At 60.8% G+C, this 57671-nt stretch carries 51 protein-coding genes (2 of these 51 cut by a window edge); 19 read left to right on the top strand and 32 right to left on the bottom strand.

Features of this window, described 5'->3' with window-relative positions; genetic code table 11:
- The 10 genes from AB4O09_RS04765 to AB4O09_RS04720 form a co-directional block, all read right to left on the bottom strand.
- On the bottom strand, positions 1-213 hold the 5' portion of the coding sequence (locus AB4O09_RS04765) for a DUF493 domain-containing protein (protein WP_003185772.1). The gene continues 63 nt to the left of window position 1, outside the view; 213 of the gene's 276 nt are visible here — the first part of the coding sequence; its start codon is at positions 211-213; its stop codon lies off the left edge, out of view.
- Positions 214-294: 81 nt separating this feature from the next.
- Entirely contained in the window at positions 295-1452 is a 1158-nt protein-coding gene (locus tag AB4O09_RS04760) for a D-alanyl-D-alanine carboxypeptidase family protein (RefSeq protein WP_003205888.1), read from the bottom strand.
- Positions 1453-1619: 167 nt separating this feature from the next.
- Positions 1620-2645 (bottom strand): septal ring lytic transglycosylase RlpA family protein, encoded by a 1026-nt coding sequence (locus tag AB4O09_RS04755; RefSeq protein ID WP_003205889.1) that lies wholly within the window; start codon positions 2643-2645, stop codon positions 1620-1622.
- Positions 2645-3655: a lytic murein transglycosylase B gene (gene mltB, locus AB4O09_RS04750; RefSeq protein WP_003205890.1), complete on the bottom strand. Its 1011-nt coding sequence runs from the start codon at positions 3653-3655 to the stop codon at positions 2645-2647. The genes AB4O09_RS04755 and mltB overlap by 1 nt, the downstream gene beginning before the upstream one ends.
- Before the next feature lie 17 nt (positions 3656-3672).
- A complete protein-coding gene (gene rodA, locus AB4O09_RS04745; protein ID WP_043042958.1) occupies positions 3673-4776 on the bottom strand; it encodes a rod shape-determining protein RodA in 1104 nt (367 codons plus the stop codon).
- A 31-nt stretch (positions 4777-4807) separates the two neighbouring features.
- Positions 4808-6703 (bottom strand): penicillin-binding protein 2, encoded by a 1896-nt coding sequence (gene mrdA / locus AB4O09_RS04740; protein WP_003205893.1) that lies wholly within the window; start codon positions 6701-6703, stop codon positions 4808-4810.
- 9 nt (positions 6704-6712) lie between these two features.
- Positions 6713-7180: a 23S rRNA (pseudouridine(1915)-N(3))-methyltransferase RlmH gene (rlmH, locus tag AB4O09_RS04735; protein WP_003185785.1), complete on the bottom strand. Its 468-nt coding sequence runs from the start codon at positions 7178-7180 to the stop codon at positions 6713-6715.
- Positions 7181-7189: 9 nt separating this feature from the next.
- Positions 7190-7684: a ribosome silencing factor gene (gene rsfS / locus AB4O09_RS04730; RefSeq protein WP_003205895.1), complete on the bottom strand. Its 495-nt coding sequence runs from the start codon at positions 7682-7684 to the stop codon at positions 7190-7192.
- Positions 7685-7755: 71 nt separating this feature from the next.
- Positions 7756-8400: a nicotinate-nucleotide adenylyltransferase gene (nadD, locus tag AB4O09_RS04725; protein ID WP_161797247.1), complete on the bottom strand. Its 645-nt coding sequence runs from the start codon at positions 8398-8400 to the stop codon at positions 7756-7758.
- Between the two features lie 43 nt (positions 8401-8443).
- Positions 8444-9715 carry a glutamate-5-semialdehyde dehydrogenase gene (locus AB4O09_RS04720; protein WP_003205898.1) on the bottom strand — a complete coding sequence of 424 codons (1272 nt, stop codon included), beginning with the start codon at positions 9713-9715 and terminating at the stop codon, positions 8444-8446.
- A 196-nt stretch (positions 9716-9911) separates the two neighbouring features.
- Here AB4O09_RS04720 and AB4O09_RS04715 point away from each other — a divergent pair, with 196 nt between their 5' ends.
- Both AB4O09_RS04715 and AB4O09_RS04710 read left to right on the top strand, forming a co-directional pair.
- Positions 9912-10589 (top strand): DNA-3-methyladenine glycosylase, encoded by a 678-nt coding sequence (locus tag AB4O09_RS04715; RefSeq protein WP_003205899.1) that lies wholly within the window; start codon positions 9912-9914, stop codon positions 10587-10589.
- Between the two features lie 176 nt (positions 10590-10765).
- Positions 10766-12082 carry a bifunctional DedA family/phosphatase PAP2 family protein gene (locus AB4O09_RS04710; RefSeq protein WP_003205902.1) on the top strand — a complete coding sequence of 439 codons (1317 nt, stop codon included), beginning with the start codon at positions 10766-10768 and terminating at the stop codon, positions 12080-12082.
- Positions 12083-12148: 66 nt separating this feature from the next.
- On the opposite strand, the gene AB4O09_RS04705 is transcribed toward AB4O09_RS04710, so the two are convergent.
- From AB4O09_RS04705 to AB4O09_RS04695, 3 genes are read right to left on the bottom strand one after another with little or no spacing between them, the layout of a single operon-like run.
- Complete coding sequence (locus tag AB4O09_RS04705; RefSeq protein ID WP_003205904.1) at positions 12149-12739, bottom strand: LON peptidase substrate-binding domain-containing protein; 591 nt, start codon at positions 12737-12739, stop codon at positions 12149-12151.
- Positions 12740-12749: 10 nt separating this feature from the next.
- Positions 12750-13466, bottom strand: coding sequence for an LrgB family protein (locus AB4O09_RS04700; protein ID WP_003205906.1), 717 nt, complete (start codon positions 13464-13466; stop codon positions 12750-12752).
- A complete protein-coding gene (locus AB4O09_RS04695) occupies positions 13463-13828 on the bottom strand; it encodes a CidA/LrgA family protein (RefSeq protein WP_003205907.1) in 366 nt (121 codons plus the stop codon). The genes AB4O09_RS04700 and AB4O09_RS04695 overlap by 4 nt, the downstream gene beginning before the upstream one ends.
- Before the next feature lie 192 nt (positions 13829-14020).
- On the opposite strand from AB4O09_RS04695, the gene AB4O09_RS04690 reads away from it, so the two are divergent.
- The 3 genes from AB4O09_RS04690 to AB4O09_RS04680 all read left to right on the top strand — a co-directional run bounded on the left by AB4O09_RS04690 (position 14021) and on the right by AB4O09_RS04680 (position 16966).
- A complete protein-coding gene (locus AB4O09_RS04690) occupies positions 14021-14476 on the top strand; it encodes a MaoC family dehydratase (protein ID WP_003205908.1) in 456 nt (151 codons plus the stop codon).
- A 102-nt stretch (positions 14477-14578) separates the two neighbouring features.
- Positions 14579-16297, top strand: coding sequence for a C13 family peptidase (locus AB4O09_RS04685; RefSeq protein ID WP_013694275.1), 1719 nt, complete (start codon positions 14579-14581; stop codon positions 16295-16297).
- Positions 16298-16324: 27 nt separating this feature from the next.
- Positions 16325-16966 (top strand): oxidoreductase, encoded by a 642-nt coding sequence (locus AB4O09_RS04680; protein ID WP_003205912.1) that lies wholly within the window; start codon positions 16325-16327, stop codon positions 16964-16966.
- A gap of 157 nt (positions 16967-17123) precedes the next feature.
- On the opposite strand, the gene AB4O09_RS04675 is transcribed toward AB4O09_RS04680, so the two are convergent.
- The 4 genes from AB4O09_RS04675 to AB4O09_RS04660 all read right to left on the bottom strand — a co-directional run bounded on the left by AB4O09_RS04675 (position 17124) and on the right by AB4O09_RS04660 (position 21475).
- Positions 17124-17408 carry a YceK/YidQ family lipoprotein gene (locus tag AB4O09_RS04675; RefSeq protein ID WP_003205913.1) on the bottom strand — a complete coding sequence of 95 codons (285 nt, stop codon included), beginning with the start codon at positions 17406-17408 and terminating at the stop codon, positions 17124-17126.
- A complete protein-coding gene (ubiX, locus tag AB4O09_RS04670; protein ID WP_003205914.1) occupies positions 17401-18033 on the bottom strand; it encodes a flavin prenyltransferase UbiX in 633 nt (210 codons plus the stop codon). Before ubiX ends, AB4O09_RS04675 begins: the two co-directional genes overlap by 8 nt.
- A complete protein-coding gene (gene mpl / locus AB4O09_RS04665; RefSeq protein WP_003205915.1) occupies positions 18030-19379 on the bottom strand; it encodes a UDP-N-acetylmuramate:L-alanyl-gamma-D-glutamyl-meso-diaminopimelate ligase in 1350 nt (449 codons plus the stop codon). Before mpl ends, ubiX begins: the two co-directional genes overlap by 4 nt.
- A 188-nt stretch (positions 19380-19567) precedes the next feature.
- Entirely contained in the window at positions 19568-21475 is a 1908-nt protein-coding gene (locus tag AB4O09_RS04660; RefSeq protein WP_212795367.1) for a sigma-54-dependent Fis family transcriptional regulator, read from the bottom strand.
- 470 nt (positions 21476-21945) lie between these two features.
- Here AB4O09_RS04660 and exaC point away from each other — a divergent pair, with 470 nt between their 5' ends.
- The 12 genes from exaC to AB4O09_RS04600 all read left to right on the top strand — a co-directional run bounded on the left by exaC (position 21946) and on the right by AB4O09_RS04600 (position 35814).
- Positions 21946-23466 carry an acetaldehyde dehydrogenase ExaC gene (gene exaC, locus AB4O09_RS04655; RefSeq protein WP_003205918.1) on the top strand — a complete coding sequence of 507 codons (1521 nt, stop codon included), beginning with the start codon at positions 21946-21948 and terminating at the stop codon, positions 23464-23466.
- Between the two features lie 243 nt (positions 23467-23709).
- Positions 23710-25080: an ethanolamine permease gene (eat, locus tag AB4O09_RS04650; protein ID WP_003205920.1), complete on the top strand. Its 1371-nt coding sequence runs from the start codon at positions 23710-23712 to the stop codon at positions 25078-25080.
- 317 nt (positions 25081-25397) lie between these two features.
- On the top strand, positions 25398-26792 hold the full coding sequence (locus AB4O09_RS04645; RefSeq protein WP_003205921.1) for an ethanolamine ammonia-lyase subunit EutB: 1395 nt from the start codon (positions 25398-25400) through the stop codon (positions 26790-26792).
- A gap of 27 nt (positions 26793-26819) precedes the next feature.
- Positions 26820-27644 (top strand): ethanolamine ammonia-lyase subunit EutC, encoded by an 825-nt coding sequence (gene eutC / locus AB4O09_RS04640; protein WP_460107969.1) that lies wholly within the window; start codon positions 26820-26822, stop codon positions 27642-27644.
- A gap of 107 nt (positions 27645-27751) precedes the next feature.
- Positions 27752-28213 (top strand): GNAT family N-acetyltransferase, encoded by a 462-nt coding sequence (locus AB4O09_RS04635; protein ID WP_003205924.1) that lies wholly within the window; start codon positions 27752-27754, stop codon positions 28211-28213.
- Positions 28214-28998: 785 nt separating this feature from the next.
- Positions 28999-29655, top strand: a complete 657-nt coding sequence (locus AB4O09_RS04630; RefSeq protein ID WP_123351421.1) for a DedA family protein — start codon at positions 28999-29001, stop codon at positions 29653-29655.
- Between the two features lie 6 nt (positions 29656-29661).
- Positions 29662-30474 (top strand): M90 family metallopeptidase, encoded by an 813-nt coding sequence (locus AB4O09_RS04625; protein ID WP_003205930.1) that lies wholly within the window; start codon positions 29662-29664, stop codon positions 30472-30474.
- Between the two features lie 111 nt (positions 30475-30585).
- Positions 30586-31113, top strand: coding sequence for an inorganic diphosphatase (gene ppa, locus AB4O09_RS04620; RefSeq protein ID WP_003205933.1), 528 nt, complete (start codon positions 30586-30588; stop codon positions 31111-31113).
- Positions 31114-31308: 195 nt separating this feature from the next.
- The gene (locus tag AB4O09_RS04615) at positions 31309-32040 is read left to right on the top strand and encodes a LexA family transcriptional regulator (protein ID WP_460107965.1); all 732 of its coding nucleotides are present in this window, start codon (positions 31309-31311) and stop codon (positions 32038-32040) included.
- Positions 32041-32620: 580 nt separating this feature from the next.
- The gene (locus tag AB4O09_RS04610; protein WP_460107964.1) at positions 32621-33391 is read left to right on the top strand and encodes an HNH endonuclease; all 771 of its coding nucleotides are present in this window, start codon (positions 32621-32623) and stop codon (positions 33389-33391) included.
- A 128-nt stretch (positions 33392-33519) separates the two neighbouring features.
- The gene (locus AB4O09_RS04605) at positions 33520-33903 is read left to right on the top strand and encodes a nucleotide pyrophosphohydrolase (RefSeq protein WP_003205937.1); all 384 of its coding nucleotides are present in this window, start codon (positions 33520-33522) and stop codon (positions 33901-33903) included.
- 24 nt (positions 33904-33927) lie between these two features.
- Complete coding sequence (locus AB4O09_RS04600) at positions 33928-35814, top strand: DUF2075 domain-containing protein (protein ID WP_013694287.1); 1887 nt, start codon at positions 33928-33930, stop codon at positions 35812-35814.
- 117 nt (positions 35815-35931) lie between these two features.
- On the opposite strand, the gene AB4O09_RS04595 is transcribed toward AB4O09_RS04600, so the two are convergent.
- The 15 genes from AB4O09_RS04595 to AB4O09_RS04525 form a co-directional block, all read right to left on the bottom strand.
- Positions 35932-36291 (bottom strand): DUF6124 family protein, encoded by a 360-nt coding sequence (locus AB4O09_RS04595; RefSeq protein WP_460107962.1) that lies wholly within the window; start codon positions 36289-36291, stop codon positions 35932-35934.
- Positions 36292-37016: 725 nt separating this feature from the next.
- Positions 37017-38291, bottom strand: a complete 1275-nt coding sequence (locus tag AB4O09_RS04590; RefSeq protein ID WP_223523848.1) for a glycoside hydrolase family 68 protein — start codon at positions 38289-38291, stop codon at positions 37017-37019.
- 582 nt (positions 38292-38873) lie between these two features.
- The gene (locus tag AB4O09_RS04585; RefSeq protein WP_013694290.1) at positions 38874-39878 is read right to left on the bottom strand and encodes a hypothetical protein; all 1005 of its coding nucleotides are present in this window, start codon (positions 39876-39878) and stop codon (positions 38874-38876) included.
- 227 nt (positions 39879-40105) lie between these two features.
- Positions 40106-41518: an aldehyde dehydrogenase family protein gene (locus AB4O09_RS04580; protein ID WP_027912047.1), complete on the bottom strand. Its 1413-nt coding sequence runs from the start codon at positions 41516-41518 to the stop codon at positions 40106-40108.
- A complete protein-coding gene (locus AB4O09_RS04575) occupies positions 41515-42573 on the bottom strand; it encodes a homoserine dehydrogenase (RefSeq protein WP_460107960.1) in 1059 nt (352 codons plus the stop codon). The genes AB4O09_RS04580 and AB4O09_RS04575 overlap by 4 nt, the downstream gene beginning before the upstream one ends.
- Before the next feature lie 673 nt (positions 42574-43246).
- Entirely contained in the window at positions 43247-43684 is a 438-nt protein-coding gene (locus AB4O09_RS04570; protein ID WP_003205952.1) for an Lrp/AsnC family transcriptional regulator, read from the bottom strand.
- Positions 43685-43695: 11 nt separating this feature from the next.
- Positions 43696-45060 (bottom strand): threonine synthase, encoded by a 1365-nt coding sequence (gene thrC, locus AB4O09_RS04565; RefSeq protein WP_460107958.1) that lies wholly within the window; start codon positions 45058-45060, stop codon positions 43696-43698.
- A 31-nt stretch (positions 45061-45091) separates the two neighbouring features.
- Positions 45092-45976, bottom strand: a complete 885-nt coding sequence (locus AB4O09_RS04560) for a LysR substrate-binding domain-containing protein (RefSeq protein ID WP_003205954.1) — start codon at positions 45974-45976, stop codon at positions 45092-45094.
- Positions 45977-46035: 59 nt separating this feature from the next.
- A complete protein-coding gene (locus tag AB4O09_RS04555) occupies positions 46036-47466 on the bottom strand; it encodes an amino acid permease (RefSeq protein ID WP_003205955.1) in 1431 nt (476 codons plus the stop codon).
- Positions 47467-47617: 151 nt separating this feature from the next.
- Positions 47618-48871: a cystathionine gamma-synthase family protein gene (locus tag AB4O09_RS04550; protein WP_003205956.1), complete on the bottom strand. Its 1254-nt coding sequence runs from the start codon at positions 48869-48871 to the stop codon at positions 47618-47620.
- A gap of 672 nt (positions 48872-49543) precedes the next feature.
- The gene (locus AB4O09_RS04545) at positions 49544-49855 is read right to left on the bottom strand and encodes a contact-dependent growth inhibition system immunity protein (protein ID WP_460107955.1); all 312 of its coding nucleotides are present in this window, start codon (positions 49853-49855) and stop codon (positions 49544-49546) included.
- The gene (locus tag AB4O09_RS04540; protein WP_460107953.1) at positions 49852-54636 is read right to left on the bottom strand and encodes an RNase A-like domain-containing protein; all 4785 of its coding nucleotides are present in this window, start codon (positions 54634-54636) and stop codon (positions 49852-49854) included. Before AB4O09_RS04540 ends, AB4O09_RS04545 begins: the two co-directional genes overlap by 4 nt.
- A gap of 134 nt (positions 54637-54770) precedes the next feature.
- Complete coding sequence (locus AB4O09_RS04535) at positions 54771-55229, bottom strand: GNAT family N-acetyltransferase (protein ID WP_013694296.1); 459 nt, start codon at positions 55227-55229, stop codon at positions 54771-54773.
- A 102-nt stretch (positions 55230-55331) separates the two neighbouring features.
- Entirely contained in the window at positions 55332-56294 is a 963-nt protein-coding gene (locus AB4O09_RS04530; protein ID WP_027912225.1) for a nucleotidyl transferase AbiEii/AbiGii toxin family protein, read from the bottom strand.
- Positions 56275-56682, bottom strand: a complete 408-nt coding sequence (locus tag AB4O09_RS04525; protein ID WP_003205962.1) for a DUF6088 family protein — start codon at positions 56680-56682, stop codon at positions 56275-56277. Before AB4O09_RS04525 ends, AB4O09_RS04530 begins: the two co-directional genes overlap by 20 nt.
- 349 nt (positions 56683-57031) lie before the next feature.
- On the opposite strand from AB4O09_RS04525, the gene AB4O09_RS04520 reads away from it, so the two are divergent.
- A complete protein-coding gene (locus AB4O09_RS04520; RefSeq protein ID WP_038859103.1) occupies positions 57032-57655 on the top strand; it encodes a CDP-alcohol phosphatidyltransferase family protein in 624 nt (207 codons plus the stop codon).
- A gap of 11 nt (positions 57656-57666) precedes the next feature.
- A protein-coding gene (locus AB4O09_RS04515) for a bifunctional alpha/beta hydrolase/class I SAM-dependent methyltransferase (protein WP_003205966.1) crosses the window boundary here: on the top strand, positions 57667-57671 show its start. The gene runs 1753 nt beyond the window's last position; only the first 5 of its 1758 coding nucleotides appear in the window; the start codon lies at positions 57667-57669; the stop codon falls past the right edge of the window.

The following is a 57671-nucleotide window of genomic DNA, read 5'->3' as shown; positions in this document are numbered from 1 at the left end:
CTGACCGGTGGCAATGATGTGCAACTGGATCGTCGTGTACTTGCCGTTGGTACTCTGGCGCTCGGCCAGGGTCTTGTGGTCAACGGTGGCATGTTTTTCAAGGATCGCAATGATCCGGTCCTTGAAACCCACGCCGGTGTCGCCGATGACCTTGATCGGATAATCCGCGCAAGGGAATTCGATCTTTGGCGCTTTTACTTCAGAGTCTGTCATGGGGTAACGGCCTCGTAAGCCGTGGTAACGCACATGGCCCCGCTCCGGATGGGAACGAGGCCATGCAGGTCAACACTTCAATCAGTTGAACAAGCCGTAGAAGAATAGACGGATGCTATCCCACATGCGGCGGAAGATACCACCTTCCTCGACCGCGTCCAGAGCGATCAGGTCGGCGCTGTGCACCACTTTGTCGTCCAGTTTGACTTCGACTTTACCGATCACGTCGCCCTTGGCGATGGGAGCGGTCAGTTGCGGGTTCATGGTCATGCTGGCAGCGAGCTTCTTGAGCTGGCCTTTAGGCAAGGTCATGGTCAGGTCCTGGGCCAGGCCGGCCTTCACCTGATTGGTGGTGCCTTTCCAGACCTGGGCCTGGGCCAGTTCGGTGCCCTTCTGGTAGAAGGTCTGGGTTTCGAAGAAGCGGAAACCGTAGGTCAGCAGCTTCTGGGTTTCAGCGGCACGGGCCACTTCGCTGCTGGTGCCGAAGACGACGGCGATCAGGCGCATGCCATCACGGACAGCCGAGGACACCATGCAGTAGCCAGCCTCGTCGGTGTGGCCGGTCTTCAGGCCATCGACGGTCTTGTCGCGCCACAGCAGCAGGTTGCGGTTAGGCTGCTTGATGCCATTCCAGAAGAATTCCTTCTGGGAGTAGATGGCGTAGTGCGCCGGGTCTTCGTGAATGATCGCCCGTGCCAACAGCGCCATGTCGTGAGCCGACGAGTAGTGCTCAGGGTTCGGCAGGCCGGTAGGGTTCATGAAGTGGCTGTTGGTCATGCCCAGGTCGGCGACGGTTTTGTTCATCATGTCGGCGAACGCATCTTCGCTGCCGGCGATGTGCTCGGACAGGGCGACACTGGCGTCGTTGCCGGACTGGATGATGATGCCGTGCAGCAGGTCGCTGACGGTCACTTGCGAACCGACCTTGATGAACATCCGCGAACCGCCGGTACGCCAGGCGTTTTCGCTGACGGTCACCGGATCGTTTTCACCGATCTGGCCGCGACGGATTTCCAGGGTGGCGATGTAGGCGGTCATCAGCTTGGTCAGGCTGGCCGGTGGCAGGCGCTGGTCACCGTTGTTCTCTACCAGGACCTCGCCGCTGCTGGCATCCATGAGCACAAAGGATTTGGCGGCCAATTGAGGAGGCGCAGGCATCATCTCGACCGCGAACGCGGCTGGAGAGAGAAGCAGCGGGACTAGCAGGCAAAGGCGTTTGGCAAAGGTGGTGATGTTCATCCGTCTCTCGAAATCGCTAATGGAACTGCCCGAAGGCAAAACTAAACAGGCAGCCTCTTAACGGGCCACCGCGTATTTAAGTTGCTCACTCACAACCCTTGCCGGGCTTTTGTTATTCATGGAGCCAACAACCTGACCCGCTCCAACCGCAAGCGGGCCTCAATCAATTACTCGGCGGTGACCAGGCTCGGCGAACCGAGATTGGCCAGGCGCACACTGTTCTGCACTTGCTGGACTTCACCCGGAGAACCGATCGGCCCCAGACGCACCCGATGCAGTGTCTGCTGGTTGCGCACGATCGAGCTGATGAACACCGGGGCGCTCACCATCGAGCTGAGCTTCGACCTCAGCAGCTCGGCAGCGTCCGGGTTGGCGAACGCGCCCACTTGCAGAAACTGGCCAGACGCTGTTGCAGAAGCGTTTTTTTTTGCGTCGAGCTGAACGGGCACTACGGCCGCCGCGTGCTGCTGCGGCGGTGGCGTCCACTGCTCGACCGTGCCGGTGGACGCCGTCACGGTCGGCGCGGCATTTTGCGCCACTTTCGGCTCGTTGAGCATCAAAGGCGCCGGACGGCCGCGTTGGGCCCACCATTCCTGCGGGTCGATACCTTCGACCTTGACCCGGGCGGTGCCGATTTCAGCGTAACCAAGTTTTTTCGCCGCCGCATACGACAAGTCGATGATGCGGTCGGAATAGAACGGCCCACGGTCATTGACCCGCAGGATCACGCTCTTGTTGTTGTCCAGGTTGGTCACCCGCACATAGCTGGGCAGCGGCAAGGTCTTGTGGGCCGCGCTCATGCCATACAGGTCATACACTTCGCCGTTGGCGGTGTTCTGGCCATGGAACTTGGTGCCGTACCAGGACGCCGTGCCCGAAGCGACATAGCGCTTGGAGTCGCTCAGCGGGAAATAGGTCTTGCCCAATACCGTGTACGGGTTGGCCTTGTAGGGGCCGGTGTGCAGGGTCGGCGTCGCGTCGGGAATGCGCGAGACATCCACGTCCCACCACGGCGCGCCGTCCTTGTGGGCCCGGTTGATGTCCAGGCCCGGCGTCGCGCGCACGGCGGTGGAGTCTTTCTGGGCCGGCGTGCGGCTGGTCGAACAACTGACGACCAACAGCGACAGCGCGGCCAACGCCACGAGCTTGAGGGGCTTGGTTTTCAGGGGTTGATAGGTAGGCAGTGCCCGCATTATTTGACGCCCCGTGCTTTGACCAGCTCTTCAGACAGTTGATATACGGCCATGGCGTACATCACGCTGCGGTTATAACGCGTAATCGCGTAGAAATTCTTCAGGCCCATCCAGTATTCGGGGCCTTGTTCGCCTTCCAGGCGTATCGCGGTGACCGGCATGTCGTCACGCAGCGCATCATGACTCGACCAGCCCAACGCCCGCAACTCCCCGACGGTTTTCGTCGGCTCGATGCCCTCGGTCAGGCCCTCGTCCACCTGCTCGCCACGCACGTCGGCCCGGCTGACCACCGGCTGGCCGGCTTCCCAGCCGTGGCGCTTGAAATAGCTGGCAACACTGCCGATGGCATCGGTCGGGTTGGTCCAGATATTGATGTGGCCGTCGTCGTCGAAGTCCACCGCGTAAGCGCGAAAACTGCTGGGCATGAATTGCGGCAGGCCCATGGCCCCGGCGTAAGAACCCTTGAGGGTCAGCGGGTCGACCTGCTCTTCGCGGGCCAGCAGCAGGAACTCGCGCAGCTCCTTGCGGAAGAATTCGGCGCGCGGCGGGTAGTCGAAGCCCAGGGTCGACAGCGCGTCGATCACCCGGAAATTCCCGGTGTTACGGCCAAAGAAGGTCTCGACGCCAATGATAGCCACAATGAACTGGGCTGGTACGCCGTATTCCTGCTCGGCACGGGCCAGGGCCGCCTCGTGCTGGCGCCAGAAGTCCACGCCCCGGGCGATACGCGCCTCGGTGATGAACATCGGCCGGTACTCGCTCCACTGCTTGACCCGCTCGGCGGGCCGGGAGATGGCGTCAAGGATCGACTGCTTGCGCTCGGCCTCGCGAAACACGCCCATCAGCTGCTCACCGGCAAAACCGTAGTCGCGGGTCATCTCACCGACGAATTCGGCCACCTGCGGCGAGCCTTCGTATTCGCCAGCCTGGGCATGGGACGCACCGCCCAGGAAGCCGACCAGGCCGATCCACGGCGCATATCGCGTCGACCAGCCACGCATTGCTTGCATTGAACTCTTCACCTTATTCAAACCTGCGCGATCCATTTGCGATGCGTATGAATCGACATCAAGACCCCAAACGCTGACAGTAGTGTCACCAGCGAAGTTCCTCCGTAGCTAATGAATGGCAACGGCACCCCCACGACCGGCAACAGGCCACTGACCATACCGATGTTGACGAAAACATAAACAAAAAACGTCATGGTCAGGCTGCCCGCCAGCAACTTGCCGAACAACGTCTGGGCCTGGGCGGTGATCACCAGCCCCCGGCCGATCAGCAGCAAATAGATCAGCAGCAGCACGCAGATACCCACCAGGCCGAACTCCTCGCCCATCACGGCGATGATGAAGTCGGTGTGGCTTTCCGGCAAAAAGTCCAGGTGCGACTGGGTGCCCATCAGCCAGCCCTTGCCGAACACCCCGCCGGAACCGATGGCGGCCTTGGACTGGATGATGTTCCAGCCGGTGCCCAGCGGATCGCTCTCCGGGTCGAGGAAGGTCAGGATTCGCTGCTTCTGGTAGTCGTGCATCACGAAGTACCACATGGCCACCGACACCGGCACGGCGATGGCGATCACGCTGAGGATCCAGCGCCAGCGCAACCCGCCCATGAACAGCACGAAGGCACCACCGGCCAGGATCAGCAGCGAAGTACCCAGGTCCGGCTGGCGCACGATCAGGATGAACGGGATGCCGATCAGCAACAGGCTGATGCACACGTGCTTGAGCTGCGGCGGCAGGGTGCGCTTGGACAGGTACCAGGCGATGGTCGCCGGCATGATGATCTTGAGGAACTCCGAAGGCTGGAAGCGGACCACCCCGGGAATGTTGATCCAGCGGGTGGCACCCATGGCGTTGTGGCCCATCACGTCCACCACCACCAGCAGGCCCACGCCCACCACATAGGCCAGCGGCACCCAGCGGGCCATGAAACGCGGCTCGAGCTGGGCAATGACGATCATCGACACCAGGCCGATGCCGAACGAGGTGGCCTGCTTGCCCAGCAGGTCCCAGTTCTTGCCACTGGCCGAATACAGCACGAACAGGCTGCCTGCGGCCAGGGTCAGCAGCAGGATCAGCAACGGACCATCGATGTGCATGCGCTGCAACAAGGTGGCACGACGGCGCATCACATCTTCGCTGGAGAGGATCCGGTCGAAATTATTCTTCACGGGCCGTAGCCTCCGCAGTGGTGGGGCTTGCGTATTCAGGCTTGAGCTGGCCGTGCTCGTCCAGCAGCCAGGCGTCCATGATCTGGCGCACCACTGGCGCGGCGACGCCGGAACCCGACTCACCGTTCTCGACCATCACCGATACGACGATCTTCGGGTTGTCGGCCGGCGCGAAGCCGACGAACAAGGCGTGGTCGCGATGGCGTTCCTGGACCTTGGAGCGGTCGTACTTCTCGCCCTGCTTGATGGCGACGACCTGGGCCGTACCGCTCTTGCCGGCAATGCGGTAGGGCGAGCCGATGGCCGCCTTGCGGGCGGTGCCCCGGGCGCCGTGCATCACCTGCTGCATGCCGTTGTTGACCTTCTGCCAGTCCGACGGATTGCGCAGGATGATGTCTGGCATCGGGTCCGGGTCCACCGGTTTCTGGCCTTCGATGGTCTTGGCCAGGTGCGGGCGATACCACTTGCCCTTGCTCGCCACCAGCGCCGTGGCCTGGGCCAGCTGCAAGGGCGTGGCCTGCATGTAGCCCTGGCCGATCCCCAGGATCAGGGTTTCGCCGGGGAACCAGGCCTGGCGCCGGGTCGCGCGCTTCCATTCCCGGGACGGCATCAAGCCAGGTGACTCTTCGAACATGTCCAGGGAGACCTTCTGACCGATGCCGAACTTGCCCAGGTAGGACGACAACCGATCGATCCCCAGCTTGTGGGCCAGGTCATAGAAGTAGGTGTCGTTGGAACGCATGATGGCCGTTTCCAGGTCCACATAACCGTCGCCGGTGCGGTTCCAGTTGCGGTACTTGTGGTCGTAGTTGGGCAGCATGTAATAGCCGGGGTCATAGACCCGGCTCGACGCGGTCACCACGCCAGAGTCCAGCCCGGCAATCGCCACGGCAGGCTTGATGGTCGACCCCGGCGGATAGAGGCCGCGCAGCACACGGTTGAACAGCGGCCGATCGATGGAATCGCGCAACTCGGCGTAGGCCTTGAAGCTGATACCGGTGACGAACAGGTTCGGGTCGAAACTCGGCTGGCTGACCATCGCCAGCACCTCGCCGGTGTTCGGGTCCAGCGCCACCACGGCGCCACGGCGACCGCCCAGCGCCGCTTCGGCGGCCTCTTGCAGCTTGATGTCCAGGCTCAGGACGATGTCCTTGCCGGGAATCGGGTCGGTGCGCTTGAGCACCCGCAATACGCGGCCGCGGGCGTTGGTTTCGACTTCCTCGTAACCCACCTGGCCATGCAGCTCCGGCTCGTAGAAACGCTCGATGCCGGTCTTGCCGATATGGTGGGTGCCGCTGTAATTGACCGGATCGAGGGTCTTGAGCTCTTTCTCGTTGATCCGCCCCATGTAGCCGACCGAGTGGGCAAAGTGCGGCCCCTGGGGATAATGACGCACCAACTGCGCCACCACCTCGACGCCGGGCAGGCGGAACTGGTTCACGGCGATCAGGGCGATCTGCTCTTCGGTCAGCTCGAACAGGATCGGCACCGGCTCGAACGGACGTCGGCCCTGGCGCATGCGCTTCTCGAAGATCGCCCGGTCCTCGGGCGTCAGTTGCAGCACTTCGACGATCACGTCGAGCACGTGCTGCCAGTCGCCGGAGCGCTCGCGGGTCATGCTCAGGCTGAAGCTGGGCCGGTTATCCGCCACCACCACGCCATTGCGGTCAAAGATCAACCCGCGGGTCGGCGGAATCGGCTGCACATGCACCCGGTTGTTTTCCGACAGGGTCGAGTGGTACTCGTACTGGATCACCTGGAGGAAATACAAGCGCGCAATCAGCACGCCGATCAGCGTCACCACCGTAATAGCGCCGAACACGACGCGGCCCCGCACCAGGCGGGCGTCTTTTTCGTGGTCCTTGATACGGATCGGCTGGGGCATGGGGCAGGATTACTTGTGGTAAGGGTGCCCGGACAGAACTGTCCAGGCACGATACAGCTGTTCGCCGATCAGGATCCGCACCAGCGGGTGTGGCAACGTCAACGGCGACAATGACCAGCGCTGATCGGCCCGGGCACAGACTTCCGGCGCCAGCCCTTCCGGGCCACCGACCATGAAATTGACCGTACGCGAATCCAGCCGCCAGCGGTCGAGTTCCACCGCCAGTTGCTCGGTGCTCCAGGGCTTGCCATGGACTTCGAGGGTGACAATGCGCTCGTTCGGCCCGACCTTGGCCAGCATGGCTTCGCCTTCCTGGCGGATGAAGCGCGCCACGTCGGCGTTCTTGCCACGGGTGTTGAGCGGAATTTCCACCAGTTCCAGGGCCAGCTCGGACGGAAGACGCTTGGCATATTCATGCCAGCCTTCTTCCACCCACTTGGGCATGCGAGAACCGACGGCGATCAGGCGCAGTCGCACAGCGGTCCCTTATTGCTGGTCTTTGTTGAGCTTGGTGAAGTGCTCATGGGGGTTTTCCGGGCTGTGGTGCGCGGCGCTGGCCGAACGGCTCTGCTCGGCACCGGCCCACAGGCGCTCCAGGTCGTAGAACTGGCGCGCCGAGGCGGTCATCATGTGCACGATGACGTCGTCCATATCCAGCAGTACCCAGTCGCTGTCGCCCTTGCCTTCTTCACCCAGCGGCTTGACGCCCTGGGCCTTGACCGCTTCGCGGACCTTGTCCAGCATCGCGCCGATCTGGCGGTTGGAGGTACCGGTGGCGATGATCATGTAGTCCGTGATGCTCTGCTTTTCACGAACGTCGATCACCTGGATGTCCTGGGCCTTGACGTCTTCCAGGGCCGCCACGGCCACCTTGACCAGTTCTTCACCGGCCAGTACGACGCCGGTGTGGGCCTCTACTGGCAGCGGGGCGCTTTTGAACGTGCCTTTGCGCTTTACTTTGTTTACGTCTTTGTCAGTCATATAAAACTCGTTTTGCTCGTATGTTCGGGCGCTTCGCTACACGCATTCACGTGCCTTGAAGCACACCTTTTTCAGTTCGACGCACGGTAAAGCCCGTGCGCATCGATGTAGGCCAGGACCGCGTCGGGCACCAGGAAACGTACCGACTTACCGCTGGCCAGCAGTTGACGGATCTGGGTGGCGGATACCGCGAGCGGCGTCTGCCAGACGAATGCAATCTGTCCGCTCGGCCCTTTCAGGGCCAGCGGGTCGCTCACCGAGCGGGCCGCCAGCAGGTTGCGCAAGGCATCCGGCGGCTCGCTGTCGGCATCCGGGCGTTGCAGCACCAGGATGTGGCAATGCTGGAGCAACTCTTCCCAGCGATGCCAAGTGGGCAGGCCGCAAAATGCGTCCCAGCCCAGAAGCAGAAAAACCTGGGCATCAGCGGCCAATTCGGCGCGCATCAGCTCCAGGGTATCAATGGTGTAGGACGGTTTGTCCCGCTGCAATTCGCGGGCATCCACCACCAACGGTGCCACACCGGCCACCGCGCACTCGACCATCGCCAGGCGGTCCTGCGCCGACACCTGCGGCGTATCCCGGTGAGGCGGCCGGGCGCTGGGCGTCAGGCGTAGCTCATCGAGGGCCAGGGCGTCGGCGACTTCCAGCGCACCGCGCAAATGGCCGATGTGCACCGGGTCGAACGTGCCGCCCAGGATACCGATGCGCCGGGGCAGGGTTGTCGTCGTCACAGCAGCTGGCGGGTCGAGATCGCCCAAGTCAGACCGACTCCTGTCCGCGCAACTGGCCGTCACCGACCACGATGTACTTCTCGCAGGTCAGGCCTTCGAGGCCCACCGGGCCGCGGGCGTGCAGCTTATCAGTAGAAATGCCGATCTCGGCACCCAATCCGTATTCAAAGCCATCGGCGAAGCAGGTCGGGGTGTTGATCATCACCGACGCCGAATCCACTTCGGCCACGAAGCGCCGGGTTTCACCCAGGTTTTCACTGACAATGGAGTCGGTGTGGTGCGAGCCGTGGCGATTGATGTGCTCGATGGCCTCCTCCAGCCCGTCGACCACACGGATCGACAGGATCGGCGCCAGATATTCGGTGTCCCAGTCTTCTTGCGTGGCCGCAACGGCCTCGATGATCACCCGGGTGCGCTCGCAACCGCGCAGCTCAACGCCTTTCTCGCGGAACTGGGCAGCCATCGACGGCAGGAAGTCCTTGGCCACGGCCTGGTCCACCAGCAGGGTTTCCATCGCGCCGCAGATACCGTAGCGGTAGGTCTTGGCGTTGAAGGCGATGCGCTGGGCCTTCGGCAATTCAGCGTGGGCGCTGACGTAGACGTGGCAGATGCCGTCCAGGTGCTTGATCACCGGCACGCGGGCGTCACGGCTGACCCGTTCGATCAGGCCCTTGCCGCCACGCGGCACGATGACATCGACGAACTCGGGCATGGTGATCAATGCCCCGACTGCGGCACGGTCAGTGGTTTCCACCACTTGCACCACGGCCGCCGGCAGATCGGCTTCGGCCAGGCCGCGCTGGATGCAGGCGGCAATGGCGCGGTTGGAATGGATCGCCTCGGAGCCGCCACGCAGGATGGTCGCGTTACCCGACTTCAGGCACAGGCTGGCGGCGTCGATGGTCACGTTCGGCCGCGACTCGTAGATGATCCCGACCACGCCCAGGGGCACGCGCATCTTGCCGACCTGGATGCCCGACGGCCGGTAGCTCATGTCACGGATCGCCCCGACCGGGTCCGGCAGGGCCGCGACCTGGCGCAGACCGACGATCATGCCGTCGATGCGTGCCGGGGTCAGCGCCAGGCGCTCGAGCATGGCCGGTTCCAGACCATTGGCCCGGCCGGCGGCCAGGTCCAGCTCGTTGGCAGCGGACAACTCGGCACGCGCAGCGTCCAGCGCATTGGCGGCGGCCTGCAGGGCGCGGTTTTTCTGCGCGGTGCTGGCCCGGCCGATGATGCGCGACGCTTGGCGAGCGGCGCGACCCAGGCGGGTCATGTAGTCAAGAACGGACTCAGTCATGGTCTGTGTGGTCTTGGCGATGAGGAAAGCGGCAGATTATAGCTGTCGTAACCCTCGACTAACAGCATGGACTCACAGTGGTGACCGGCGGAGGAGCAAAACAGGCGTAAACAGCCGGTTGAAGCGACTGTTCAGCGGTGATTAAGCTTTCCATTGCTATCATCGCGCTTCCTTTGGCCTCACCTCGTTTATCGCCATGACCGATTTGCCATCGCCCAACGCCCTGCCCCACGCCTTTTTCGATCGCGACGCCCAGGTGCTTGCCAAGGACCTGCTGGGCAAAGTCATCCGTCACAAGGTCGGTGACCTGTGGCTCAGCGCGCGGATCATCGAGACCGAGGCGTATTACTTCGCCGAAAAAGGCAGCCACGCCTCGCTGGGCTACACAGAAAAACGTAAGGCTTTGTTTCTGGATGGCGGCCACATCTATATGTACTACGCCCGGGGCGGCGATTCGTTGAACTTCAGCGCCCAGGGCCCCGGCAATGCGGTGCTGATCAAATCGGCGTACCCGTGGGTCGATGCTCTTTCCGGGCCGGCGAGCCTGGCGCAGATGCTGCTCAACAACCCCGACGCCCAAGGCCGGCCGCGCACACCGCAGAAACTCTGTGCCGGCCAGACCCTGCTGTGCAAAGCCCTGGGGCTGAAAGTGCCGGACTGGGACGCCAAACGCTTCGACCCAGAGCGCTTGCTGGTGGAAGATGTCGGCGTGCCGACGGTCAATGCGATCCAGACCACCCGCCTGGGCATTCCCCAGGGACGGGACGAGCACCTGCCCTACCGCTTCGTCGATGCCGCCTATGCCCCGTGGTGCACCCGCAACCCTTTGCGGCGCGGACAGGTCGAAGGGCGTGATTATTTTTTGTTGTCCTGATGAAATATCGTCCCCCCTATGGGAGCGGGCTTGTGGGAGCAAGGCTTGCCCGCGATGCAGGCGACACGGATCAACAGTAAGGTCGCGTCATCGTTCGTCGCGAGCAAGCTTTGCTCCCACAAGCGCTCCCCACAGTAAAAACTGCATGCCGATCAATATTCAATGGAGTTGTATTTATGGGCCCATGGCTCGATAGCATCACCGGTTGGTTGACCGTCAACCCGCAATGGCTGGCGGTGGCGGTGTTCATCGTCGCCTGCGTGGAGTGCCTGGCCATCGCCGGCCTGATCGTGCCCGGTACCGTGCTGTTGTTTGCCATCGCCGTGCTGGCCGGCAGCGGCGCATTGTCCTTGGGCGAGACGTTGCTGCTGGGCCTGCTCGGCGGCTTGCTGGGGGACCTGGTGTCGTACTTCCTCGGCCGGCATTTCCACCAGAACATCCGGCGCCTGCCGGGGCTGCGGCATCACCCGGAATGGATGAGCGCGGCGGAAAACTATTTCCAGCGCTACGGCATCGCCAGCCTGCTGGTGGGCCGTTTCATCGGCCCGCTACGGCCCATGTTGCCGATGGTGGCCGGGATGTGCGACATGCCGTTCCCGCGTTTCGCCGCCGTCAGCGTGTTGGCTGCGGCAGGCTGGACCGTGGCGTACCTGCTACCGGGCTGGGCCACCGGGGCGGCGTTTCGCCTGCCGCTGCCTGAAGGTTTCTGGCCGCAGGCCGGCGTGGTCATCGGCAGTATCGCGGTGATGATCGGGCTGAGCGTCAACAGCAGCCTGCGTCGCCATCGCCATGCCACGGCGCTGATCGCAGGCCTCGGCCTGGTGATCCTGATCGGCCTGTTCATCGGCTTTCGCTACCTGACGGCGTTCGACCAGGGCTTGATGGCCCTGGTCCAGGAGCATCGCAGCCCGACACTGGATGAAATCGCCGTGACCTTCACGCTGATCGGCGAATTCCGCTACATGCTGATTGTCTGCAGCCTGTTGACCGCGTTATTGCTGTTGGCACGGCAATGGCGGCAGGCGATCTTTGCCGGTGGCACGATGCTGCTCACCTCCCTGGCCAATACTGGTAGCAAACACTTCTTTGCCCGTGTGCGCCCGGAAATCCTCACCGACCCGCTGACCAGCTACAGCATGCCCAGCGGCCACTCCTCCGGGGCATTCGCGCTGTTCCTGACCCTCGCCGTCCTGGCCGGTCGCGGCCAACCGCCACGCCTGCGCCTGACCTGGCTGCTGCTGGGCTGCCTGCCAGCGCTGGCCATCGCCCTGTCGCGGGTTTACCTGGGGGCGCACTGGCCGAGCGACATCGTCGCCGGGGCGATGCTCGCCGCCAGCATCTGTGCGGCCGCCCTGTGGTTGAGCCAGCGCCAAAGCCCGCTACCGGCCATGCCGCCGAAAGTCTGGTGGCTGATCCTGCCGGCGCTGGTGGCGGTGTTCAGCTTCTTCGCGCTGCGGCACCTGCCGCATGCGATGTTGCGGTATGCCTATTGAACACACTATCTGTGGGCACTGGAGATCCCCTGTGGGAGCGGTGTTGTTCGGTGGATATGAGTGGTGTCAGGCGAAGAGTTCGCCCTGCAACTCATCGAGCAACGCCTGGATCGCATCCAGGCGCTGTTGCGGGTCGTCGAGTTGCAGCAGGTCGATCTTGTCCAGCTCATTGAACGGCAGCAGGTAGGCCAGTTGATTGGCCAGCGATTGCTGGCCGGTCGCTTCGGTGCCCATGTTCAGGGCCTCGACCATCGGGTGCTCGGCCAGGGCCTTGAGCAGCGCCACCAGGTCGGCGTCTTCCTCTTGCAGCGGTTGCTCCGGTTCTTCTTCCAGCCACTCGACTTCAGCGACCGTCAGTTGATCCGCCTGGACGCTGCTGTCATGGACGATAAAACGCCGCCCGCCCTGCACGCGAATGCCCAGCAGACCATTGTCCTGCTGGGAAAAGTCGGTGATGCGCGCTTCGCAACCGACCCGCGCGTAGCCCTCAGGCGCGATGCCGACTTCCTCGCCATCGAGGATGCACACCACGCCGAAGCCTTCGCCCTTTTTCATGCAGCGCCCGATCATGTCGAGGTAACGCGCCTCGAAAATCTGCAAGTCGAGGATGCAACCGGGGAACAGCACGGTGTTCAACGGGAAAAGCGGCAAGCTCATAACCAGTTCCTTAAACCGTCATCGACACCACCAACGGCAGCAGCACCGCCGTGGCCACGCCCATCAGACTCATTGCCAGCGCCGCAAAGGCGCCTGTTTCCTCGCTTTCCTGCAACGCCACCGACGTGCCCACCGCATGGGCCGCCAGCCCCAGGGCCATGCCCCGAGCTTCTGGGCTATGGACACCCAGCCTGGTCAGAATACTCGGGCCGAGGATCGCCCCGAGCACACCGGTGATCAACACGAACACCGCCGCCATCGCCGCCACACCGCCGATCTGCTCGGCCACCAGCATGGCGATCGGCGAGGTCACGGACTTGGGCGCCATGGTCATCAGAATCATGTGCTCGGCACCAAAAGCCCAGCCCAACACCACCGCAGAGCCGGTGGCAAACACCCCAGCTATCACCAGCGTAGTAAAAATCGGCCAGAACAACTGCCGGATCCGTCGCAAGTTCAAATACAACGGCACGGCCAGGGCGACCGTGGCCGGGCCCAGCAGGATGCTGAGGATCTCGGTGCTCTTGCGGTATTCGGCATAGTCAATGCCGCAACCGACCAGCACGACGATCAACAGCACCATCGACATCAGCACCGGTTGCAGGAACACCCAACGGGTCTTTTCGAACGCCGCCAGTACCAGTTGATAGGCGCCCAGGGTAATGCCGATGCCAAACAGCGGATGGTGGATCACCGAGGTCCAGGCACCTTGCCAGTCGAGCATCATTGACTGTCCTCCGGAGCGGCGATGTGACGCCGGGCCAGGCGCTGCATCAGCACCCCTGTCAACGCCACGGACAGCACCAGCGATAAGGTCAACGCGCCGACGATGGCCCAGAAATCGGCGGCAATCGCCCGGGCATAGACCATCACCCCCACTGCGGGCGGCACCAGCAGCAATGGCAGATAACGCAGCAGGCTGCTGGCGGCCAGGTTCAGCGGCTCGCTGACTTCGCCGCGCACCACCAGATAACCGAGCAACAGCAGCAGGCCAATGATCGGCCCCGGCAACACCGGCAAGAACAAATGATTGATTGCAGTGCCCAGCAATTGAAACAGCACCAGCCAGGTCAGGCCCCGTAGCAACATCCGCTCTCTCCCCTGCAACACTTACTCAAAGAATGCGCCGGCATTATAAGCATGCCCACGCTATGGGTCGGCATTCGTAAAAAGCATGTTCGGTGACCTTACTTGCGCGCCATGTTGATCTACAGTGGTTCTCCGGGGATGCCGATCCCCGTTCCAGAAAAAGTAAAACAGATGAACCCAAGGAGAGTCTCAATGCCCTACGTCCCCGTTGCAGCGCTCAAAGATTATGTCGGCAAGGAACTTGGACGTTCCGAGTGGCTCACCATCGATCAGGAGCGCATCAACCTGTTCGCCGAAGCCACTGGCGACTTTCAGTTCATCCACGTCGATCCGGTCAAGGCCGCGCAGACCCCGTTTGGCAGCACCATCGCCCACGGTTTCCTGTCGCTGTCGCTGATGCCCAAGCTGATGGAAGACATCCTGATCCTGCCCGAGGGCGTGAAGATGGTCGTCAACTACGGGCTGGACAGCGTACGCTTCATCCAACCGGTGAAGGTCGATTCCAAGGTGCGGCTCAAGGTCGACCTGGTGGAAGTCACCGAGAAAAAACCTGGCCAATGGCTGCTCAAGGCCACCGCCACACTGGAGATCGAAGGTTCGGAAAAACCGGCCTACATCGCCGAGCCGCTGTCGCTCTGCTTCGTGTAAACCTGCGCGGTCGCGAAACCGCTCAGGCAGTTTCGCATCGCTTCTCTGTATCCAAGGGGCATAGCTGCGGCATACTCGTGGCCTGATGACCTGGATCCCGTTATGCGCTTATTCGTCCCACTGACTCTGACCCTGCTGCTCACCGCCTGTGGCAACGGCGAATCGCCGCTGCCTCCCGACGCGCGCCTGCCCGACGGCGGCCGCTATCGCGGCGACCTGGTGGACGGGCTGCTGCAAGGCCAGGGGCGCATCGACTACCCCAATGGCAGCTGGTACGCCGGGCAGTTCGACAAAGGCCAGTGGCACGGCACCGGGGAATGGCATGGCAGCAATGGCGAGGTCTATCGCGGCCAGTTCGAGCAGGGCCTGTTCCACGGCCAGGGCAGCCTGACCACACCGACCAGCAGCTACACCGGCGGCTTCAAGCTGGGGCGCCGGGACGGTGAAGGGACGCTCAAGGAAAACGGCATGACCTACCGGGGCGAGTTCAAGGCCGACCGCTATTCCGGCCTCGGACGCCTGGAACTCGACGACGGCAGCCAGTACCAAGGCCCGTTCGCCAACGGCAAGCCCAACGGTGAAGGCCAGCGCTTCGACGCCAGCGGCAACCAGTTCACCGGGCATTTTGTCGACGGGCAACTGCAGGGCAAGGGCACCTTCAACAGTGCCGATGGCGATGTCTACATCGGCGGCTTCAAGAACAACCAGCTCAACGGTCGCGGGCGCTACGAAAATGCCGACGGCGATGTCTGGATCGGCCGGTTCAAGGACGGCGCGCTGACCGGCAAGGGCGAACTGATCGGCGCTGACGGCAGCCACTATCTCGGTCAATTCAATGATTGGCGCTTTACTGGCGAGGGCCGCCTGAACCTGCCCGACGGCAGTTTCTACGTCGGCCAGTTCGAAAGCGACAGCTACCACGGGCGCGGCACCCTGGCGCTGACAGACGGCACCGTGCAAAGCGGCACCTGGGCCAACGGCCAACGGGTGCGCGACGCGGACGGCAGGCTGCTGCCGGATGTGCTCGAACTTGGCGTGCTGGCCCAAGGCCGCCTACTGGACGATGCTCTCGCCAACATCCCGGCCTCGACCCCGGCGGTGGAGCTGTACAGCCTGACCCTGGGCGGCGATGGCAAGCAAAGCGTGTTCCTGCGCGAATCCGACTATGTCGCCAACATGCTCGCCAGCCGTTTCGGCGCGTTCGGGCAGATTCGCCTGGTCAACCACCGCGATCACCTCGGCGACCGGCCCATGGCCAGCCGCGAAAGCCTGCGCCGCGCCGCCGCCACCCTGGCCGAGCGCAGTGGTCCGGAAGACCTGATTTTCATCTACCTGACCAGCCACGGCACCAGCGAGCATGAGCTGGTGCTCGACCAGCCGCGCATGGAACTGGCCGACCTGCCCGCCGATGAACTGGCCGTGGTGCTGGCGCCACTGAAGAACCGCGACAAGATCGTAGTGATCTCGGCCTGTTATTCCGGCGGCTTCATCCCGGCACTCAAGGATGAACGCACCCTGATCATGACCGCCTCCCGGGGCGACCGGGTGTCCTTCGGCTGCTCCGAGGAAGCCAACTTCACCTATTTCGGCGATGCGCTGTTCGCCCAGGCATTGAACCAGACCGACGACCTGGAGCAGGCCTTCAAGCGAGCCAAGGCCACCGTTGCCGAGCGCGAACAGGCCGACAACTTCGAAGCGTCCGAACCTCAGATGTGGGCGCCGAGGACGGTCCTTTCCCACTGGCAACTGCTGCGCAAACAGCAGGCACGTAAAGCATTGCAAAGTGCTGCATTGAACGACGAGGCCACAAAGAGCAACTAAGCTGAACCGTATCAAGGGGGAAACACTATGTACTTGACGCCTCAGCATGTTTTGCTCGCCGGTGCTACCGGGCTGACCGGGGAACATCTACTGGACCGGCTGCTCAACGAGCCGACCATCACTCGCGTATTGGCGCCTTCACGCCGGCCACTGGCTGAACATCCACACTTGGAAAACCCGGTTGGGGAGCCGGCCCAGGTGCTGCCACAACTCAGTGGCCAGGTGGACATCGCCTTCTGCTGCCTCGGCACAACCATCAAGAAAGCCGGCTCTGAAGCAGCCTTCCGCGCGATCGACCTGGACCTGGTCGTGGCGTTTGCCAAGCGCGCCCGGGAACTGGGCGCACGGCATCTGGTGGTGATCAGCGCGCTGGGGGCCGACGCCAAGTCATCGATCTTCTACAACCGGGTCAAAGGTGAAATGGAGGCGGCGCTCAAGGCCCAGGGCTGGCCGCAACTGACCATTTGCCGGCCTTCCCTGCTGCTGGGCGACCGCGTCGAACCGCGCCTGGCCGAGCAACTGGCTGGCCCCTTGTCGAAGCTGATCCCAGGCAAGTACCACGGCATCGAAGCCTGCCAACTGGCCCGGGCCATGTGGCGTCTGGCGCTGGAAGAGCAGGATGGGGTGCGGGTGGTGGAGTCAGATGAGTTGCGCAAGCTCGGCAAATGATTGCGGCGCCTGAGCGGGCGCCCTGTAGGAGCTGCCGAAGGCTGCGATCTTTTGATCTTTCGATCTTTCGCTTGTGACTCAAGTGGCTGGGGAAAGATCGCAGCCTCGTTGCACTCGACAGCTCCTACAGGGCTCCTGCGCGCAACCCAGCCCTTGGCTACAACCCCCCTGTAGCCTGAAACCCCACACCTATGGCGGTAAACAACGACAACGGCAACAACAAGGTATCGAGCAGCGCACTGCCCGGCAGATCGAGACCCGGGTAGCTCGGCGCCTCGGCGCCAAAGCGGTCCTTGGCGCAGCAGCCACCGTTGAGGGCGTACAAATCCAGGCGTGTTCCGGCGTACACCACCGGCGCACCAGGCTTGGCGGCGTCGAGGGTGCGGGCCGTGGCGCAGCCGGTCAGCTGCAGCGCCAACAGCACGATCAGCAGCTTATTCATCGCTGCTCAAATGATGTTCGCCCCAGCGCGGCAACATGTCCTGGGGAATGTTCAGCAGATTGAGGATCCGGGCGACGACAAAATCGATCAGGTCATCAATGGTCTGCGGCTGGTGATAGAAACCCGGCGAGGCCGGCAGGATGCTCACGCCCATGTTCGACAGCTTGAGCATGTGCTCCAGGTGAATGCTCGAATACGGCGCTTCCCGCGGCACGAGGATCAACTGGCGGCGCTCCTTGAGCGTGACGTCCGCCGCCCGTTCGATCAGGTTGTTGCAGGCCCCGGTGGCAATCGCCGAGAGCGTCCCGGTGGAACACGGCACCACCACCATGGCCGCCGGCGCGCCGGAGCCCGAGGCCACCGGCGACATCCAGTCTTCCTTGCCATACACGCGAATCTGCCCCGCCGCCGCACCGGTGTATTCAGTGAGGAAGGCCTGCATCATCTGGGTCTTGGCCGGCAGGGTCACATCGGTCTCGGTGGCCATCACCAACTGCGCGGCCTTGGAGATGAGGAAATGCACCTCGCGGTCTTCGCGCACCAGGCAATCGAGCAGGCGCAAGCCGTACTGGGCGCCGGACGCACCGGTCATCGCCAGCGTGATGCGTTCCGGACCATTGCTCATTTCAGCGCCTCGGCCAGTTTGCCGTGCAGGCCGCCGAAGCCGCCGTTGCTCATGATCACCACGTGAGTGCCGGGCTGGGCCTGGCTCTTCACGCGCTCGATGATGCCTTCCAGCGAATCGCTGACAATCGACGGCACCGTGCACAGCGCCGCAGTGGCACCGAGGTCCCAGCCGAGGTTGGCCGGTGCGTACCAGATCACCTGGTCGGCATCGACCACGCTTTCCGGCAGGCCGTCACGGTGCGCGCCGAGCTTCATGGAGTTGGAACGCGGCTCGATGATCGCAATCAGCGGCGCATCGCCGATGCGCTTGCGCAACCCGTCGAGGGTGGTGGCGATGGCGGTCGGGTGGTGGGCGAAGTCGTCATAGATGGTGATGCCGCGCACTTCGGCGACCTTCTCCATCCGCCGCTTCACGCTCTTGAACGCGCTCAACGCGGCAATGCCCATGGATGGCACTACACCGACATGCCGAGCCGCCGCCAGGGTCGCCAGGGCATTGGCAACGTTGTGCTGGCCGGTCATGTCCCACTCGACCACGCCTTGGGACACGCCTTCGAACATGACTTCGAATTGCGAACCGTCATCCTTGAGCAACTTCACCTGCCACTGCCCACCCGCGCCGGTGGTTTGCACCGGAGTCCAGCAGCCCATCTCGATCACGCGCTGCAAGGCCGGTTCGGTGGTCGGGTGAATCACCAGGCCTTCACTCGGGATGGTGCGCACCAAATGGTGGAACTGCCGCTCGATGGCCGGCAGATCGGGGAAGATGTCCGCATGATCGAACTCAAGGTTGTTGAGGATCGCGGTACGGGGACGGTAGTGGACGAATTTCGAGCGCTTGTCGAAAAACGCGCTGTCGTATTCGTCAGCCTCGATCACGAAGAACGGCGTGCCACCCAGGCGCGCCGACACCGAGAAATTCTGCGGCACGCCACCGATCAAAAAGCCCGGGCTCATGCCGGCGTGCTCCAGCACCCAGGCGAGCATGCTGCTGGTGGTGGTCTTGCCGTGGGTGCCGGCCACAGCCAGGACCCAACGGCCCTGCAGCACGTGATCGGCCAGCCACTGCGGCCCGGACACGTACGGCAGGCCTTTGTTGAGCACGTACTCCACCGCCGGGTTGCCACGGGACATGGCGTTGCCAATGACCACCAGGTCCGGCGCCGGGTCCAGTTGCGCCGGGTCGTAGCCTTGGGTCAGCTCGATGCCCTGGGCCTCCAGCTGAGTGCTCATCGGCGGGTAGACGTTGGCGTCGGAGCCGGTCACGTGATGGCCCAGCTCCTTGGCCAGGACCGCCATCGAACCCATGAAAGTGCCGCAAATACCGAGAATATGGATGTGCATAGTCGACCTCGTAAAACATGGCCGCAGGTTAGCCTAGGGAGGGGGAAATCGCACCTTGTGTTTCGAATCTGATCGTTCCCACGCTCCGCGTGGGAATGCAGCCCGGGACGCTCTGCGTCCCTGGAAGCCGAACGCGGAGCGTCCGCAGAGGCATTCCCACGCGGAGCGTGGGAACGATCGTCACGCGGTTATCGGGCAATCGCGTGCTTGCGCAGCTTGCGGTAGAGGGTATTGCGGCTGATCCCCAGTTGCTCGGCAGTGTGGGTCATGTGCCAGCGCTGGCGCTCCAGCGCATCGAGCAATGCCAGCCGTTCGGCATCCTCCAGCGGCCGCTCCGCCACCGTTTCAACCAGCGCAATCGACGGACGCTGGCGGATCATCGCCGGCAAGTCTTCCAGCCCGATCCGCCCGCCGTCGCACAGCGCGGCGAGGGTCCGCAGCACGTTGCGCAATTGCCGCACGTTGCCCGGCCAGTCGAACGCCAGCAACGCCTGGCGCGCCGGTTCGTCGATGGACACCGTCTCGGCCCCGCTCTCTTCCGTCAGCAGAAAATCCAGCAACTGCGACTTGTCGCTGCGCTCGCGCAACGCCGGCAACGGGATTTCCAAGCCGTTGAGCCGGTAGTACAAATCCTCACGAAAACTGCCGTCCTGCACCCGATCCAGCAACTGCCGGTGAGTGGCGCTGATGATGCGCACGTTCACCGCCTCGGGCTCGCCGCCGATGGGCACCACTTGGCGGTCTTCCAGCACCCGCAGCAAACGGGTCTGCAAGGCCAGGGGCATGTCGCCGATTTCATCGAGGAACAGCGTGCCGCCGTCAGCCTGTTGCAGCTTGCCACGCATGCCTTCCTTGCGCGCGCCGGTGAAGCTGCCGCCGCGATAACCGAACAGCTCGCTCTCGATCAGGCTTTCCGGGATGGCCGCGCAGTTGAGGGCGACGAAATGCTTGCCGGCGCGCTGGCTGGCGTGGTGCACGGCCTTGGCAAACGCCTCCTTGCCGGAGCCGGTTTCGCCCTGAATCAGCAGCGGCACATCGCGCTCGAACACCCGCAGCGCCTTGCGAAAATGTTCCTGCAACGCCGCATCCCCCAGGCAGATGCCCGGCAGCCGCGCGGGCTCGATAATCTTGAGCGCTGGCGCAACCGGCACCGGCACGCTGCGCGGCTGCCCGCGCAGCACGGCGAACAAATGCCGGCCGTCACGGGTGCGCAACGGCCAACTCGCACTGGCATTTACACTCGCGCGGCCGAGCAATTCGTCCAACGAACAGTCGAAAAAGTCCCCCACCCGCTGCCCCAGCAAGCTGCCGCGAATATGCCCCAAGAGGTTCAGCGCACTCTGGTTGACGGCGCTGATCCGCCCTTCGCCGTCGAACGCCATCAGGCCTTCGCTGAACAGCCCCACGGACTCAGCCTGCAGATGGAAGCGCAGCAGCCATTGATTGTCGAAGCAACGCAGGAAGTAGCAGCTCTCGATCATCTTCGCCGAGAGATTGACCAGGGCCATGGTGTGGAACTGGCTCTGGCGCGACACGTCCGGCCGGGCCGAAGACACGTCGAGCACCGCCAGCAGCTCGCCCTGGGGGTCGAAGACCGGGCTGGCCGAGCAGGTCAGGCCGGTGTGGCGGCCGCGAAAATGTTCTTCCTGGTGGATGGTCAGGGCCTGGCGCTCCACCAGGCAGGTGCCGATGCCGTTGGTGCCTTCGCAGGCTTCGCTCCAGTCGGCGCCGAGCCAGAGGCCGGCCCGTTCGAAAATCTTCCGTTCGCTGGGGGCGGTGACGCAGTTGAGGATCACGCCCCGGGCGTCGGTCAGCAACACCGCATGGCCGGCGCCGGAGAGTTGCTGGTGCAGGCTGGTCATTTCATTGCCGGCGATGTGCAGCACCTGTTGCAAGCGCTCGCGGCTTTCCAGCACCCGGCCATGTTCGAGCACCGTCGGCGCCAGGTTCTGGGCCGGGTCGAGGTGATAGTCCTCGAGGCAGCGCAACCAGGAACGGGCAATCGACGGATCGCTGCCAGGGCCCTGCAAATGGGCCTTGCCCTGGGTGACCGTCAGGACTTGCTGGGCATGGCGACTCAAATGGTTGCTGTGCATTTCTTATTGTTCTCCCCGAAGGTTGCGGCCTGCTGGAGCAACTGTCGAACCTGGCCCCTGTGGGAGCAAGGCTTGCCCGCGATGAACGATGACGCGCAGGTCAGTTGAACCGCGTCGTGGCTATCGCGGGCAAGCCTTGCTCCCACAGACCTTGCCCCCACAGACCTTGCCCCCACAGACCTTTGTTCCCGCAGGAGCTGTGCTGAATGTTCAGCATCCTCCAGCCCAACCGCCTTTGCAATGCTGGCGCGACCTGTCAGTCACAGACTGTCTCGCATCTGGCACAAACTGTCACACCCGCTGTATCGCAAGCGTCACACAACCCATCCGTTTGTCCGACCAACTCCTCCTAAAGTCTTGATTTACGGGCACTGCAAGGCAATGGCCCAACCTTTGCTCTAGGCTTAATTACCAGCGCTCAATTTTGCGCGGCCCTCCCGTATAAGCACAAAAGCCAAGGAGAACTCATCATGCGTTACGCTCACCCCGGTACTGAAGGCGCTATCGTTTCGTTCAAGAGCAAATACGGTAACTACATCGGCGGCGAGTTCGTCGCGCCTGTCAAAGGTCAGTACTTCACCAATACTTCCCCGGTCAATGGCGAGGTCATTGCCGAATTCCCGCGCTCCACAGCCGAAGACATCGAAAAGGCCCTGGATGCCGCCCACGCTGCCGCTGATGCCTGGGGTGCCACGTCGGTCCAGGCCCGTTCGCTGATCCTGCTGAAAATCGCCGACCGCATCGAAGCCAACCTCGAAGTGCTGGCGATCACCGAATCCTGGGACAACGGCAAGGCCGTGCGTGAAACCCTCAACGCCGACATCCCCCTGGCCGCCGACCACTTCCGCTACTTCGCCGGTTGCCTGCGGGCCCAGGAAGGCAGCGCCGCCGAGATCGACGGCAACACCGTGGCCTACCACATCCATGAACCGCTGGGCGTGGTCGGGCAGATCATCCCGTGGAACTTCCCGCTGCTGATGGCCGCCTGGAAACTCGCCCCGGCCCTGGCCGCCGGTAACTGCGTGGTGCTCAAGCCGGCCGAGCAAACCCCACTGGGCATCTGCGTGCTCATGGAGCTGATCGGCGACCTGCTGCCGCCTGGCGTACTGAACGTGGTGCAAGGTTTCGGCAAAGAAGCCGGTGAAGCCCTCGCCACCAGCAAGCGCATCGCCAAGATCGCCTTTACCGGTTCCACCCCGGTGGGCTCGCACATCATGAAATGCGCCGCCGAGAACATCATCCCGTCTACCGTGGAACTGGGTGGCAAGTCGCCGAACATCTTCTTCGAAGACATCATGCAAGCCGAGCCGAGCTTCATCGAAAAAGCCGCCGAAGGTCTGGTGCTGGCGTTCTTCAACCAGGGCGAAGTCTGCACCTGCCCATCCCGCGCGCTGGTGCAGGAGTCGATCTACGACGAATTCATGCAAGTGGTGATGAAGAAAGTCCTGCAGATCAAACGCGGCGACCCGCTGGACACCGAGACCATGGTCGGCGCCCAGGCGTCCGAGCAGCAATTCGACAAGATTCTTTCGTACCTGGAAATCGCCAAGGGCGAAGGCGCCGAGCTGCTGACCGGTGGCAAGGTGGAAAAACTCGAGGGCAACCTGGCGACCGGGTATTACATCCAGCCGACCCTGCTCAAGGGCACCAACAAGATGCGCGTGTTCCAGGAAGAAATCTTTGGCCCAGTGGTGAGCATCACCACCTTCAAGGACGAAGCCGAAGCCCTGGCGATCGCCAACGACACCGAGTTCGGCCTCGGTGCCGGCCTCTGGACCCGCGACATCAACCGCGCCTACCGCATGGGCCGGGCGATCAAGGCCGGTCGCGTGTGGACCAACTGCTACCACCTGTACCCGGCGCATGCCGCGTTCGGTGGCTACAAGAAGTCCGGCGTCGGGCGTGAGACGCACAAGATGATGCTCGATCACTATCAGCAGACCAAGAACCTGCTGGTGAGCTACGACATCAATCCATTGGGGTTCTTCTAACCTGCGGGAAATTGCGCCCGGCTGATCGTTCCCACGCGCAGCAAAGGAATGCCTCTACGGACGCTCCGCGTTCGGCTCTTTGGGACGCGGAGCGTCCCTGGCTGTGTTCCCACGCAGAGCGTGGGAACAATCAAAATCAAACAACAACGCCGTCCCACCGCTCTGGCATGAGCCTTGCGTGCCTGCTCCACAGCAATCCCGAAAGTCCAACAGATCAAACAATAAAAAAGACAGAGAGGACTTATGACTTCTACCACTCAACTCAAACCCACACTCGGCACCCTGCATTTATGGGGCATCGCCGTCGGCCTGGTGATTTCCGGTGAATACTTCGGCTGGAGCTACGGCTGGGGCACCGCAGGGACCCTCGGGTTTCTCGTCACCGCCCTCATGGTGGCGTTGATGTACACCTGCTTCATCTTCAGCTTCACCGAACTGACTACCGCGATTCCTCACGCCGGCGGGCCTTTTGCCTACAGCCGACGGGCCTTTGGTGAGAAAGGTGGGTTGATCGCCGGGATCGCCACCCTGATCGAATTCGTCTTTGCGCCCCCGGCCATCGCCATGGCGATTGGCGCCTACCTCAACGTGCAATTCCCCGAGCTGGACCCCAAGCTGGCGGCGGTCGGCGCGTACATCGTGTTCATGACCCTGAATATCCTCGGCGTCAGCATTGCCGCGGCGTTCGAGCTGGTGGTCACCGTGCTGGCGGTCGCCGAGTTGCTGGTGTTCATGGGCGTGGTCGCGCCGGGCTTCAGCTTCAGTAACTTCGTGCTCAACGGCTGGGCCGGCTCCAATGAGTTCAGCCTCGCCTCGATCCCGGGCATTTTCGCGGCGATCCCCTTCGCGATCTGGTTCTTCCTCGCCATCGAAGGCGCGGCCATGGCCGCCGAAGAAGCCAAGGACCCGAAACGCACGATTCCCCGCGCCTATGTCAGCGGCATCCTGACCCTGGTGTTCCTGGCCATCGGCGTGATGATCATGGCCGGCGGCGTGGGCGACTGGCGCACCCTGTCGAACATCAACGACCCGCTGCCCCAGGCCATGAAGGCCGTGGTCGGCAACAATTCAACGTGGATGCACATGCTGGTGTGGATCGGCCTGTTCGGCCTGGTGGCGAGTTTCCACGGGATCATCCTCGGCTACTCGCGGCAGTTCTTCGCCCTGGCCAGGGCCGGTTACCTGCCCCGAGGCCTGGCGAAGCTGTCGCGCTTCCAGACCCCGCACCGGGCGATCCTGGCCGGCGGCGTCATCGGCATCGCGGCGATCTACAGCGATGGCCTGGTCAACCTGCAAGGCATGACGCTGACGGCGGCGATGATCACCATGTCGGTGTTCGGCGCCATCGTCATGTACATCATCAGCATGCTCAGCCTGTTCAGGCTGCGTAAGACCGAACCGAACCTGGAACGCACCTTCCGCGCCCCGGGCTACCCGATCGTGCCGGGCATTGCGCTGTTCCTGGCGGTGGTGTGCCTGGTGGCGATGGCGTGGTTCAACACCGTGATCGGCCTGGTGTTCCTGGCGTTCATGGTGGTCGGCTACCTGTATTTCCAACTGACCGCCAAGCAACGCTCCGATGCACCGGCGGACGCTATGCTCACAGGTATCTGAAGTTGCACCGGCACCGGGCCGAGGGCATGGTGCCTGCTATTTAAAAGTGCACACAGTTCCCTTCCTGTGTGGGAAAACTCTTGGGAAGGCTCTGTGGGAAGGACTCTGTGAGAAGGACTCTGTGAGAAGGACTCTGTGGGAGCAAAGCTTGCTCGCGATAGCGGTGTATCAGTGGAGAATACTTTTCTGACACTCCGCTATCGCGAGCAAGCTTTGCTCCCACAAGGCTCTCCCACTGGGCTCTCTCACTGGGTTCTTCCACAGGGTTGGATCTGCGGTGTATTTGAGTATTTAGAGAACCAGGAGGACACCGCCCCATGGCCGCATTCGCCCATTCCGTCGGCGCCCAGACCTATCGCTTCGACAGCCTCAAAGACCTGATGGCCAAGGCCAGCCCGGCGCGTTCCGGGGATTTTTTGGCCGAGGTCGCGGCGCTCAACGATGGTGAGCGCGTGGCTGCGCAAATGGCCCTGGCCGACCTGCCCCTCAGCCATTTCCTGCAAGAAATGCTGATTCCTTACGAGGTCGACGAAGTCACCCGGCTGATCGTCGACACTCACGATAAACAAGCCTTCGCCACCGTCAGCCACCTCACCGTCGGCGGTTTTCGCGATTGGCTGCTCAGCGACGCCGCCGATGAACAGAGCCTGCGGGCGCTGGCCCCGGGCCTGACGCCGGAAATGGTCGCCGCCGTGTCGAAGATCATGCGCGTGCAAGACCTGGTGCTGGTGGCGCAAAAGATCCGCGTGGTGACCAAGTTCCGCGGCACCCTCGGCCTGCGCGGGCGCCTGTCCACCCGCCTGCAACCCAACCACCCCACCGACGAACCCGCCGGCATCGCCGCGAGCATCCTCGACGGCCTGCTCTACGGCAACGGCGACGCCATGATCGGCATCAACCCGGCCACCGACAGCACCGCCTCGATCTGCGCCATGCTGGAAATGCTCGACGCCATCATCCAGCGCTACGACATCCCCACCCAGGGCTGCGTGCTGACCCACGTCACCACCTCCATCGAAGCGGCAAACCGTGGCGTGCCCCTGGACTTGGTGTTCCAGTCCATCGCCGGCACCGAAGCGGCCAACGCCAGTTTCGGCATCAGCCTGAGCGTCTTGAAAGAAGGCTACGACGCCGGGCTCAGCCTGAATCGCGGCACCTTGGGCAACAACCTGATGTATTTCGAAACCGGCCAGGGCAGCGCCCTGTCAGCCAACGCCCACCACGGCGTCGATCAACAGACCTGCGAGACCCGGGCCTACGCCGTGGCACGGCATTTCAACCCGTTTTTAGTGAACACGGTTGTAGGATTCATCGGCCCGGAGTACCTGTACAACGGCAAACAGATCATCCGCGCCGGCCTCGAAGACCACTTCTGCGGCAAGCTTCTGGGCGTGCCGATGGGCTGCGACATCTGCTACACCAACCACGCCGAAGCCGACCAGGACGACATGGACACCTTGCTGACCCTGCTGGGCGTGGCCGGGATCAACTTCATCATGGGCATCCCCGGCTCCGACGACATCATGCTCAACTACCAGACCACCTCGTTCCACGACGCCCTCTACGCCCGCCAGACCCTGGGCCTGAAACCGGCGCCGGAATTCGAAACATGGCTGGCGAACATGGGCATCTTCACCCAGGCCGATGGCCGGGTGCGGTTCGGCGACAACCTGCCACCGGCGTTTCGTCACGCATTAGCTCATTTGGGATAAGCCGCATTGGGGATGAGAGAACTGCCCATGGACAAAAAACCTGTCGATCCACAAAACCCTTGGCTGAACCTGCGCAACCTCACTCCGGCGCGCATCGCCCTGGGCCGCACCGGCACCAGTCTGCCGACCCAGGCGCAACTGGATTTCCAATACGCCCACGCCCAGGCCCGCGATGCGGTGCACCTGGCGTTCGATCACCAGGGCATTCGCGCCCAACTGAGCGAGCGCGGCCGTGAAAGCCTGCTGCTCCACAGCGCGGCGGCCGACCGACACAGTTATCTACAGCGCCCGGACCTGGGCCGACGGCTCGACGACGCCTCCGCGCAGATCCTGGAGGATTACGCGGCGGCCCACCCTGGCGGCGTGGATCTGGCCATCGTCGTGGCTGACGGCCTGTCGGCGCTGGCGGTGCATCGCCATACCTTGCCGTTCCTGGCGCGGCTGGAAGAGCAGATCGCTGCTGACGGTTGGTCTGCGTCGCCAATAGTTTTAGTGGAGCAAGGCCGCGTTGCCGTGGCCGATGAAGTGGCACAGCGGCTCGGCGCGAAAATGTCGGTGATCCTGATCGGCGAACGCCCCGGCCTCAGCTCCCCCGACAGCCTGGGGCTGTATTTCACCTACGCCCCCAAGGTCGGCCTGACCGATGCCTATCGCAACTGCATCTCCAATGTCCGCCTCGAAGGTTTGAGTTACGGCATGGCCGCCCACCGCCTGATATACCTGATGCGCGAAGCCTGTCGCCGCCAGCTCTCGGGGGTCAATCTGAAGGACGAAGCCCAGGTTCACACTCTGGATTCGGAAAACGCTGCCGATATGAAAGGTAACTTCCTACTGGCGCCGCCCCAAAACTGATCCGTTTATCCGATTGCGTTTTTGATCCGCTTTCAGGCAGCATCAAAAGCACGGCAGCGCGATGTTGTTGTCTGAATATCTGTCGACCTTTGCAGACGAGACCTACCATGCGGATTATCCAAGCGACCCTGGAACACCTGGACCTGCTGACCCCATTGTTCGTCAAATACCGGGAATTCTACGGCTCCCTGCCCTACCCGGATTCGTCCCGAGCCTTTCTCGAAAAACGCCTGCGCCGCAAGGAGTCGGTGATCTACCTGGCCTTGCCCGATGATGACGACAGCAAATTGCTGGGCTTCTGCCAGCTCTACCCAAGCTTCTCGTCGCTGTCGCTCAAGCGCGTGTGGATCCTCAACGACATCTACGTCGCCGAAGACGCCCGCCGCCAACTGGTGGCCGACAACCTGATCCGCACCGCGAAAAAAATGGCCAAGGAAACCAACGCCGTCCGCATGCGCGTCTCCACCAGCAGCAATAACGACGTGGCGCAGAAGACCTACGAGTCGATTGGGTTCAAGGAAGACACCGAGTTCAAGAACTACGTGTTGCCGATCAGCGACGGGATCTGAGCCGTTGGGAGCAATGTTGGATGTGATGGTTGGGGACATATCCATTGCTGCGGTGAGGGCGGCTTAGGGTTCCGCCCTTACGGCGGGTCACTTTCGAAAAGCGCGAAAGTAACCAAAGCGCTCATGCCCCACCACTTGGTGCCTCGCTTAGGCTCGGCATGCCCTCACTCCGGCATTGCTCCGTGGGCCCGCCGCGAAGGGCCCTCCATGGCCCAGCGCGGCTATCCCGGCATCCATGCCGGGATACCCACTCCACAATGCCTGCGTTCGGCCAGCGTGGTTAACGGGGCGCCGAGATCAACATCCACCGCGAGGCGGCCTAACGGCCGACCTGACTCTCCCGGTCGTACACCCATCAGATCTGTTTGAGCAGGACCTGTGGGAGCAAAGCTTGCTCGCGATAGCGGTCCGTCAGGCAACATCAATACTGACTGTTCCACCGCCATCGCGAGCAAGCCCGCTCCCACACTGGTTTTGAGGCATGCACAAAAAACTAATACTCACCGCAATCCCCTGTGGGAGCGAGCTTGCTCGCGATAGCGGTAGTCCAACTGCATCAATATCGAATGTGCCGCCATCTTCGCGAGCAAGCCCGCTCCAACAAAGTGCTCCCCTGCCCACAGAACCACCGAAATCCCCCGCTACAAACTCAACACGCGCTTCACAATCCTCGCCGTATAATGCCGCTCTTCCCGGCTTGTAAGAAAAAGCTACACACTCTGTAGCCATACTCAAAGCCAGACCCACAAGCCTGCCGAGTCGGGCCGCCACCACAGGTGCTATGCATGGATTTCAATCCCCTCGACCTCATTCTGCATCTCGACGTCTATCTCGACATGCTGGTGACCAACTACGGGACGTGGGTCTACGCCATCCTGTTCCTGGTGATCTTCTGTGAAACCGGCCTGGTGGTCACGCCCTTCCTGCCGGGCGACTCGCTGCTGTTCATCGCCGGCGCCGTCGCCGCTGGTGGCGCCATGGACCCAGTCCTGCTGGGCGGCCTCTTGATGCTCGCGGCCATCCTCGGCGACAGCACCAACTACCTCATCGGCCGCACCGCCGGCGAAAAACTGTTCAGCAACCCCAACTCGAAAATCTTCCGCCGCGACTACCTGCAGCAAACCCACGACTTCTACGACAAACACGGCGGCAAAACCGTGACCCTGGCGCGCTTCCTGCCGATCATCCGCACCTTCGCGCCCTTCGTCGCCGGCGTCGGCAAGATGAATTACCTGCGCTTCTTCGGCTTCAGCGTCCTCGGCACCGTCCTCTGGGTCGGCGGCCTGGTGACCCTCGGCTACTTCTTCGGCAACGTGCCATTCATCAAGCAGAACCTGTCGCTGCTGGTCGTCGGCATCATCCTGGTGTCGCTGCTGCCGATGATCATCAGCCTGGTGCGCAGCAAACTGAGCCAGCGCGCCTCGAAAGCCCACCCGCGCTGATCGCCCATGTGGTCCCTGAGCAACTGGCGCCGCCGACGCACCCTCGCCAAACACCCCGTGGCCGAGGACACCTGGCAGCGAGTGCGGCAACAATTGAGCTTCCTCGACGGCATCAGCGCCGCCGAGGACCAATGGCTGCGGGAAGCCTGCGTACTGTTCCTGCACGATAAACACCTCACCGCCCTGCCCGGCGTCGAACTGCACCAGGAACAACGCCTGCTGCTCGCCGCCCAGGCCCAATTGCCGCTGATGCACTTGGGCGAACTGAACTGGTACCAGGGCTTCCACGAAATCGTCCTCTACCCCGACGACTTCCTCAGCCCCCAGCGCTACCGCGACGCCAGCGGCATCGAGCACGAGTGGGACGGCGAACACAGCGGCGAAGCCTGGCCCCAAGGCCCGATCATCCTGGCCTGGGACGGCGTGATGGCCAGCGGCGGCTGGGACGGCTACAACCTGGTGATCCACGAACTGGCGCACAAACTCGACATGCTCAACGGCGACGCCAACGGCCTGCCACCGCTGCACGCCGACATGCGCGTCAGCGACTGGGCCGACGCCATGCAACAAGCCTTCGACGACCTCGACCGCCAACTCGACCACAACCCCGACGCAGAAACCGTCATCGACCCCTACGCCGCCGAGAACCCGGCGGAGTTCTTTGCCGTCACCAGCGAATACTTCTTCAGCGCCCCAGACCTGCTGCACCAGGCCTATCCAAAGGTCTACGAACAGCTCAAGGCGTTCTACCGCCAGGATCCGTTGGCCCGGCTGCGGCAACTTCAGGCCGAAGATCCGGTCTATCAGGCGTCATACTAAGGTCTCTACGACCCTGGTAACGTGGCAACAGCGGCTGAATATGCCTATAATCGCCGCCACTTTTTGGTCAATCCGACCAGTCATTTGGTCAACTAACGGGGGCACCGCCCAATGAGCTACAGCAAGATTCCGGCTGGCAAAGACCTGCCGAACGACATCTACGTCGCGATCGAAATCCCGGCCAACCACGCCCCGATCAAATACGAAATCGACAAAGACAGCGACTGCCTGTTCGTTGACCGTTTCATGGCCACCCCCATGTTCTACCCGGCCAACTACGGTTACATCCCCAATACCCTGGCCGACGACGGCGACCCCCTCGACGTGCTGGTCGTGACCCCTTACCCAGTGGCCCCAGGCTCGGTCATCCGCGCCCGTCCAGTCGGCATCCTGAACATGACCGACGACGGCGGCGGCGATGCCAAAGTCATCGCAGTGCCACACGACAAACTGTCGCAACTGTACGTCGACGTGAAGGAATACACCGACCTGCCACCGCTGCTGATCCAGCAGATCGAGCACTTCTTCGCGAACTACAAAGATCTCGAAAAAGGCAAGTGGGTCAAGATCGAAGGCTGGGCCGGTGCTGATGCCGCCCGCGAAGCGATCACCAAGTCGGTTGCCGCCTACAAAGGCTGAAACAAACTTGATAAAGAACCCCGGTTTGCCCCGGGGTTTTTTTATGTCTTAATGGCTCCCAATACGAAACTGTATTAACACTGTGTAACCACGTTTAGCCCGCGCCTTTCAAATCCTGCAAACGGAAAGATCGTCTTATATATTTGAACGACTTGTTTATTGCCGAAAACACAGTCCCCCCTAAACTTTCCGTTTATGAAAATACTTTCCAGTGGCGACCGCTTCAAAGCCCTTCTAAGAGAAGCGAACATCCGTTCCGCCGACTTCGCGAAGTTATACGGCGTGAAATCCCAACACGTGAACAACTGGTTCAACCGTGGCATCCCACCCGGGCGCATCCACAGCATCGCCAGCCTGCTGACCGTCAGCCCGGAGTGGCTCGCCCACGGCGAAGGCCCACAGACCCCATTGGGCCTCGGCCCCGGCACCACCTATGAGGCGGCCGAAAACGATGGCGTCTACAGCGTGGCGGAACCCATGGACATTGAACTGCCCTTCTACAAGGAAGTCCCCATCGCCCCCGGCGAAACCAAAACCCACATCACCGAAATCCCCGACCAATCCATCCGCCTGCCCCGCAGCCACCTCGAATCCCTGGAAATAAACCCCAACGACGCCATCTGCATCACCATGGTCGGCGACAGCATGGCCGAACGCATCGCCGACGGCTCCACCCTCGCCATCGACCGCGGCCTGACCCAAATCGTCGACGGCCAGATCTATGCGCTTGAGCACGACGGCATGCTGCGCATCAAATACCTCCACCGAATCCCCGGCAACCGACTGCGCCTGCGCAGCCACAACAGCGCTGCGTATCCCGACGAGGTCTTCAGCGCCGAACAAATCGACGCGCAACACATCCACGTGATTGGCTGGGTGTTCTGGTGGTCAACCCTCAACAAACAGAGACCGCCGGTATCCGACTAACCCACCCGAACGGACAGACAAGCAAAGCTCCTTGCGCTGAGGAGCCTTTGTGACAGCAAACTTTTGTGACAGAGAGTTTGTGGCAAAGAGCTTTTGTGGCGAGGGAGCTTGCTCCCGCTGGGCTGCGCAGCAGCCCCTGCTTTTTTATCTGAATCCCCCCTAACCCAATGATTCCACACCACTTACCACTGGGCTTCCGAACAAAACCCGCGTATCCTCCGCCCCACATTTGCGAGCCCACGCCTCGCACCGACAAGGCAGATCACTTTCTGACCAAGTCCCACAGCCGGCCGCAAGAGCCGGATGTACGTTTTGAAGGCTGGTAAGGTTTGTCAAAAACGAGCTGAATCAGTCAACGAGAAGCCGGCCATAAGCCGGCTTTTTAATGCCTGAGCTTTTCCATCCCCCATCCAAAATCACGCCCGATGACCAAACAACGTCGCTCGTAAGTATCCCCGTGCTCGACAGCAAAGGTCATCGAACACCGTATGATTCCCAAACGCCATCAGAAGAGAATATTCTGACGACATATTGCGCTGCGTCCTACAGCGAAACGGGAACCCTACGGATAGCCCCCGCCATGTCCTCTTCACCTATCAGCAATCAATCCAATCCGCCCTGGAGCCGTGACGAACTCGTCCTGGCCCTGAACCTGTACCTTCTTCACCGCAATGGTTTACCCGGAGTGAATCATCCGGAAGTCCGAGCCCTATCACAGAGCCTCAATCTCATTGGCAACGCCACAGCTGTGAGCAAGAACCAGAGTTTTCGTAACACCAATGGTGTCTGCATGAAGCTCAACAATTTCCGTCGTTGGGATCCGAGCTACACCAACACTGGTCGCACAGGTCTTGCAAAAGGCAATAAGGACGAGGAATTGGTATGGCTGGAGTTTGCTAATAATCCCGAGCGTCTGGCCGAAGTCGTAGCAGCCATCAAGGCGAACGTCGGAACCACTTCTTCTACTACGCCGATAGATCTAAGTGCGGAGGAAGAACCGGGCTTCTTCGAAGCAGAGGAAGGAAAAGTGTTAACTCGCGTGCACCGTGTACGGGAAAGGGACAAAAAACTCGTAAAACGAAAAAAGGACGAAGTCCTCAAGAAGCACGGTGTTCTCCAGTGCGAAGCCTGTGGCTTCAACTTCAGCAAAACATACGGCCCGGACATCGAAGGCGTTATCGATGTGCACCACACCAAGCCACTGCATACGCTCCAACCTGGCGATAAAACCAAGCTCGCGGACCTCGCATTGTTATGTGCCAATTGTCATCGTGTGGTGCATTCACGCCGTAAGTGGTTGAGTGTCGCCGAGGTCAAGGACCGCTACCAAGCAGCCAAAAACACAGCCTGAACTGGCTCGGCTGCTAAGGGCAAATCGGTGAAAAGCCCACTACGCCAAAAGAAAACTCCTACAATCCATCCCTAGATTTCTGACGTGGCTGTTGGTCACGTTTCTGGCGGCAAACGAGAGGCAAGCCTGTGAGCAAGGCAGATGGCACACCCAAACAATTAATCGACGTGGAAAATCTTGCAGCATCCCTTCAGCGCTTTGCAGATGATCGCGACTGGCAGCAATTCCACTCGCCCAAAAACCTTCTGCTAGCGCTGACAGGCGAGGTGGGTGAGCTTTGCGAAGTTTTCCAGTGGATGAGCGAAGCAGATTCAGTGGCTGCCGCGAAACATCCCGCAACCGCCCAAGCCGTGAAGGACGAGCTAGCCGACGTACTCATGTACTTAGTCCGTCTGAGCAGCGTGCTCGGAGTCGATCTCAACGAAGCGGTCGCGAGCAAACTTGCTATGAACGGCCAGAAATACCCCGTCGACAAAGCTAAAAGCACCAGCAAAAAGTACGACCAACTCTGACCTTCAGTGCTCTAAGGATCTCTTGTGATCGTTTACGCTGCGACCAAACAGCAATTCCTAAAAGACAACGATAACGACGACATTGAAGAAGTGATTCTGCGACACTTCAAAGAGGCCACTGGTAAGAAGGTCGGCGCGTCAGAGATCAGGTCGTGGCAGGGATCCCTGACCTACATGGCCAAGGTGCTTCGAGATGATGACCTACCCAGCGATGCTGGTCTGGCCATTGAGTTGCATATCCCACAGTCCTCGAAACGCATCGATTTTTTGCTCACGGGGCGTGATGAGAACCAAGCAAAAAAAGCCGTATTGATCGAACTGAAGCAATGGAGCAAGGCGAGCGCAACCACCAAGGACGCAATTGTCAAAACCGCCTTAGGTGGCGGTCTCGTTGAAACCATTCACCCGTCCTACCAGGTATGGTCGTACGCAGCGCTGCTGGAAGGCTTCAACGAAGCGGTATATGACAAAAGCATCGAAATTCGCCCCTGCGCCTATCTGCATAACTATGTCAGTGATGGTGTCATCGACTCCGCTCACTACCAAGCCCATACCAGTAAAGCTCCATTGTTCCTCAAAGGCCCCGAGGAACTGATCAAGCTACGGACCTTCCTGAAAAAACACATCACTTACGGCGATAACAAGGAGGTTCTCTACGAACTCTCCAACGGAAAAATTCGGCCATCCAAAGCGTTAGCCGAGGCGCTTGGCGGGCTCATGAAAGGCAAACCAGAGTTCGTATTGATTGACGACCAAAAGGAAATATTCGAGTCAGCGCTTGTTGCGGCGAGTGAGGCGTCCATAGCCGCGCCAAAGGTGCTAATCATCGAGGGCGGCCCTGGGACCGGAAAAACCGTTTTGGCAATTAACTTGCTGGTAAGACTCACCGGGTTAAAGTTGCTGAGCAAATACGTCTCGAAAAACGCCGCACCACGCAAGGTCTACGAAAGCAAACTGGTCGGTACGATCAAGCGTAGTCATTTTTCTAATTTCTTTTCCGGCTCGGGTGCGTTTATCGAAACCGAGCCCAATACGTTCGACGCACTCATCGTTGACGAAGCTCACAGGCTCAACGAGAAAAGCGGTCTTTATGGGAACCTAGGCGAGAACCAAATTAAGGAATTGATCAACTCAGCGAAGTGCTCGATTTTCTTCATCGACGAAGATCAACGCGTGACCTTGAGCGACATCGGTAACAAGCAGGCGATTCGTACCTTTGCGAAATCCAAAGGCGCAACCGTGGAGGAATACATACTATCCTCCCAGTTCCGTTGCAGCGGCTCTGACGGTTATCTCGCGTGGTTGGATGACATATTGGCTATTCGACCGACCGCCAATCCGCTACTCGATACTAGCGAGTACGAGTTCAAAGTGTTCAACACCCCGCAGGCAATGCACGCGGCCATTGAGCAGAAAAACCACGGAAACAAAGCTCGCGTAGTCGCGGGTTACTGCTGGCCTTGGCTCAGCAAAAAAGATCCCCAGGCGTCCGATATCGTGATCGGCGATGGTTATGCGCGTCAGTGGAACCTGGATCAGGACGGCAGTTTGTGGATCATTGCGGAAAACTCCATTGAACAGGTCGGTTGCATCCACACCTGCCAGGGGCTGGAAGTCGACTATATAGGCGTAATCATCGGGCCAGATTTGATCGTTCGTGACGGGCAAGTACTCACATCGCCGCATAAACGTGACAAGCACGACAAATCGATTCGTGGCTGGAAGAAGCTGATGAAAGAGCAGCCTGATTTCGCGCAGAAAGAGACGGACCTGATCATCAAAAACACCTACCGAACACTGATGACCCGAGGGATGAAAGGGTGCTACCTCTACTGTACTGATCAGGAGACGGCACAGTATTTTGAGAGTCGGCTTGCCGATTACCGCACCACTGATGTCCTGCTGACTTAGACAATTATCCAACAGGTTGTTGGACAATCTGGGCGCTCGTCGTTTCGGGACTCTCGCATACGAAAAGGTCTTGCCAAGCAAGACCCTTTTTCATACCAGGGTACGCGCGGCCCCTTGTTACCTCACCTCAACAATATCCAAAGCCCGATTAGCCAACAGTTCACTCACCTCAATCACCTGCAAAACCCCCAACGCAAAATGCCGTCGCGATCCCTCAAGACCAAACGCCAAATCACTGATCATGGCATTGGCCGAAGCCAGGTTCTCACTGAGATTGGCAAGCAGACATTCCGAATCAACATCCGGTGCGATACGGAAGATGGTGTTGGGCTTGTCAGACATTTCGTCCTTCGGCGTAGGCTTCAGGTAGTAATCCAACGCCCGGTTGGCAGCCTCATCAAGCTTATTGTTACGAGCAGACTGAGCGCGAGACACATGCTCATCCGCAATCGGAGGGTTCGGTGTAATTTTTGCCATCGACTTAGGTTCCTTAAGTGATGCTGCAACCACCTCGCGACTAAACGAGAGGGCGGCAGCTGTGCGCAGGTTAGTCGACCGGTGAACCTAAGAATCCCGGCGCGCCCGGGGGCGCCCTGCGCACAGCCACCATCAATACAGGAACAGCACAGCCTGTCCGACGGGACTTGGTACGCCTTAGGTTGAGACGGGCGACTAAACCCGATCACTGATGCTCAGTGACAGGATTCAAACTACCGACGCCCTCCAAGACGCACAAGCCGGCGGATTCTGGCGTAGTTGTAGGCAATGGCGCAAGGCGATGTCGGTCGTGGCTGGTCTCGTGGAGTCACGATAAACAGCGGGCTGAAATGCTGGCTGACACACTGCTATCGCGAGCAAGCTCGCTCCCACAGAGTAGCTTGCGTCAGGCATTTCAAACGTAGGAATGGCGGAGCGGGTTATGCGGTGCGTCAGCGTCATTTAGTAAGGAGCGACGCTGCGGTTGGGGAATTGTGCAGCAGGCTGCTGCACTACTTAAGAGAACTCATCGTTCCAAGTGCGCAGTGCGGAAATGCATTCGCGACCGGCTGCATCCTTGCAGCCAGTCGCGAAGAGGGTTACGACGCGTTGTTCAATGGGGCTTGCGAGCAACGTCGCAATGAATCAGGCGGGATATCTCGATCATATCCACGACGGTTTTGTCATCGACCGCAAACCCGCTGCCTGAACCCCCTGTGTTGCCGTTACTTGAGGGTGACGTCGAGCATCGGCGGGATGTAACCGTAGTCGTACTCGCCCACCACGAACGTCTGCAGCCCTTTTATTTTCATGCCCACCGTTGGAGCCTCGGTGCCACCGACACGAATCTGCGTGCCGGTTTCGTCGGTCGGTACGCTGTCGATGAAGGAGGTCACCAGGCCGTTTGGCATTACATAGTGCGAGTAGGTCTGGAATGGCTGCGAGGACGGGTTGCCCAGCACCAGGCCGGAACCGTTCAGCGGCACGTAAGGGCCGAACAGCGAGTCCGCGACAAAACCGTACACCCCGTCCGGGCCGGTCACACCGTCGGCATAGGTGAAGGTATGGCTAATCGTGAACAGGTAGTACTTGCCATCCTGGAACACGAAGTGCGGGCGCTCGGTCTGGTCGTTTACCCCGACGGCGGTCAGCAGTGGCGGCAACATTTCCCAGTCGTCACCGTCCGCGTCGCGGGCCACGGCGATGCCGACACAGGCGGTCTGGTAGCGCGAGTTGCCGACATCTTCATAACCCGGCGGCACATCGCCGATTTCTGCCTCGCCTACTTTGTGCGAGCCGCGCTCACCGGCCACGTTACCCTCGAACAGCATGTAGAGCTTGCCATCTTTCGGGTCGCGGAAAGGCCATGGGTCACGGAAACCCCAGAACGCGTTTTGGGCTTCGGTCTGGTACATCTTGCCGTCAGCCTCGAACAGCGGCTTGACCTTCTCGAAGCCGACCATGCTGACACCATGTTCAGTGGTCACTACCCGACCGCGCACCTTGACGATGGTCGCGCCTGGAGTGACGGCGGTGTAATACAGGTCGACTTCACCTCGGTCGTTCAACAGGATCGGCGTACCGGCCCATTCGCGAGCGGTCGGCGAAACGCCTTCGGCCATCACGCGGCCACCGAATTCCCAGTTCTTGCCGGTACGAGAAAACCAGTAGTACATCTTTGCCCGACCGTGGCGATCGTTCCAATCGCGGAGGATGTCGTAGTTACCGTCCTCGTCGAGGTACTGCGGGTCGTTTGGATGACGATCGGCAGTCAGGGTAAAGATTACCGACCAGCCATCGACGGACGTCACGTTACCGTCCAAGTCGCGCAGGGGCATGGTGTCCCAGATAAACACGTCGTTGTTCAGTACCGGGAAATCCGCGCTGACCAGCGGCTGAGTGGTGGTGGGATCATCTGCCCGGACTTTCAACGCGTCGGCGCGGGTCCAGAGGCTGGGTTGATGGGGGGTTACACCGAATTTTTCAGTGGTGGTTTTCATAGGTTATTGCCTCGTCCATGAATGGATTCAAATAAATAGTGATTTAGAAATACTGTATGTGCATACAGTGAAGCCACCTTATAGGGGGTTATGCATGTGGGTCAAGCATAAAAATGCATTTGTGCATAATTGGATTTTTTCTTTGGGCTGATACGTTTCAGCTGTGAACGTTTGCAGAAGTTAGTTCATGGGGAGATCGACGACGTTGGCTGCACGGTCGGCGCTCTGAACGCTACTCGGTGGAAAGCGCGCGTAACGGGGCACCGGGCGAAAGCAATGCATAGAGGGATTGGCCAACTGAGCCTGCGGGTTTTGCGTAAAGGCCAATGCAGGGTGGGGAGCCACACGGGGTTTAGATTTGTCGCCGTCGGCGGCGTGAAGGGAAGCGGGACGTGGTGAGCTGCTTGCGAGGTGGTGAGTCAGTGGTTTTGATGTTGACTGGTGTGCCGCTATCGCGAGCAAGCTCGCTCCCACAGTGGGAGCTGCGAAATGCCTGTTATGGCGGTGGGTCACGAACGCTCAGTCACTCAATACCCGGGGTAAGCGCGGCTCTGAATTTCACACATCGAGGTCAGGCTTGGTCTAGGCAAACGCGCAAACAAAACTCCTGACGCGGCCGGCTTCAACACCCAACAAGCCTATTTCGGTTTCATCAATGGCTTGGAGTTGAACCAGGTTCATGCCTTCGCGCCGGTAAACTGCACTGCCCTCTGAATCTGCATGAACCACATACCCCCCATGCTTTACGCCTACACGACCTTTATCGAGAACAATACTGGCCGAGACCAGGATATGGAAATCCAGGACGTTGTTCTTATGCAGAACCGTCGCGCCAATGAAATGTTCTGCGCATATTTCCAAAGCCATTTGCAGCCCATGGATCGCTGGGGTTTCCCGATAACTGCCCGGCATGAATATCTTATCTTCCCAGAACTGCGCGTCATTCAGTTCTTCCAGCCCATCGTTTCCTATGTTGGGGTAACGTTTATGCTGGTAAAAAACGTTTCCATTCCAAATGATGAAGCCTGTATTTCTAACGATTCCGCTGCCGGCTTCTGAACCATCTGTTTCGATTTTTGCGATCCGCTCCTTCGTAGCCTTTGCATAATCGCCATAAACCCCTTTGTTCATGCGGTCCCGCTCCGGGATTTCATTCACAACCGCATCTATTTCCGCACCATATTTTGCCTTGTTGATATTTCTGGCCTGCCCCCATGATTTCAACTGCTGGGTTCCCCTTTTCAGCTTCCTGGAATCTGGACGCAACATTGACTTGAACCAAAGCGTCGTGCCTGGGACCAGTATCAGCCATGGATTTATCTTTGAAATATCTATCAATGTTGCACGGATGATTTCTTTTTCTTCCTCCGAAATAAACGAGACAGGCATTTCCTTGGAGAAAAGGTACTCGGGGGCAACGACAAGACAATAATCCAGTTGATGTCGATCGATATGTTTGGCGAAGGCAGTTCTCGCCATGTACAGCAAAGCCCCGATTCTAAGCTGTATGCAGAGAAGGCTATTCTCGACGGGAACTCTTAATCTGCGTGTATCGAAGTCCCAGACCACCACCAGCACGTTCGGCATCCTTTCCTCCCGCCTGGCTGCTGAGCGGTGCCGCAAGCCGGGTTGGCCGCATTCGTGTGAGAAGGCACTTGGCGCATATTCCAGGAAAATTCAGCTTAGATGAGCCAGGACGATTTGGCCGACAGCCCCTGAAAAATATTTGTGAAACGCAAGAATCGAGGCTTTTTTGGATGCCGCAAAAAAAACGGGCAGGTGACCAACCTGCCCGATGCCAACGACCTGACCCATCACCCCAACGTATTCAAACAAACCACCTTCGGCTGGGTCATTTCCTCATACGCAAAGCGCACCCCTTCCCTGCCCAAACTGCCGTACTTGGAACCGCCAAACGGCATCGCATCAAACCGGAAATCCGATGAATCATTGATCATCACACCCCCCGCTTCGATCCGCCGTGCAGCGCTCATCGCGGTGTTGAGGTCGTTGGTGAAGATCCCAGCGTGAAGCGCGTATTCAGGTTCGTTAGCCAACGCGATGGCCTCATCAAACGTGTCGAACGGCTGCAACACCACCACTGGCGCAAAGGCTTCGTTGCGCCAGAGTCGGCTGGAATGATCGACGTTTTCCAGGACGGTGGCGGCGTAGCAGGTGCCTTGGCGGCGGTGGCCGCAGAGCAAGGTGGCGCCTTGTTGCAGGGCTTCGTTGACGACCTGTTCGGCGTTCTGCGCGGCTTGTTGGGTGATCATCGGGCCGATGTCGGTGTTGGCGAGCAGTGGGTTGCCGACGACGAGGGCTTGGGCCTGGTTGACGAAGCGTTCGCGGAAGGCTTCGTAGATCGGTGCGTGGATGAGCAGGCGTTGGGTGCCGATGCAGTTTTGCCCGGCGGCCCAGAAGGCGCCGGAGATGCAGCTGTCGACGGCGGCGTCGAGGTTGCAGTCGCCCATGACGATGACGGGGGCGTTGCCGCCGAGGTCCATGGCGAGTTTTTTCAGGCCGGCGGTGCGGGCGATTTGTTCGCCGGTGACGAAGCCGCCGGTGAAGGAGATCATCCGCACGTCGCGGGCGGCGACCAGGGCTTTGCCCAGTTCCGCGCCGCCGGTGGCGACGGTGACCACGGTTTCAGGCAGGCCGGCGGCGACCAGGTACGACACCAGTTTGAGGGCCGACAACGGTGCCAGCTCGGACGGTTTGAGGATCACCGCGTTGCCGCCAGCGATGGCCGGGCCGAGTTTGTGGGCGACCAGGTTCAGCGGGTCGTTGTAGGGGGTGATGGCGACGATCAGGCCCAGGGGTTCACGGGTGAACCAGCCCTGGCGCGATTCGGCGCCTTCGTAGGCATCGAACGGTACGATTTCACCGGCGTTGCGCTTGGCTTCTTCGGCGGAGAGCTTGAGGGTGTTGACGCAGCGTTTGACTTCTTTTTCCGCCTGTTTGAGGGTCTTGCCGGCTTCGTCGACGATCAGCCGGGCGAAGGCTTTGGCGTCGCGTTCGATGTTCAGTGCCGCGTGTTCGAGGATGCTGGCGCGGCGATGACGTGGGAGTGCGGCACAGGCGCGTGCGCCGCTGCGGCCGGTCTCGAGCAGGTGCGGGACTTCTGAGGCGCACACGTCGGCGACGGTGCCGACGATGCTGCCGTCAAACGGGTTGAGGACTTCGATGTGCGGTTCGACGACCGCCAGGGCCAGGCGCGATACGTTCACAGGTTGTGCTCCTGTTTGCGGGTTGCCGATTGGTGGATGTGGATGATGTCCGACAGCAGTGCGAAGGCGGTTTCAGTACGGCCTGCGCCCGGACCGGAGACGGTGACGGCGCCGAGCAGTTCGCTGGTGAACGACACAGCGTTGGTGGCGCCGCTGATGCTCGCCAGTGGGTGGTCGTTGCTCAGCAGGCGCGGTTCGACGCTGGCGCTGATGGAGCCGTCGGCCTGGCGTGTGGCGGCGCCAATGAGTTTCCAGCGGGCGCCGTCGTGGCGGGCTTTTTCGATGTCGGCGAGCCTGAGGGCGGAGATGCCGCTGCAGGTGACGTCGTTGACGGTGAGTTTGGCGTCCAGCAGTTCGTTGGCGAGGATCACCACTTTGAGGCGCACGTCGTGGCCTTCGACGTCTGCCGTTGGGTCGGCTTCGGCGTAGCCCAGGGCTTGGGCCTGGCTGACGGCTTCGGCGAACCCGAGGCCGCCTTCCATGCAGGTGATGACGAAGTTGGAGGTGCCGTTGAGGATGCCTTCGAAACCGGTGATCGAGCTGCCGGCCAGGGACTGTTTGGCGAGGCGAATGACGGGGGTGCCGCTCATGACCGAGCCTTCGTATTCGAAAGCGACGTTGTTGCGCTGGGCCAAGGCTTTGAGCTCGGCGCCGTGCAGGGCGATGGGGCCTTTGTTGGTGGTGACCACGTGTTTGCCGCGCTCCAGGGCCCAGCGGCAGAACGAGGTGGCAGGCTCGCCGTCCACCGGATTGGTGAAGGTGGCTTCGGCGATGATGTCGGCGCCGCAGTCTTTGATCACGGCTTCGTTGAGGGCATCGACGGTGCCGCCGGGCAGTTGAGCCATGGCGCCTTTGGTGGTTGGCAGTTTGGCCAGCAATGCGGCGTCGAGGCCGTGACGGTCCATCACCGAACCGAGGAACAGGTCGGTCACGCCGACGATTTTCAGGGTAAAGCCGAGCTCGGTTTTCCACTGCTGGTTGCGCTCGGCAATCAGTTGAGCCAATGCCCGGTTCACACCGCCGAAGCCGACCAGCGCCAGTTTGTATTCAGTCATTTTTGTTATGTCCTTGATCCGGGTGATTGGAGTTGTTGGGATCTAGGTTAGGGAGGTGGCGTGGGCAGTGAAATATGCCAATTTGCTCTATTTTTTGGGCGTTTTGACCAGGGGGTGGGCAAAGCGGTAGGTGTGGATTCGATCGTTCCCACGCTCTGCGTGGACATGCATCCCGTGACGCTCTGCGTCGCCCTCTCAGAAGCGGAACGCGGAGCGTCCCTGGCGGCATTCCCACGCGGGAGCGTGAGGAACGATCGCTCACAGCCCCCGCGACCTGATCGTTCCCACGCTCTGCGTGGGCATGCATCCCGTGACGCTCTGCGTCACCTCGCAGAAGCGGAACGCGGAGCGTCCCTGGCGGCATTCCCACGCGGGAGCGTGAGGAACGATCGCTCACAGCCCCCGCGACCTGATCGTTCCCACGCTCTGCGTGGGCATGCATCCCGTGACGCTCTGCGTCGCCCTCTCAGAAGCGGAACGCGGAGCGTCCCTGGCGGCATTCCCACGCGGGAGCGTGAGGAACGATCGCTCACAGCCCCCGCGACCTGATCGTTCCCACGCTCTGCGTGGGCATGCATCCCGTGACGCTCTGCGTCGCCTCGCAGAAGCGGAACGCGGAGCGTCCCTGGCGGCATTCCCACGCGGAGCGTGGGAACGATCTGCACTACCGGGCTCAGACCACCGACGACAACACAAACGACGTCACGGTGTTCTCCACCCCCGGCAACGCCGAGATTTCTTTCCACACCTTGTGCACCCGCTCCGGGTTCGCCGCGCCGACTCGCAGCATCAAGTCAAACTCGCCACTCATCACATCGCACTGCAGCACTTCGGGCATGGCTTGCAAGGCCTGCAATACCTCGGCGCCGCGCATGCGGTCGTAGCGGTAGACGAAGATCACCGCGTTGATGTTCGACGACGCGTGCGCGCCCTCCCCGGTGCGCACCGTGTAGCCCTGGATCGCGCCGTCACGTTCGAGGCGTTCGATGCGTTGGCGTACGGCGTTGCGCGAGAGGTTGACCTTGGCTGCCAGTTCGGCGTGGGCGGCGCGGGCGTTGAGGCGCAGTTCGGCGATGATGCGTTCGTCGAGGGGATCGAGAATTCGCTTCATGGGGCCTCCGGTTATAGGGCGCCGAGCAGTTGATGGAGGGCACCGAGGTCGTCCGGCTGGATGCGATGAATCTGCGCCGGGCCATGCTCGGAAACCGGGCGTTGTTGCGCCGCAATGTGGATCCCCAACTCGCCGAGCAACACCGCCGATTTGGCTGGGGAGATCTCGCCCAAGGTCACCATCGGCGCCACCAGGCTGCGCCGGTACAAACGCGCCGCGAGCACACCGGTGGCGGTGTGTGGATCGATGACGTAGCCGGTGTCGCGATGCAGCGAAGTGATCTCCTCCAGCGTCTGCTCATCGCTGACCGCGTACGAGTCGATGATCATCCGCGCCTGCAACCAGAACTCGTTGGCGATGGTCATTTCGCCCTGGGTTTCGAAGGTGTGCATTAGCGCGCTGACTGCTTGATCATCGTGCCCATAGAGCTCCCAGAGAAACCGTTCCAGGTTGGAAAAAATCGACAAATCCATGGCCGGCGACAGGGTCTTGCTGGCGCGCAATCGCGAGTAGTGGTTCTTCAAAAAGAACTGATGCAGCGCGTCATTCTGGTTGGTGGCAACGATCATCTGCGTGATCGGCAAGCCCATCTTCTGCGCGATGTAGCCAGCATAGACTTCGGCAAAACTCGCCGCCGGCACGCTGAAGCCAATGGGCCGCTGACCGCCGCCCAGTTGCAGCACGGCGTGGAAATAAAACACCAACTGCGCCATGACGCTGACCCAGTTGCTGGAATTGAAACTGATCGCCTCATGCTGTCGGAACAGTTGGGTGACCAGGGTCTGGCATTCATCGAAACTGCCATCGACGGCCACTTGATGAACCCGCGGATGTGCCGTCGCTTGCAGGTCTTGAAGCTGGTCTTGCGGTACGCCGGCCTCGGGATAAATCACCACCACGTCGGTCTCTTCGCAGTGCTTGAAGGCCTCGATGGCGGCCAGGCCGGTGTCGCCGTTGGTGACGCCAACCACCACGGCGCGACGCCCGCGTTTGCGCAGGAAGTACTGCACCAGTCGTGCCTGCAATTGCGCGGCAAAGTCCTTCGAGGAGCGGGTCGGCCCATGGAACAATTCCAGGACCCATTCATTGCGATCCACTTGATGCAACGGCGCCAGGGAGCGATGGCTGAACTGGCTGCCGGCCTCCTTGAGCACCCGCTTGAAGTCAGCTTCGGGGATCGCCTCGCCCACGAACGGACGCATCACTCGATAGGCCAGTTCGTCGTAGGACAAGGTCGACCAATTGGCGATGTCCTGGGGTTCGAATTGCGGCAGTTCGACGGGAACGAACAGCCCGCCGTCCTCGGCGATGGCCGACAGTACGACGCGTTCGAAGTCGACCTGCACGGTTGAATTTCGGGTACTCACATAGCGCATGGTCAGCTCCGGATAATCTTCTAAAAACCGCTTATTTAAAACGATGCGCCTGCTCCACCAGCCAGGTGGAAAACCGCGCCGCGTCCGGGTGCTGCTCGGCCCCGGAACTGCGCACCAGGTAGAACGATTCGCTGGCTTCGATGCGCTGGGCGAAGGGTTCGACCAGGCGTCCGTCGCCGAGCATGTCACTCACCATCGACGAGCGCGCCAGGGCGATGCCCTGCCCCAGTTCAGCCATGCGCAAGGTGCAGACCAGCGTGTCGAACTGCATGCCGGTCGAGGAGTCGACGCTATCGGCACCGACCATTTTCAGCCAGTAACCCCAGCCCTCTTCGTAGCCCAGCACATGCAGCAATGGATGCTTGGCCACGTCCGCCGGCACTTTCAGCGTCGCCATCAAGGCCGGCGAGCACACCGGGAACAAGGTGTCCCAGGTCAGGCGCTGCGACACCAGGCCGGGCCATTGGCCGTGGCCCCAACGGATTTCCATGTCGTCTTCGCCATCGAGTTCCTTGACCCAGATGTTGCTGATGTAGCGGATGTCGACGTGCGGGTGCGCCTGGCGAAAATCCACCAGTTTCGGCGCCAGCCAGTGCACGAAAAACGCCAGGCTGCCGCGCACCTTGATTGGCCGACGCTTGTGCTGGCCAAAGATTTCGTTGGTGCCCACCGCCAGTCGCGTGATTGCGTCCTGTACCACCGGCAGGTACGCCTGGCCTTCCTCGGTCAGGCCCAGGCCACGGGGCAAGCGCTTGAACAGCGCCACCCCCAGGTGGCTTTCCAATTGGCGAATCTGCTGGCTGACCGCGCCCTGGGTCAAGAACAGTTCGTCGGCGGCATGGGTGAAGTTCAGGCAGCGGGCCGACACTTCGAACGCCCGCAGCCAGTTCAACGGGGGCAACGTTTTTTGCTTCATGATCTGTACCTCGTTGACCCCCACGCACCGGGCACGTTTGCCCGCCCCGTCGACGCGCCTTAGAACGCGTCGGACGGTTGTGCCACGAGGGCAACCGACAAGCGTCGCTCGCGGCTTTTGCGGGTAATGTAATACACGAAGTAACACCAGGCGATGAACGGCAAGCCGAAGTACAGCGCCACTCGCTGCTCAGGGTCGAAAGCGATCCCGATACACGCCAGGCTGCAGCACACCAGCGCCCCCAGCGGCACCCACGGATAACCGCGAACGCGGAACTTGAGGTGGCGAATGTCGCCGCCGTTGGCCACATAGTGACGCCGGAAAGCGATCTGGCTCGCGGCGATGCTCATCCACACCACCACCACTGCCAGGCCGGAAATCGACACCAGCGCCAGGTAGATGGTGTCGGCGGCAAACACGCTGCTGAGCAACGACGCCGCGCCGCCGGCCATGCTGACGATGATCGCGTTGAGCGGCGTGCCCATGCGGGTCAGGGCCGAGAACTGCTTGGGCAGGTGGCCTTGGTCGCTGAGGGTCCAGAGCATCCGCGAGGCGGCGTACAACCCGGAGTTGGCCGCCGACAACAGGGCGCTGATGATCACGAAGTTCATGATGTCGGCGGAGTACGGAATGCCGATGTAGGTGAACACCGTGACGAAGGGACTTTCGACCAGACCGGCCTGCTCGCGGGGCAACAGGGTCGCCAGGACAAAAATGGTCCCGACGAAGAACACCGCCAGGCGCAGCACGGTGGTGCGGATGGCGCGTGGCACATTGCGTTGCGGGTCCTTGGTTTCACCGGCGGCGATGCCGATCAGTTCAGTGCCGGAGAACGCGAAGGACACCGCCAGCAGCGTCATCGCAATCGGCATGAAGCCGGTAGGAAAAAGTCCTTCGCGGGTGAAGTTGCTCAAGCCGATGCTGTGGGCCTGGTCGATGTTCAGCAGGCCGAGAATCGCGCCACCGCCAATCAGCAGGAACACCACCACGGTCAGCACTTTGATCAACGACAACCAGAACTCGGTCTCGGCGAACAAACGCACCGAAATCACGTTGGTGAGGAACACCACGCCGGCAAACAGCGCGCTCCAGATCCACACCGGCGTGTCGGGAAACCAGCGCGACATGAGGATGCCGGCAGCGGTGAATTCGGAACCGATCGCCACCGTCCACGTCAGCCAATACAACCAGGCCACGGTGTAGCCGGTGCCCGGGCCGAGAAACCGCGTGGCGTAGGTGCTGAAGGAACCGGTTTCCGGCATCTGCACCGCCAGTTCACCCAGGCACATCATCACCATGTAGACCATGAGCGCGCCAATGATGTAGGCGATCACCGCGCCCATGGGGCCGGCCTGGTTAACGGTATACCCGGACGTGAGAAACAGCCCGGTACCAATGACGCCGCCTAATGCCAACATGACAATGTGGCGCGTCTGCATTTCCTGTTTAAAACCGGCACGCGAATTAAGTTGTTGTTCTTTTATGGACATGGTTGTTCTCATGAAAGTTGTTAGGGCGCGCATTGACGTCCGCGACAAGTTATTGGGCAGAGTAAAAGTGCATCGCCACTAAGCTTTATTATTATTCCTATTCATGAACGCCCCACTCACGGCCTTGTGGTGGGGTACCAACTTTCAAACTTCAGTTTGCGGTCTCGATATGCACTTCATTGAGCTGCGGATTGAGGGTCTTTTTGACGAAGGCGAAGGCCTGTTTCAGATCGTCCAATAGATCGTCCGTGTCTTCGATGCCGACCGAAACCCGCACCAGGCCTTCGGAGATACCCAGGGCCAGGCGTTCTTCCAAGGTGTTCTCGACATGGCTGGTGGTGCGGGCCGGGCCGTAGATGGTTTCCACAGCACCCAGGTTGCCCGCGCAATGGGCGAAGCGCAGGCGCGGCAGCAGCAATTTGACCGTGTCCATGCCACCGACCAGGACAAAACTGACGATGGCGCCGAAACCGGACATCTGCGCGCAAGCCACGGCGTGGTTCGGGTGGCTCGGCAAGCCGGGATAATTCACCGCCTCCACCAGCGGTTCGGTGCAGAGGAATTCGGCCAGGGCCCGGGCGCTGTGTTGTTGCTGGCGCATGCGCAGCGCCAGGGTCTTCATGCCACGGATGATCAGGTAGGCCGAGAACGGGTCGAGGCTCGCGCCGTTGATTTCCCGGTAATGCCGCACCTGGGCCATCAAGGCTTCGCTGCCACACACCAGGCCACCGAGCACATCGCCATGGCCGCTGAGGAACTTGGTCGCGCTATGAATCACCACGTCCACCCCCAAGGCCAGCGGGCTCTGGTTCAGCGGTGTGGCGAAAGTGTTATCGGCCACGACCACGGCGCCGACACGCTTGGCCGCTGCCACCAGGCGCGGGATGTCGAGGATTTTCAGGGTGGGGTTGGTGGGGGTTTCCAGGTAGAGCACCTGGCAACCCTTGGCGATTTCACGCTCCAGATCGTCGTGATCGAAGGTCTCGCACAAGGTCACCGCCACGCCGGTGCGCGGCAGGAACTCTTCGAAGATCTTGTTGGTGCCGCCGTAACTGTCCTTGGTCGACACCACGCGATCGCCGTGGGCCAGAAAGGTGTAGAGCACGCTGCTGATCGCCGCCATGCCGCTGCTGAAGGCCACGGCGGACTCGGCCATTTCCAGCTCGCGAATCTTGGCTTCGAGGGTCTCGACGGTCGGGTTGCTCATGCGGCTGTAGATAAAACCGGGGGCCTTGCCCAAGGCGACGTCGTACCAGACATCGATGTCGTCGTAACCGTACGCGGCGCTGGCCACGATAGGGGTTTGCGTGGCGTTGTAGGGGTGCCTGACTTGCTCCCCACCCCAAACCGCCCGGGTCCCTGCTCCCGCGTTATCAAGCCCTGTGCTGTCAGGTTTATTGTTCATTGAGGCTACTCACACTGAGGGGGTGGACGTTGAGCCATCCACCGAATCTGAGGGCCAATATAGGGAAAAGCCGCGCGCCCGAGAAACGATGTTATCGGTGCCAAAGGGGTGGTTTTTTTAATGGCTGAGTGCGAAGCAGCAACCTGCAAGTCACTGATAACCCTGTGGGGGCGAGCTTGCTCGCGATGGCGGTGGGTCAGCTGCCATTGAGGGTGACTGACCCTCCGCTATCTCGAGCAAGCTCGCTCCCACACTGGAGTTGTGGTGGCATCGAGAATGCGTGAGCGCCTGCTCTACAGGCGACCGTTGACTTAAAAGGCTGTGTGAATCATCGTGGCGAGGGAGCTTGCTCCCGCTCGGCTGCGCCGTAGGAGCTGCCGAGCGAAGCGAGGCTGCAATCTTTCCAAAGCCAGTTGAGTATCAAGCGAAAGATCCAGATCAAAAGATCGTAGCCTTCGGCAGCTCCTACCACGACCCAGCCGAGCGGGAGCAAGCTCCCTCGCCACAGGTTATCGATCGTTCCCACGCTCCTGCGTGGGAATGTCGCCAGGGACGCTCCGCGTTCCGCTTCTGGAAGGTGACGCAGAGCGTCACGGGATGCATTTCCACGCGGGAGCGTGGGAGCGATCAAAAGTATCTCGCCGCCAAAGCTGTTCTGTGATTAATCACAACTCAGCAAAGACTATCAATTGTAAAGTTCAGCCTGCTAGCGATATGCCGCAACCACACCTCGCCGGTTTCCCATGTATTCCAGTAACTGTAATAGCAACTTAACTCTTTCAACAAATACTCTTTCAACTCCAATTCATTTTTCTTTTTGCCAAGCAGGATACTTAGCTCTTGCTGAACAGCCTTCAGTATCTCGACGTCTGACTCTGCTAGAAAGGCTTCGAGGACTTGTTCAGCGGATTCATGCTCGGCGGACCAATCTTGGTGGAAATAGGCCCCAAAAAAATCATGTAGTTCAGGAAATTCTGTATTCATACTTCCGGGAATCCTGTCAGCAAAAAATATCCTGTTGGACTTCGTTGGTCTTTCTTCAAGACCAACAATACTTTTGACGCGGGTAGATAATCGGTACGACCATTTAACAGACTGACTCCCACTGGTTGGCTAAACGTATTCTTAATAGTTGTCTTTTCTTTTGGCCCAGCTAAGAAATTTTCGATTTTCTGTTCATTTGCCGCTATTGCTCTCGCCGCTGAAAACTCAGCAGTAGATCTATCAGGAAACGTAGAGGCTGCGGGGATATGCGGCTCTGCCTCCAGTCTCTGAGCCAACTGAGCATTTGTTCTGCCAATATGCTTCTCAATCAGATGCCCACCACGAGCCTCATGCGCAGCCAACCCTCCTCCCGGCACAATTTCGCTGAACGGCCCATCAGCCTCAATATCACCAGGACACTGACATGCCAACCCCAACGGATCCACCCACCCCGTCGGGTTCAGGGTGTACCGATACCCATTGAGCCCGCCCGCCAGTTTGCTCGGGTCGGGCGTCAGGTAACGGCCAGTCTCGGGATTGTAGTAGCGGTGCCGGTTGTAGTGCAGGCCGCTTTCGGGGTCGAAGTATTGGCCCTGGAAGCGCAGCGGTTGCTCAAGCTGTTCGCCGCCACCGTGCGTGAGTTCAGTGAGTTTGCCGTAGCCGTTGTAGCGCGCCGACCAGACGATCTGGCCGCTGTAGCTGGTCAGTTCCTGGGGCGTGCCCAGGTGGTCGAGGTGGTAGTAGAACGGCGTGGCTTTTTCCGGGCCTTCGCCGTCGAGCATCGCCAGCGGGCGGAAGGTGCCGGGTTCGTAGACGTAGCTGCGGTGGTGGCGCGGGCTGTTTTCGGCGACGACCTGGTCGCCCTGCCAGAAAAATTCCGTGGTCAGGCCGTCCACGGTCTTGCTGATGCGTCGGCCAAAGGCGTCGTAGCGGTAGGACGTTTCGCGGCCATCCGCCGTGGTGACGCCGATCAGGCGGTGCTGGCTGTCGTAGCGGTAGGCGCCGACCAGGGCCTGGCCGCGGCGTTCGCGGAGCAGGTTGCCGAAGGCGTCGTAGTCGTAGTGGCGGTCGCCCTCCTTCAGCAGGCGGTTGCCCTTGAGGGTGGTCGGGCCGGGGCGGTCCTGCATCAGCAGGTTGCCGGCCGGGTCGTGGCAGAAGTGTTCCGGCGGCTCGCTGTGGGAAAAGTCGACGCGGGTCAGGCGATCCAGCGGGTCGTACTGGTAGCTGCGGCGGTTTCGGTTGTCGGAAAGGGTTTGCAGGTTGCCCTTGGCGCTGTAGGCATAATCGCGCCAGAACAGTTGCTGCTGTCGACTCTGCCACACGGTCTGGGCCTTGAGACGGCCCTGTTCATCGTAGTCGTAGTCACTGAGCAGCCGGCCTTGCTGGCGTTGCCGTTCGCGCCCGCCGTCAAAGCGGTGTTCGGTCAGGCGCGAGCCGTTGAGGTCGATGGCGGTCAGTGCGCCACCCGGGGCATGGTGGTAGTCGAGCTGGCTGTCGTCCGGCAGGCGCAGGTGATTGAGGCGCCCGCAAGCGTCGTAGCGATAACGCAGGGTGCCCCAGCCCTGGTGCTCGCAGACCAAGCGGTCCTGGGCGTCGTATTCGAAGGCCAACGGATGATCGCTGCCGTCGTCGACGTGGACCAATCGGCCCAGCTCGTCGTAGCGGTATTCGATGGCCTGGCCGTCGGGCAAGGTCTTGACCCGCAGCCGCCCGGCCGCGTCGCGCTGGTACTGGGTGAGCCGTTGTGAACCGTCCTCGCCGTGCTCGGTTTTTTCCAGCAGGTGGCCGTTGAGGCCGTAGGCGTAGGCAGTGCGTTGGCCGTCGAAGCCGACTTGCTGTCGGATCAAGCCGTTGGGCGTGTAGTCCAGCTGATATTTTTCGCCGGATTCGTTTTCGATTTCGGTCAGCAACAGCCGCGCCGAGTCGTAGCGGTACTTCAGCTCGCTGCCGTCGGGGTTCAGGCGGCGGCTGACCAGGTGCAGGTCGTCGGCGTATTCGTAGCGGGTGACCCGCCCTTGTTCATCGCACTCGGCGGTGACCTTGCCGTAGGCGTTGTAGCGCCAGGTCCGGATGGCACCGTTGGGCAAGGTCACCTGCAGCAGTCGGCCGACGGCGTCCCATTGGTAGTGCGTGAGCGCGCCGTGTTCGTCCTGGCGGCTGAGCAAACGCCCCAGGGCGTCGTAGGAAAAACACCGGCGACCGCCGTCGGGCAGGATCTCTTCGGTCAGTTGGCCCAGGCGACTCCAGGTGAAGCGATGTTCACCACCGTCCGGGGCATACGTCGCCAGCAGTTGCCCATGGGCGTCGTAGGCATATTCCGTGCGCCGGCCATCCGGGTCGATGAGGACGATCACGTCGCCGCGGGCATTGCGCCGGTAGGTCCACACGGCCTTGCCGCGTGAACGGGCGTGCAGGAAACCGTTGCGGTATTCGTAGGACGTCGGCGCCTCATCCGGGGGAAGCAGCGCCACCAGCCGTCCGACCTCGTCGTAGCGGTATTCGCTGACCGCCCCCAACGGGTCCTGCTCAGCAATCAGCCGGCCCTGTTCGTCGTAGGCCTTGAGGTGCTCGCCGCCGTCGGGCTCGACCTTGCGCACCAGCCGCGCCCGCTCGTCGTGGACATATACCTCCTGGCTGCCATCCAGGTGCTGGACCGTGACGCTGCCGTCTTCGCCCCAGGTGTAGCGGCTGTCCATCTGCGCAAACGAGGCCCAATGCCGTACGCAGCGGGACGCCGGCCCGACGCCTTGCCACTCCCAGTAGAAACTTGCCCCACCGGCCAGTTGTCGCTGGAGGATGACGTGCCGGTCGTCGTAGTCGTAGCGCTCGCTTTCACCGGCAGCATTGGTCGCTTCGATCAGTCGGAAACGTCCGTCGTAGCGGTAGGACACCAGCGTCTGCTCGGTCTGCCAGGCTTCGTCGAGGGTGATGGCGGGATGGAAGCTCTGGTAGTCGACGGCAATCAGGTGGCGCTGTTCGTAACGCAGGCGCAAGGCGCGCCCGGCGCCGTTGTCCAGGCGGCTGATGTCGCCATGGATGTTGCGCAGGATGGTCAGGCGGTTGTCGTAGCGGTCGCTGAGGGCGCTCAGGTGGCCGTCGCGAAAGTGCAGGAATGGAGCGTTTTCGCCGGGTTGGGCGACGATCAGTTCGTCCGCCTCGGTGCCCAGGTAGATCGCTGCGCGGGCCAGGCTGTTGTGGATCGCCGGACGCTGGGCGCTGGGCAGCGGAAAGGTCGTGCGGCGGTTTTCCTGGTCGACCCAGGTGACCTGCTCGCCGTCGAGTTCCAAGCGATGGGCCAGGGCATGGCTCCAACCGCGCCCGAGGCCGACGTCCAGGTCGGCGGCGCTGGTGCGGTACAAACGGGTGAAGACGAACGGCAAGCGACCATCGAGGGTGCCGTCGTCGAGGGTCAGCAGTTCTTCGCCGGTGACCATCGACACCGGGCAGCCGCTGGTCTGGGTCTGGGCCGCAGTGTCGGCGCTGTCGCCGTTGGGGTTTTTCGACTGGGCCGGGGCGTCGTCGTGGGGTTCGTGCTCGCTCAGGCGTGTAGAGGGCTGGGATTTTTCCCGCGCCACGGCGGCTGGATTGCTGACGGACAGGGGGGCAGAGTGTTCGGGGGTGATGTGCAAAGGTCCGACAGGCGTCGGTTTTAAAGGTCCGCGCTGGCTGACCACCAACGGTTTGAGCACATCGGCATGCTGATTGAGCCGGTCAGGGGCGAGTTGGCCCAATCTCAGGCTCGACGCCAGCAACCACTCCCGGGCCCGCTCGGAGCGGACCCGGCCCAGCACGTTTCCGCTCATGCGCAGCCCCAGGCCCAGCCCCCCGGTCAAACGCATCAGCAGGAAATTGATCAGTACCGAGGCGCGCAGCTCTCCGACAACTTCGGCCACGTACTGAGGCGGCAACATTCGCACCCAACTGGTGAACGCGGCCACGTGGACGAAGAGCAACGGCTCGTCGCTCAACACCATCAGCCCTTTGGCGATCGCCTCGGAGGACGCCCTCAGTAGCTGTTCAAGCTCGACTTGAGTCAGGTACTCCAACAACTTTTCGCTGTTGGCCTGCAAGTCGGCCAGCAGCCCGAAAACCTGTTTAACGTCGTCCCACAGCTGATGCAGGGCATTTTTGAAGCCGCGCCAATCGGCTTGCTGCAACGCGCTGTAACGCTCGAGAAACCCGGCCTCGGAAAACTCCGTCCACAGCGGTTGAAACTGCTCCCACTCCGCTTTCAGCCAGCCCTCGAGTTCGTCGATCACGCCTTGGTAAGACGCGTACAACGCCTTGACGTGATCAGCCGTGACATGGGGGAAAAAGGTGATGCGATAACGCTGGCCTCGCCAACACTCAGGGACTTCCAGAATGCCGCTGGGGCCGATTACGTGATGGATCGGCTCACCGAAAGTTTCCTGCCCTGGCTCGCCCCCAATGACCGATTCCAGCATCACCGGCGTGTCGCCAATCGGCACGAAGCGCGCCGCCTGGAACATGTGCACCAGCGTCAGCGGCCCCTCCGCCGGACAAGCCACCACCGTGGCGCTGATGGGTTTATCCAGGTTTTTCGGCGCGGCCAGGGAAACCTCATTGCCGACCTTGAACACTTGCTCAAGATCCAGCGCCCAACCGGCCCAGAAGCTTTCAGCCCAAGAGTCGTAGTCGTTCAGGCAGGTTCGAAAATCCCGGAAAACTGCTTCGACATCCGGCTGCTCGGGGTCCATGACTGCCATCACCAGCGAACCAATGACGTTGCCTTGGGCAAGGGTTTTGTCGTAGTTGGGCATGCAGGCAGCTCGCGGCGCAGGAGTGGGCGCGAGACTCTGCCTGCGATGGCGAGAGAAATAAGTCAGGAAAAGAGGGAATGGATGTAGGGCGATTCGCTAAATTTAGACGCTTGGCGTGGAAAACCCGCCGATGACTATAAACACCGAGCCATCAGCCACTGCCCTTTCCCCCAAGCCTCAAAGCGCTCCAGCACGTCCCAACCCAGCTTGGCGTAATAATCACGTTGGCTGTGGGTGTGCAGGAACAAGGTGATGATTCCAGCCTCTCGCGCATGGTTGCATATGCCTTCGATCAACTGCGCTGCAAGCCCTCTGCGTCGAGCCTCTGGGGTGATGAACACACACGCCAGCCATGGGCCCAGCTCTGGCCGGTCAGGCAGGTCGTGGCTGGCCAGTGAAGCGCCGCCGAGCAACTGGTCGTGTTCCATGGCGATCAGGCACTTCCAGCGGCCATCGTGCTGCCCCGCAGCGAATTCCTGCTGCCAACTGGCGAGCGATTGCTGGGCAAATTCATAACTGAATTCCCGATGGAGCCACTCGGCCATCTGGTCGCTTTTATCCATGTGGTTAGTGAGCCAATCCATTTGCAGCATTTGAAACACTCCTTGTATTTAGTCAGCCGGCCACTGACCCGCTTTGCTCGAAAGAAGACACCCGCGTGCAGAATCCCTTAACCCGTTTATGATCCGAGAGTTTCACAGTGTCCGAATCAACGCTTCGGCGTGCAGACGAAACACGACATAAGCTTCATCAAAGCTCGGGCGGACATTGCCAAAAATCAGCGGCATGAGCTTCGCGTCGTACTGGCTACGAATCAGCGCATCCGAACTCGCCTGATGGAGAGCGCTCCGCATGACATCTCCCGGATCGTCAGCAAATGGAGGAAACTGCCGACCAAATTCGAGCGCATCAAACTCCACCAGACGTTTGAAACCGAGAGCGGCTCGTTCGCCAACAGCGGGATCGCCACGGCTTATGCAGTAAACATCATAGATATGCCGCACCAATGTATCGTCCCATGGCTGGAGCATGGCTCCGGCTTGGTGTTGGGCATAGCGGCGAAGAAACGAAATGACTTTCTCCGCAAGCGTTTCCTCAACCGCTACGCAGGCAATATCGTCCAATCGCCCAGACCTTGCGGCGAGTCGATTGACCAGGTATTCCAGCGGCTGCTGAGTCACTTCAAACTGTGGGATTCGCGCAGTCAGCTCAAGACTTAGATAAGGGCGCAAACTGGTGTCGTGAGGGTATTGCGGGGCATATTGCCAACGACTGGCGAAGTATCGGTTTTCATTCCGGGCAACACGCGCTTCCACGATTTCCTCAAAACCGAGACCGGCGAGGACATGACAGACCTGAGCTTTCAGGTTGCTGAGATGCCGCTTCTGAGCCGAGGCACTTAACGCATCAGGCTCGTCCAAAACGATCTTTAAGTCGACGTCCTCAGACATACGCTCGATCAGTTGGTAAGCCTTCGATAGGCTTGTACCACCGCAAAACACCAGGCGAACACCTGGAAACCGCATCCCCATCAGAGCTTGCAAAGCATCCGTCACGTGGACGTCTTTTTCCAGGATGCTAGCCGTAAGTAGTCCGACATCAACCTCAGCCAACACCGCATCGATTAACTCGACCTGTTCAGGCGTGATGATTTTCATAAACGACGTACCGACCACCGAAGCCGAGCTTGCGATTAATACGCCGTGAACCCGTGTCAAAAACGATGCCGGCGGGTAGCTGCAAGCTATCGCTGGCGTTGTATTCACGCACTGCGCGTCCCGCCGTGATCTTCACGCCAAGCTTTTGCAGAACCAAAGGTGCCAGGACTTCAAGGGGGCGAACCGGTATCGGCTTGCCCGTAAGGACACTGGCCTTGGCCTTTGCGAACACACCCACGCCGAGCTTGACCAGTACGCCGTTGGCCACCAGATGACGCAGCGCTCGGGATACCTGCGCGGGGCTGCCAAAGTCGGAAAACTCGGAGCGTAGAAACACATCGTCCTTTCGCAAGGCGATTGACCTTTTAAGCCGCTCTTCGATAACCATGACTTACCTCCCGGCAGCACCTAACAAAAATTAACTCTCAACAAATTGTTTTATAAGGAGATTTAAATACAAATAGTGCTCACAATTCGCTCAGTATAAATCAGAGTCAAAACATCGGCCAATGCAGCCTTGAAACAGGATCGCATGCACAGCGCACAATTCATTTCAGGCACAAAACCTGTGGGAGCGAGCAAGCTCGCTCCCACATTGGCTATTTCTTGCACAGGTCATTGGTTTTAGATGCCTACCCGCGCGCATTCTCGAGAAATACCCGCCTGCAACCCTTCAACCTATCGTAATCTCGCACCTGTATAAGCCCAGCCCCGCAACCGGCCGAGATCTCACCCCGATGCCCTCCATCTACCAACTCAAGCCCGCCTTTCAAAACCTGCTGCGCCCCATGGTTCAACGCCTCTACAACAACGGTGTCACCGCCAACCAGGTCACGGTGCTCGCCGGCATCGTTTCAGTCCTGGTCGGTGCGGTCATCGCCTGGTTTGCCAACCATCCGTGGATCTTCGTCCTGGTGCCGATCTGGATGTTCCTGCGCATGGCGTTGAATGCCGTGGACGGCATGTTGGCGCGGGAGTTCGGCCAGCAATCGCATCTGGGCGCCTACCTCAATGAGCTATGCGATATCATCGCCGACGCTGCCCTGATCCTGCCTTTTGCCCTGTTTGCCGATACCAGTCTGTTGCTCGTGTTGTTGGTCACGCTGTTGGCGCTGTTCAGCGAATACGCCGGCGTGCTCGGGGCGATGGTGGGGGCTTCGCGGCGGTATGACGGGCCGATGGGCAAGAGTGATCGCGCCTTTGTGTTGGGCGTGCTGGCGACCGGCATTGCCCTGGGTTGGCTCGGGGCGCTCTGGGTAGATGGTGTGATGGCGGTGGTTGCCGCCCTGCTGGTTTATACCTTGGTCAATCGGGTCCGTCATGGCCTGAGCCAAGTGAAGGAAAACGCTCCCTCAGCATAAAGGAACTTGCAATGCG

It is taken from the genome of Pseudomonas sp. H1_F01 (genome assembly GCF_054681425.1).
This window is presented reverse-complemented; position numbering and strand designations above follow the sequence as displayed.

Excerpts from the sequence above, each read along its gene's own strand:
- thrC (WP_460107958.1), bottom strand. The coding sequence starts at position 45,060 with ATGCGCTATGTGAGTACCCGAAATTCAACCGTGCAGGTCGACTTCGAA.
- mpl (WP_003205915.1), bottom strand. The coding sequence starts at position 19,379 with ATGCACATCCATATTCTCGGTATTTGCGGCACTTTCATGGGTTCGATG.
- AB4O09_RS04525 (WP_003205962.1), bottom strand. The coding sequence starts at position 56,682 with ATGGTTATCGAAGAGCGGCTTAAAAGGTCAATCGCCTTGCGAAAGGAC.
- AB4O09_RS04675 (WP_003205913.1), bottom strand. The coding sequence starts at position 17,408 with ATGAATAAGCTGCTGATCGTGCTGTTGGCGCTGCAGCTGACCGGCTGC.
- eutC (WP_460107969.1), top strand. The coding sequence starts at position 26,820 with ATGGACAAAAAACCTGTCGATCCACAAAACCCTTGGCTGAACCTGCGC.
- AB4O09_RS04595 (WP_460107962.1), bottom strand. The coding sequence starts at position 36,291 with ATGGCAAAAATTACACCGAACCCTCCGATTGCGGATGAGCATGTGTCT.
- AB4O09_RS04590 (WP_223523848.1), bottom strand. The coding sequence starts at position 38,291 with ATGAAAACCACCACTGAAAAATTCGGTGTAACCCCCCATCAACCCAGC.
- AB4O09_RS04635 (WP_003205924.1), top strand. The coding sequence starts at position 27,752 with ATGCGGATTATCCAAGCGACCCTGGAACACCTGGACCTGCTGACCCCA.
- AB4O09_RS04700 (WP_003205906.1), bottom strand. The coding sequence starts at position 13,466 with ATGATGCTCGACTGGCAAGGTGCCTGGACCTCGGTGATCCACCATCCG.
- AB4O09_RS04630 (WP_123351421.1), top strand. The coding sequence starts at position 28,999 with ATGGATTTCAATCCCCTCGACCTCATTCTGCATCTCGACGTCTATCTC.
- AB4O09_RS04560 (WP_003205954.1), bottom strand. The coding sequence starts at position 45,976 with ATGAAGCAAAAAACGTTGCCCCCGTTGAACTGGCTGCGGGCGTTCGAA.
- AB4O09_RS04530 (WP_027912225.1), bottom strand. The coding sequence starts at position 56,294 with ATGAAAATCATCACGCCTGAACAGGTCGAGTTAATCGATGCGGTGTTG.
- rsfS (WP_003205895.1), bottom strand. The coding sequence starts at position 7,684 with ATGACTGACAAAGACGTAAACAAAGTAAAGCGCAAAGGCACGTTCAAA.
- AB4O09_RS04645 (WP_003205921.1), top strand. The coding sequence starts at position 25,398 with ATGGCCGCATTCGCCCATTCCGTCGGCGCCCAGACCTATCGCTTCGAC.
- eat (WP_003205920.1), top strand. The coding sequence starts at position 23,710 with ATGACTTCTACCACTCAACTCAAACCCACACTCGGCACCCTGCATTTA.
- AB4O09_RS04690 (WP_003205908.1), top strand. The coding sequence starts at position 14,021 with ATGCCCTACGTCCCCGTTGCAGCGCTCAAAGATTATGTCGGCAAGGAA.
- AB4O09_RS04660 (WP_212795367.1), bottom strand. The coding sequence starts at position 21,475 with ATGCACAGCAACCATTTGAGTCGCCATGCCCAGCAAGTCCTGACGGTC.
- AB4O09_RS04680 (WP_003205912.1), top strand. The coding sequence starts at position 16,325 with ATGTACTTGACGCCTCAGCATGTTTTGCTCGCCGGTGCTACCGGGCTG.
- AB4O09_RS04610 (WP_460107964.1), top strand. The coding sequence starts at position 32,621 with ATGTCCTCTTCACCTATCAGCAATCAATCCAATCCGCCCTGGAGCCGT.
- AB4O09_RS04695 (WP_003205907.1), bottom strand. The coding sequence starts at position 13,828 with ATGTTGCTACGGGGCCTGACCTGGCTGGTGCTGTTTCAATTGCTGGGC.
- exaC (WP_003205918.1), top strand. The coding sequence starts at position 21,946 with ATGCGTTACGCTCACCCCGGTACTGAAGGCGCTATCGTTTCGTTCAAG.
- AB4O09_RS04545 (WP_460107955.1), bottom strand. The coding sequence starts at position 49,855 with ATGAATACAGAATTTCCTGAACTACATGATTTTTTTGGGGCCTATTTC.
- ubiX (WP_003205914.1), bottom strand. The coding sequence starts at position 18,033 with ATGAGCAATGGTCCGGAACGCATCACGCTGGCGATGACCGGTGCGTCC.
- ppa (WP_003205933.1), top strand. The coding sequence starts at position 30,586 with ATGAGCTACAGCAAGATTCCGGCTGGCAAAGACCTGCCGAACGACATC.
- AB4O09_RS04755 (WP_003205889.1), bottom strand. The coding sequence starts at position 2,645 with ATGCGGGCACTGCCTACCTATCAACCCCTGAAAACCAAGCCCCTCAAG.
- AB4O09_RS04715 (WP_003205899.1), top strand. The coding sequence starts at position 9,912 with ATGACCGATTTGCCATCGCCCAACGCCCTGCCCCACGCCTTTTTCGAT.
- AB4O09_RS04535 (WP_013694296.1), bottom strand. The coding sequence starts at position 55,229 with ATGCTGCAAATGGATTGGCTCACTAACCACATGGATAAAAGCGACCAG.
- AB4O09_RS04720 (WP_003205898.1), bottom strand. The coding sequence starts at position 9,715 with ATGACTGAGTCCGTTCTTGACTACATGACCCGCCTGGGTCGCGCCGCT.
- AB4O09_RS04615 (WP_460107965.1), top strand. The coding sequence starts at position 31,309 with ATGAAAATACTTTCCAGTGGCGACCGCTTCAAAGCCCTTCTAAGAGAA.
- AB4O09_RS04570 (WP_003205952.1), bottom strand. The coding sequence starts at position 43,684 with ATGAAGCGAATTCTCGATCCCCTCGACGAACGCATCATCGCCGAACTG.
- mrdA (WP_003205893.1), bottom strand. The coding sequence starts at position 6,703 with ATGCCCCAGCCGATCCGTATCAAGGACCACGAAAAAGACGCCCGCCTG.
- AB4O09_RS04575 (WP_460107960.1), bottom strand. The coding sequence starts at position 42,573 with ATGACTGAATACAAACTGGCGCTGGTCGGCTTCGGCGGTGTGAACCGG.
- AB4O09_RS04705 (WP_003205904.1), bottom strand. The coding sequence starts at position 12,739 with ATGAGCTTGCCGCTTTTCCCGTTGAACACCGTGCTGTTCCCCGGTTGC.
- rodA (WP_043042958.1), bottom strand. The coding sequence starts at position 4,776 with ATGCGCCGTCGTGCCACCTTGTTGCAGCGCATGCACATCGATGGTCCG.
- AB4O09_RS04760 (WP_003205888.1), bottom strand. The coding sequence starts at position 1,452 with ATGAACATCACCACCTTTGCCAAACGCCTTTGCCTGCTAGTCCCGCTG.
- AB4O09_RS04540 (WP_460107953.1), bottom strand. The coding sequence starts at position 54,636 with ATGCCCAACTACGACAAAACCCTTGCCCAAGGCAACGTCATTGGTTCG.
- AB4O09_RS04585 (WP_013694290.1), bottom strand. The coding sequence starts at position 39,878 with ATGCCGAACGTGCTGGTGGTGGTCTGGGACTTCGATACACGCAGATTA.
- AB4O09_RS04685 (WP_013694275.1), top strand. The coding sequence starts at position 14,579 with ATGCGCTTATTCGTCCCACTGACTCTGACCCTGCTGCTCACCGCCTGT.
- mltB (WP_003205890.1), bottom strand. The coding sequence starts at position 3,655 with ATGCAAGCAATGCGTGGCTGGTCGACGCGATATGCGCCGTGGATCGGC.
- AB4O09_RS04520 (WP_038859103.1), top strand. The coding sequence starts at position 57,032 with ATGCCCTCCATCTACCAACTCAAGCCCGCCTTTCAAAACCTGCTGCGC.
- AB4O09_RS04625 (WP_003205930.1), top strand. The coding sequence starts at position 29,662 with ATGTGGTCCCTGAGCAACTGGCGCCGCCGACGCACCCTCGCCAAACAC.
- AB4O09_RS04555 (WP_003205955.1), bottom strand. The coding sequence starts at position 47,466 with ATGTCCATAAAAGAACAACAACTTAATTCGCGTGCCGGTTTTAAACAG.
- AB4O09_RS04710 (WP_003205902.1), top strand. The coding sequence starts at position 10,766 with ATGGGCCCATGGCTCGATAGCATCACCGGTTGGTTGACCGTCAACCCG.
- AB4O09_RS04550 (WP_003205956.1), bottom strand. The coding sequence starts at position 48,871 with ATGAACAATAAACCTGACAGCACAGGGCTTGATAACGCGGGAGCAGGG.